The sequence below is a fragment of the Variovorax sp. 10N412 genome (genome assembly GCF_056394985.1).
This window is the reverse complement of sequence record NZ_JBFTIO010000016.1, coordinates 1-55,462: the sequence shown is the minus strand read 5'-3', so window position 1 is coordinate 55,462 and position 55,462 is coordinate 1. Positions and strand designations below refer to the sequence as shown.

The 55,462-nt window shown below is 68.5% G+C and carries 54 protein-coding genes (1 of these 54 cut by a window edge); 28 read left to right on the top strand and 26 right to left on the bottom strand.

Translation table 11 applies throughout. The features are described from left to right. On the bottom strand, window positions 1-375 hold the 5' portion of the coding sequence (locus AC1DJH_RS26930; protein WP_435441105.1) for a YybH family protein. It extends 78 nt beyond the left edge of the window; 375 of the gene's 453 nt are visible here — the first part of the coding sequence; its start codon is at window positions 373-375; the stop codon falls past the left edge of the window. Window positions 376-591: 216 nt separating this feature from the next. Between AC1DJH_RS26930 and rutA the strand changes: the two genes are divergently transcribed. Genes rutA through rutF form a run of 6 tightly spaced genes read left to right on the top strand, consistent with a single transcriptional unit; the run spans window position 592 to window position 4,946 of the window. Next, a complete protein-coding gene (gene rutA, locus AC1DJH_RS26925) occupies window positions 592-1,704 on the top strand; it encodes a pyrimidine utilization protein A (RefSeq protein WP_478187812.1) in 1,113 nt (370 codons plus the stop codon). Between the two features lie 13 nt (window positions 1,705-1,717). After that, window positions 1,718-2,518 carry a pyrimidine utilization protein B gene (gene rutB / locus AC1DJH_RS26920; protein WP_478187811.1) on the top strand — a complete coding sequence of 267 codons (801 nt, stop codon included), beginning with the start codon at window positions 1,718-1,720 and terminating at the stop codon, window positions 2,516-2,518. A 23-nt stretch (window positions 2,519-2,541) separates the two neighbouring features. Next, window positions 2,542-2,934 carry a pyrimidine utilization protein C gene (rutC, locus tag AC1DJH_RS26915; protein ID WP_478187810.1) on the top strand — a complete coding sequence of 131 codons (393 nt, stop codon included), beginning with the start codon at window positions 2,542-2,544 and terminating at the stop codon, window positions 2,932-2,934. Window positions 2,935-2,939: 5 nt separating this feature from the next. Beyond that, window positions 2,940-3,782 carry a pyrimidine utilization protein D gene (rutD, locus tag AC1DJH_RS26910; protein ID WP_478187809.1) on the top strand — a complete coding sequence of 281 codons (843 nt, stop codon included), beginning with the start codon at window positions 2,940-2,942 and terminating at the stop codon, window positions 3,780-3,782. Next, on the top strand, window positions 3,779-4,384 hold the full coding sequence (locus tag AC1DJH_RS26905; RefSeq protein ID WP_478187808.1) for a malonic semialdehyde reductase: 606 nt from the start codon (window positions 3,779-3,781) through the stop codon (window positions 4,382-4,384). The genes rutD and AC1DJH_RS26905 overlap by 4 nt, the downstream gene beginning before the upstream one ends. A gap of 13 nt (window positions 4,385-4,397) precedes the next feature. Then, entirely contained in the window at window positions 4,398-4,946 is a 549-nt protein-coding gene (gene rutF, locus AC1DJH_RS26900; RefSeq protein ID WP_472122151.1) for an NADH-dependent FMN reductase RutF, read from the top strand. A gap of 99 nt (window positions 4,947-5,045) precedes the next feature. Here rutF and rutR read toward each other — a convergent pair whose 3' ends face one another. Then, window positions 5,046-5,762 (bottom strand): HTH-type transcriptional regulator RutR, encoded by a 717-nt coding sequence (rutR, locus tag AC1DJH_RS26895; RefSeq protein WP_478187807.1) that lies wholly within the window; start codon window positions 5,760-5,762, stop codon window positions 5,046-5,048. Window positions 5,763-5,978: 216 nt separating this feature from the next. Here rutR and AC1DJH_RS26890 point away from each other — a divergent pair, with 216 nt between their 5' ends. The 7 genes from AC1DJH_RS26890 (at window position 5,979) to AC1DJH_RS26860 (ending at window position 12,875) form a co-directional block, all read left to right on the top strand. After that, on the top strand, window positions 5,979-6,980 hold the full coding sequence (locus AC1DJH_RS26890) for an isopenicillin N synthase family dioxygenase (RefSeq protein WP_435487414.1): 1,002 nt from the start codon (window positions 5,979-5,981) through the stop codon (window positions 6,978-6,980). Window positions 6,981-6,996: 16 nt separating this feature from the next. Beyond that, window positions 6,997-7,383 carry a VOC family protein gene (locus tag AC1DJH_RS26885; protein ID WP_307511161.1) on the top strand — a complete coding sequence of 129 codons (387 nt, stop codon included), beginning with the start codon at window positions 6,997-6,999 and terminating at the stop codon, window positions 7,381-7,383. A 64-nt stretch (window positions 7,384-7,447) separates the two neighbouring features. Beyond that, window positions 7,448-8,557 (top strand): BMP family ABC transporter substrate-binding protein, encoded by a 1,110-nt coding sequence (locus AC1DJH_RS26880; protein ID WP_435441115.1) that lies wholly within the window; start codon window positions 7,448-7,450, stop codon window positions 8,555-8,557. A 23-nt stretch (window positions 8,558-8,580) separates the two neighbouring features. Further along, window positions 8,581-10,107, top strand: coding sequence for an ABC transporter ATP-binding protein (locus AC1DJH_RS26875; protein ID WP_478187806.1), 1,527 nt, complete (start codon window positions 8,581-8,583; stop codon window positions 10,105-10,107). A 19-nt stretch (window positions 10,108-10,126) separates the two neighbouring features. Next, window positions 10,127-11,275, top strand: coding sequence for an ABC transporter permease (locus AC1DJH_RS26870; protein WP_478187882.1), 1,149 nt, complete (start codon window positions 10,127-10,129; stop codon window positions 11,273-11,275). Beyond that, window positions 11,272-12,204, top strand: coding sequence for an ABC transporter permease (locus AC1DJH_RS26865; RefSeq protein WP_478187805.1), 933 nt, complete (start codon window positions 11,272-11,274; stop codon window positions 12,202-12,204). Before AC1DJH_RS26870 ends, AC1DJH_RS26865 begins: the two co-directional genes overlap by 4 nt. After that, window positions 12,201-12,875, top strand: a complete 675-nt coding sequence (locus AC1DJH_RS26860) for a cysteine hydrolase family protein (RefSeq protein WP_478187804.1) — start codon at window positions 12,201-12,203, stop codon at window positions 12,873-12,875. The genes AC1DJH_RS26865 and AC1DJH_RS26860 overlap by 4 nt, the downstream gene beginning before the upstream one ends. Window positions 12,876-12,939: 64 nt before the next feature. Here AC1DJH_RS26860 and AC1DJH_RS26855 read toward each other — a convergent pair whose 3' ends face one another. Beyond that, the gene (locus AC1DJH_RS26855; RefSeq protein WP_478187881.1) at window positions 12,940-13,704 is read right to left on the bottom strand and encodes a hypothetical protein; all 765 of its coding nucleotides are present in this window, start codon (window positions 13,702-13,704) and stop codon (window positions 12,940-12,942) included. A gap of 168 nt (window positions 13,705-13,872) precedes the next feature. Here AC1DJH_RS26855 and AC1DJH_RS26850 point away from each other — a divergent pair, with 168 nt between their 5' ends. The 3 genes from AC1DJH_RS26850 to AC1DJH_RS26840 are packed head-to-tail and all read left to right on the top strand — an operon-like array spanning window position 13,873 to window position 15,949. Further along, the gene (locus AC1DJH_RS26850; protein ID WP_435487409.1) at window positions 13,873-14,472 is read left to right on the top strand and encodes a LemA family protein; all 600 of its coding nucleotides are present in this window, start codon (window positions 13,873-13,875) and stop codon (window positions 14,470-14,472) included. Window positions 14,473-14,484: 12 nt separating this feature from the next. Beyond that, window positions 14,485-15,405 carry a TPM domain-containing protein gene (locus AC1DJH_RS26845; protein ID WP_478187803.1) on the top strand — a complete coding sequence of 307 codons (921 nt, stop codon included), beginning with the start codon at window positions 14,485-14,487 and terminating at the stop codon, window positions 15,403-15,405. A gap of 16 nt (window positions 15,406-15,421) precedes the next feature. After that, complete coding sequence (locus AC1DJH_RS26840; protein ID WP_472122119.1) at window positions 15,422-15,949, top strand: TPM domain-containing protein; 528 nt, start codon at window positions 15,422-15,424, stop codon at window positions 15,947-15,949. A 189-nt stretch (window positions 15,950-16,138) separates the two neighbouring features. Here AC1DJH_RS26840 and pdeM read toward each other — a convergent pair whose 3' ends face one another. Further along, a complete protein-coding gene (gene pdeM / locus AC1DJH_RS26835) occupies window positions 16,139-16,816 on the bottom strand; it encodes a ligase-associated DNA damage response endonuclease PdeM (protein ID WP_478187802.1) in 678 nt (225 codons plus the stop codon). 77 nt (window positions 16,817-16,893) lie between these two features. Here pdeM and trxC point away from each other — a divergent pair, with 77 nt between their 5' ends. Then, window positions 16,894-17,370 carry a thioredoxin TrxC gene (gene trxC / locus AC1DJH_RS26830; protein ID WP_435487405.1) on the top strand — a complete coding sequence of 159 codons (477 nt, stop codon included), beginning with the start codon at window positions 16,894-16,896 and terminating at the stop codon, window positions 17,368-17,370. Between the two features lie 27 nt (window positions 17,371-17,397). Here trxC and AC1DJH_RS26825 read toward each other — a convergent pair whose 3' ends face one another. The 19 genes from AC1DJH_RS26825 to AC1DJH_RS26735 all read right to left on the bottom strand — a co-directional run bounded on the left by AC1DJH_RS26825 (window position 17,398) and on the right by AC1DJH_RS26735 (window position 38,000). Beyond that, the gene (locus AC1DJH_RS26825) at window positions 17,398-20,073 is read right to left on the bottom strand and encodes a ligase-associated DNA damage response DEXH box helicase (protein WP_478187801.1); all 2,676 of its coding nucleotides are present in this window, start codon (window positions 20,071-20,073) and stop codon (window positions 17,398-17,400) included. A gap of 254 nt (window positions 20,074-20,327) precedes the next feature. After that, window positions 20,328-22,007 carry an ATP-dependent DNA ligase gene (locus tag AC1DJH_RS26820; RefSeq protein WP_478187800.1) on the bottom strand — a complete coding sequence of 560 codons (1,680 nt, stop codon included), beginning with the start codon at window positions 22,005-22,007 and terminating at the stop codon, window positions 20,328-20,330. Further along, window positions 22,004-23,125, bottom strand: a complete 1,122-nt coding sequence (locus tag AC1DJH_RS26815; protein ID WP_478187799.1) for a ligase-associated DNA damage response exonuclease — start codon at window positions 23,123-23,125, stop codon at window positions 22,004-22,006. The genes AC1DJH_RS26820 and AC1DJH_RS26815 overlap by 4 nt, the downstream gene beginning before the upstream one ends. 89 nt (window positions 23,126-23,214) lie before the next feature. Next, a complete protein-coding gene (locus tag AC1DJH_RS26810; RefSeq protein WP_478187798.1) occupies window positions 23,215-23,742 on the bottom strand; it encodes a DUF3617 domain-containing protein in 528 nt (175 codons plus the stop codon). Between the two features lie 76 nt (window positions 23,743-23,818). Continuing rightward, window positions 23,819-24,526, bottom strand: coding sequence for a phosphatase PAP2 family protein (locus tag AC1DJH_RS26805; RefSeq protein WP_478187797.1), 708 nt, complete (start codon window positions 24,524-24,526; stop codon window positions 23,819-23,821). 25 nt (window positions 24,527-24,551) lie between these two features. After that, window positions 24,552-25,715, bottom strand: a complete 1,164-nt coding sequence (locus AC1DJH_RS26800; protein ID WP_478187796.1) for a Gfo/Idh/MocA family protein — start codon at window positions 25,713-25,715, stop codon at window positions 24,552-24,554. 61 nt (window positions 25,716-25,776) lie between these two features. Continuing rightward, on the bottom strand, window positions 25,777-26,739 hold the full coding sequence (locus AC1DJH_RS26795; protein ID WP_472122094.1) for a substrate-binding domain-containing protein: 963 nt from the start codon (window positions 26,737-26,739) through the stop codon (window positions 25,777-25,779). A 64-nt stretch (window positions 26,740-26,803) separates the two neighbouring features. Continuing rightward, complete coding sequence (locus tag AC1DJH_RS26790; protein ID WP_472122091.1) at window positions 26,804-27,835, bottom strand: ABC transporter permease; 1,032 nt, start codon at window positions 27,833-27,835, stop codon at window positions 26,804-26,806. Further along, on the bottom strand, window positions 27,792-29,330 hold the full coding sequence (locus AC1DJH_RS26785) for a sugar ABC transporter ATP-binding protein (RefSeq protein WP_478187795.1): 1,539 nt from the start codon (window positions 29,328-29,330) through the stop codon (window positions 27,792-27,794). Before AC1DJH_RS26785 ends, AC1DJH_RS26790 begins: the two co-directional genes overlap by 44 nt. After that, a complete protein-coding gene (locus AC1DJH_RS26780; RefSeq protein ID WP_478187880.1) occupies window positions 29,327-30,496 on the bottom strand; it encodes an ROK family protein in 1,170 nt (389 codons plus the stop codon). Before AC1DJH_RS26780 ends, AC1DJH_RS26785 begins: the two co-directional genes overlap by 4 nt. A 215-nt stretch (window positions 30,497-30,711) precedes the next feature. Then, window positions 30,712-31,131, bottom strand: a complete 420-nt coding sequence (locus AC1DJH_RS26775; protein ID WP_409171974.1) for a F0F1 ATP synthase subunit epsilon — start codon at window positions 31,129-31,131, stop codon at window positions 30,712-30,714. 18 nt (window positions 31,132-31,149) lie between these two features. Next, complete coding sequence (atpD, locus tag AC1DJH_RS26770; protein WP_478187794.1) at window positions 31,150-32,550, bottom strand: F0F1 ATP synthase subunit beta; 1,401 nt, start codon at window positions 32,548-32,550, stop codon at window positions 31,150-31,152. 178 nt (window positions 32,551-32,728) lie between these two features. Further along, window positions 32,729-33,604: a F0F1 ATP synthase subunit gamma gene (gene atpG / locus AC1DJH_RS26765; RefSeq protein ID WP_472122085.1), complete on the bottom strand. Its 876-nt coding sequence runs from the start codon at window positions 33,602-33,604 to the stop codon at window positions 32,729-32,731. Between the two features lie 33 nt (window positions 33,605-33,637). Further along, entirely contained in the window at window positions 33,638-35,191 is a 1,554-nt protein-coding gene (gene atpA / locus AC1DJH_RS26760) for a F0F1 ATP synthase subunit alpha (RefSeq protein ID WP_435441136.1), read from the bottom strand. A 38-nt stretch (window positions 35,192-35,229) separates the two neighbouring features. After that, window positions 35,230-35,760, bottom strand: a complete 531-nt coding sequence (locus AC1DJH_RS26755) for a F0F1 ATP synthase subunit delta (RefSeq protein ID WP_435441137.1) — start codon at window positions 35,758-35,760, stop codon at window positions 35,230-35,232. Window positions 35,761-35,768: 8 nt separating this feature from the next. Further along, entirely contained in the window at window positions 35,769-36,239 is a 471-nt protein-coding gene (locus AC1DJH_RS26750) for a F0F1 ATP synthase subunit B (protein ID WP_007830193.1), read from the bottom strand. A gap of 77 nt (window positions 36,240-36,316) precedes the next feature. Beyond that, window positions 36,317-36,580 (bottom strand): F0F1 ATP synthase subunit C, encoded by a 264-nt coding sequence (gene atpE, locus AC1DJH_RS26745; RefSeq protein ID WP_007830191.1) that lies wholly within the window; start codon window positions 36,578-36,580, stop codon window positions 36,317-36,319. A gap of 60 nt (window positions 36,581-36,640) precedes the next feature. Beyond that, window positions 36,641-37,510: a F0F1 ATP synthase subunit A gene (atpB, locus tag AC1DJH_RS26740; protein WP_478187793.1), complete on the bottom strand. Its 870-nt coding sequence runs from the start codon at window positions 37,508-37,510 to the stop codon at window positions 36,641-36,643. 4 nt (window positions 37,511-37,514) lie between these two features. After that, window positions 37,515-38,000, bottom strand: a complete 486-nt coding sequence (locus AC1DJH_RS26735; protein ID WP_435441139.1) for an ATP synthase subunit I — start codon at window positions 37,998-38,000, stop codon at window positions 37,515-37,517. A 155-nt stretch (window positions 38,001-38,155) separates the two neighbouring features. On the opposite strand from AC1DJH_RS26735, the gene AC1DJH_RS26730 reads away from it, so the two are divergent. From AC1DJH_RS26730 to lipA, 4 genes are all read left to right on the top strand, one after another. Continuing rightward, window positions 38,156-39,049: a D-amino acid aminotransferase gene (locus AC1DJH_RS26730; protein WP_478187792.1), complete on the top strand. Its 894-nt coding sequence runs from the start codon at window positions 38,156-38,158 to the stop codon at window positions 39,047-39,049. Next, window positions 39,046-39,357 (top strand): YbeD family protein, encoded by a 312-nt coding sequence (locus AC1DJH_RS26725; protein WP_435441141.1) that lies wholly within the window; start codon window positions 39,046-39,048, stop codon window positions 39,355-39,357. Before AC1DJH_RS26730 ends, AC1DJH_RS26725 begins: the two co-directional genes overlap by 4 nt. Window positions 39,358-39,433: 76 nt before the next feature. Continuing rightward, window positions 39,434-40,132 (top strand): lipoyl(octanoyl) transferase LipB, encoded by a 699-nt coding sequence (gene lipB / locus AC1DJH_RS26720; RefSeq protein WP_435441142.1) that lies wholly within the window; start codon window positions 39,434-39,436, stop codon window positions 40,130-40,132. A 7-nt stretch (window positions 40,133-40,139) separates the two neighbouring features. Beyond that, window positions 40,140-41,156, top strand: a complete 1,017-nt coding sequence (gene lipA / locus AC1DJH_RS26715) for a lipoyl synthase (protein WP_478187791.1) — start codon at window positions 40,140-40,142, stop codon at window positions 41,154-41,156. A gap of 86 nt (window positions 41,157-41,242) precedes the next feature. Here the strand turns inward: lipA and AC1DJH_RS26710 are convergent, their stop codons facing one another. Next, the gene (locus AC1DJH_RS26710; RefSeq protein ID WP_478187790.1) at window positions 41,243-41,938 is read right to left on the bottom strand and encodes a response regulator; all 696 of its coding nucleotides are present in this window, start codon (window positions 41,936-41,938) and stop codon (window positions 41,243-41,245) included. Window positions 41,939-41,947: 9 nt separating this feature from the next. Further along, a complete protein-coding gene (gene baeS / locus AC1DJH_RS26705; RefSeq protein ID WP_478187789.1) occupies window positions 41,948-43,336 on the bottom strand; it encodes a sensor histidine kinase efflux regulator BaeS in 1,389 nt (462 codons plus the stop codon). Window positions 43,337-43,471: 135 nt separating this feature from the next. On the opposite strand from baeS, the gene AC1DJH_RS26700 reads away from it, so the two are divergent. Genes AC1DJH_RS26700 through AC1DJH_RS26690 form a run of 3 tightly spaced genes read left to right on the top strand, consistent with a single transcriptional unit; the run spans window position 43,472 to window position 49,361 of the window. Further along, a complete protein-coding gene (locus AC1DJH_RS26700; RefSeq protein ID WP_478187788.1) occupies window positions 43,472-44,701 on the top strand; it encodes an efflux RND transporter periplasmic adaptor subunit in 1,230 nt (409 codons plus the stop codon). A gap of 11 nt (window positions 44,702-44,712) precedes the next feature. Beyond that, the gene (locus AC1DJH_RS26695) at window positions 44,713-47,868 is read left to right on the top strand and encodes an efflux RND transporter permease subunit (protein WP_478187787.1); all 3,156 of its coding nucleotides are present in this window, start codon (window positions 44,713-44,715) and stop codon (window positions 47,866-47,868) included. Next, window positions 47,865-49,361 carry an efflux transporter outer membrane subunit gene (locus AC1DJH_RS26690; protein WP_478187786.1) on the top strand — a complete coding sequence of 499 codons (1,497 nt, stop codon included), beginning with the start codon at window positions 47,865-47,867 and terminating at the stop codon, window positions 49,359-49,361. The genes AC1DJH_RS26695 and AC1DJH_RS26690 overlap by 4 nt, the downstream gene beginning before the upstream one ends. Window positions 49,362-49,373: 12 nt before the next feature. Here AC1DJH_RS26690 and AC1DJH_RS26685 read toward each other — a convergent pair whose 3' ends face one another. Next, on the bottom strand, window positions 49,374-49,865 hold the full coding sequence (locus AC1DJH_RS26685) for a hypothetical protein (RefSeq protein ID WP_472122054.1): 492 nt from the start codon (window positions 49,863-49,865) through the stop codon (window positions 49,374-49,376). Between the two features lie 262 nt (window positions 49,866-50,127). On the opposite strand from AC1DJH_RS26685, the gene AC1DJH_RS26680 reads away from it, so the two are divergent. From AC1DJH_RS26680 to AC1DJH_RS26665, 4 genes are all read left to right on the top strand, one after another. Beyond that, complete coding sequence (locus tag AC1DJH_RS26680; RefSeq protein ID WP_478187879.1) at window positions 50,128-51,660, top strand: class I adenylate-forming enzyme family protein; 1,533 nt, start codon at window positions 50,128-50,130, stop codon at window positions 51,658-51,660. A gap of 37 nt (window positions 51,661-51,697) precedes the next feature. After that, a complete protein-coding gene (locus AC1DJH_RS26675; protein WP_478187785.1) occupies window positions 51,698-53,158 on the top strand; it encodes a sensor histidine kinase in 1,461 nt (486 codons plus the stop codon). Further along, the gene (locus AC1DJH_RS26670) at window positions 53,143-54,528 is read left to right on the top strand and encodes a sigma-54-dependent transcriptional regulator (RefSeq protein WP_478187784.1); all 1,386 of its coding nucleotides are present in this window, start codon (window positions 53,143-53,145) and stop codon (window positions 54,526-54,528) included. The genes AC1DJH_RS26675 and AC1DJH_RS26670 overlap by 16 nt, the downstream gene beginning before the upstream one ends. 150 nt (window positions 54,529-54,678) lie before the next feature. Beyond that, window positions 54,679-55,462: hypothetical protein (locus tag AC1DJH_RS26665; protein ID WP_478187783.1), on the top strand; the 784-nt coding region annotated here is incomplete at its 3' end.

Below are 55,462 nucleotides of genomic sequence, written 5' to 3'. Positions count from 1 at the left end.
GCGCCAGCCCTGCGCGGTCTTGTGATAGACGTTGGTGGCCAGCACGAAGGCATGGCGCGGGCCCTCGGCGGTGAGCACCTCGATGCGCTCCAGCACGTTGTGCACCGCGCTGGCAAGCGACTCGATCTTGCGCACCCGCGCCGGCGTGGCGTGGATGGCACCGTTGCCGAACATCTGCTCGAAGGCCGCGCGAATGGCCACCGCGCCCACCAGCCGCGGGCCGCCGGGGTGCACGCAGAACACCTCGTCCTCGTCGGCCCAGCAGGCCATCAGCGCATCGATGTCGCCGCGTTGCAGCGCTTCATAAAAAGCCGTCTCGACGTCGTCGGCAGTGCCGCCGAGGGCCGCGGCGGCGCGGAGTGGGGTCTTGGGCATGGCGTGATTCTGCCGCGCCGACCGTGACGGCGGCACTGCACCGCTTTGGTCCGGTGCGCACCGTGCTGCCGCATCGCCGGCCGTTCGCTTGCGCCACTTTGGACCACTTGGTCAAAACATTGGCGCACCATTTCTCTAAGCCATTGATTTCAAACAACTTAGTCAACTGGCACGGCGTATGCAAGGCGTTGCGCAATCACGCAACAGGAGCCTTTCATGAACGTCGGCATCTTCATTCCCATCGGCAACAACGGCTGGCTGTTGTCCGAAAACGCCCCGCAGTACAAGCCCAACTTCGAGCTGAACAAGCAGATCACGCTGAAGGCCGAGCGCTACGGCGTCGACTTCGCGCTGTCCATGATCAAGCTGCGCGGCTTCGGCGGCAAGACCGAGTTCTGGGACCACAACCTCGAGTCCTTCACGCTCATGGCCGGCCTGGCGGCGGTCACCAGCAAGATCAAGCTCTACGCCACGGCCGCCTCGCTGGTGATGCCGCCGGCCATCGTGGCGCGCATGTCGTCGACCATCGACTCCATCTCCAACGGCCGCTTCGGCCTGAACCTGGTCACCGGCTGGCAGCGCCCCGAGTACTCGCAAATGGGCATGTGGCCCGGCGACCAGTTCTTCGGCACGCGCTACGCGTACCTTTCCGAATACATCCAGGTGCTGCGCGACCTGTGGGGCAAGGGCCAGTCCGACTTCAAGGGCGACCATTTCCAGATGGACGACTGCCGCCTGAGCCCGCAGCCGCAGGCCGACATGAAGGTGATCTGCGCCGGCCAGAGCGACGCGGGCATGGAGTTCTCGGCCAGGTACGCCGACTACAACTTCTGCTTCGGCAAGGGCGTGAACACGCCCAAGGCCTTCGCGCCCGCCGCCGAGAAGCTCATCGAGGCCACCGCCAGGACCGGCCGCCACGTCACCACCTACGTGCTGATGATGGTGATCGCCGACGAGACCGACGAGGCCGCGCGCGCCAAGTGGGAGCACTACAAGGCCGGCGCCGACCACGAGGCCATCGCCTGGCTGGGCCAGCAGGGCGCGGCCGACACCAAGTCGGGCGCCGACACCAACGTGCGCCAGATGGCCGACCCGACCTCGGCCGTGAACATCAACATGGGCACGCTGGTGGGCTCGTACGCCAGCGTCGCGCGCATGCTCGACGAAGTGGCCGAGGTGCCCGGCACCGAAGGCGTGCTGCTGACCTTCGACGACTTCGTGCAGGGCGTGGAAGCCTTCGGCGAGCGCATCCAGCCGCTCATGAAGAGCCGCGCGCACGTGCAGAGCCCGGTGCCTTCGCAGGTCGAGCCCGAGCGCCTCGCAGCCTGAAGAGGAGACGCGCATGACCTCGTCCTCACCCAAGAACACCACCCTCACCTCGACCACGCCCGTCGGCGCGCCGCGCCTGCCCGGTGCGCCCGCACCGCTGGTGCTGCCCGCGCGCCCCGAGCCGATGGCGCTGCACGCCACCGACTCGGCACTGATCGTCGTCGACATGCAGAACGCCTACGCCTCCATCGGCGGCTATGTCGACTCGGCCGGCTTCGACATCTCCGGCGCGCAAGGCACCATCGCCAACATCGCGCGCGCCATTTCCGCGGCGCGCGCGGCCGGCATGCTGGTCGTGTTCCTGCAGAACGGCTGGGACGCAGCCTATGTGGAGGCCGGCGGCCCCGGCTCGCCGAACTGGCACAAGTCGAACGCGTTGAAGACCATGCGCGCCAGGCCCGAGCTGCAGGGCAAGTTCCTCGCCAAGGGCGGCTGGGACTACGAACTCATCGAAGAGATGAAGCCGCAACCCGGCGACATCGTGGTGCCCAAGACGCGCTACAGCGGCTTCTTCAACAGCACGCTCGACAGCACGCTGCGCGCGCGCGGCATCCGCCACCTGGTGTTCACCGGCATCGCGACCAACGTGTGCGTGGAGTCCACGCTGCGCGATGCCTTCCACCTCGAGTACTTCGCGGTGATGCTGGAAGACGCCACGCACGAGCTCGGCGGCGCCGCCATCCAGAAGGCCTCGGTCTACAACGTGGAGACCTTCTTCGGATGGGTCTCCACGGTGGACCAGTTCTGCCGCACCTTCGCGCCCGCCCCTGCTGCTGCCGCACCAACCGCCCCGGCCGAAACGGCCATCGCCTGATTTCTTCACGAAGGACTTTTCCCATGCCCAAGCAAGCCATCATCCCGCCCGGCACCGGTGTGCCCCTCGCCCCCTACGTTCCCGGCACGCTCGCCGACGGCGTGCTCTACGTGTCGGGCACGCTGCCCTTCGACAAGGACAACAACGTGGTCCATGTGGGCGACGCCAGCGCGCAGGCGCGGCATGTGCTCACCATCATCCAGGGCGTGGTCGAGGCGGCCGGCGGCACGATGGACGACGTGACCTTCAACCAGATCATGATCAAGGACTGGGCCGACTACGCCAAGATCAACACGGTGTATGCCGAGTTCTTTCCCGGTACCAAGCCCGCGCGCTACTGCATCCAGTGCGGCCTGGTGAAGCCCGATGCGCTGGTCGAGATTGCCTCGATCGCGCACGTCGGCAGGAAGGCCTGAAGCACATGACTCGCATGACCGGCATGACTTCGCTGCACTACGAGGTGCATGGGCCGTCGGACGCGGCGGCCACCGTGCTGCTGTCGTCGGGCCTCGGTGGCTCGGCCGGGTTCTGGCAGCCACAACTGGGCGCGTTGATTGCCGCGGGGCATCGGGTCATTGCATACGACCAGCGCGGCACCGGCCGCAGCCCCGGCGCCCTGCCCGATGCGTATGCCATCGCGGACATGGCGAACGACGTGCGCGAGATCCTCGACGCCACGAACACCGCGCAATGCCATTTCGCGGGCCATGCGCTGGGCGGCCTCGTCGGCCTGCAGCTCGCGCTCGACACGCCCTCGCGCATTGCCAGCCTGGTGCTCGTCAACGCCTGGTCGAAGCCCAACCCGCACTCGGCGCGCTGCTTCGATGCGCGCCTTGCACTGCTGGGCGCGTGCGGTGCGCGTGCCTACGTCGAAGCGCAACCGATCTTCCTGTACCCCGCCGCGTGGTGCGCTGCGCATGCCAAGCGCGTGGCCGACGAAGTCGATCACGCCTTCGCGCATTTCCCCGGCGAGCACACCATGCGCACGCGCATCGCCGCGCTGCGCGCCTTCGACATCGACGCACGCCTGGCCGACATCGCCGCACCCACGCTGGTGGCGGCCGCCAAGGACGACGTGCTCGTGCCCTGGACCTGCTCGCTGCGCCTGGCCGACGGCCTGCCCCACGCCACGCTCAACCTCATGGCGCACGGCGGCCACGCCCACAGCGTGACCGAGGCCGACGCCTTCAACAGCACCCTGCTGGCCTTTCTTTCGCGGGCGAGCACTCCCACCGCACACACCGCACACACCGTTTCCGCATGACCACCTCCGCCACGCTCTCCACACTCGACGACGCCGCGCTGTCGCTGCTGTTCACCGGCGCGCGCAGCCACAACGGCTGGACCGACGAACCCGTCACCGACGCGCAACTGCAGCAGATCTACGCGCTCGCAAGCCTCGGCCCGACCTCGGCCAACTGCTCGCCCGCGCGCTTCGTGTTCGTGCGCACGCCCGAAGGCAAGGCGCGCCTGGCGCCCGCGCTCTCCAAGGGCAACCTCGACAAGACCATGAGCGCGCCCGTCACGGTCATTGCCGCATGGGACCGCAAGTTCTACGACCAGCTGCCCACGCTGTTCCCGCATGCCGACGCGCGCAGCTGGTTCACCGGCAGCCCCGAGGCCGCGCACGAGACCGCCTTTCGCAATGCCAGCCTGCAGGCGGGCTACCTGCTGCTGGCCGCACGCGCGGTGGGCCTGGACGCCGGGCCGATGTCGGGCTTCGACAAGGCGAAGGTCGAGGCGGCCTTCTTCGAAGGCACCGACTGGAGCGTCAACTTCCTCATCAACCTGGGCCACGGCGACGCGTCGAAAGTGTTCGCTCGCCTGCCGCGCCTGCCTTTCGACGCGGCCTGCGTGCTGGCCTGACGGAGTCACTGCAATGTTGAACGCCATGGTCTCCCACGCTGCTCCATCAAACCCCGCCGGCCTGCCGCAGGGCCTGCCCAAGGCCGACTATCGCAATGCGATGGCGCGCCTGGGCGCCGCGGTGAACATCATCACCACCGACGGCCCCGCGGGCCGCGCGGGCTTCACGGCATCGGCCGTGTGCAGCGTGACCGACGAGCCGCCGACGCTGCTGGTGTGCCTGAACCGCTCGGCGTCGGTGTACCCGGCGTTCAAGGCGAACGGCGTGCTGTGCGTGAACGTGCTGGCCGCGGGGCACCAGTCGCTGTCGGCCCTGTTCGGCGGCAAGACGCCGATGGACGAACGCTTCGCGGCGGGCCGATGGAGCCGCAACACCACGGGCTCGCCGATGCTCGACGACGCGGCCGTGTCCTTCGACTGCCGCGTGATGCACGCGACCAGCGCGGGCACGCACGACGTGCTGTTCTGCGAGGCGGTGGCCATCGCCATCGGCGGTGCGGCGCAAGGGCTCATCTACTTCGACCGCCGCTATCACGAGATCGCGGTGCCGCCGCAGCACTGACTTTTCTCTTGGCAAGGAAAACCCACGCGCGCGATGCGCGTTCCGTGTTGTCCCATGTCCCCTCGGGGAGAGGGAGCAAGACCCAGCGCCTTGCGGCACTCACCGCGGCGTGATGCCCTGAAGAATGATGCGCTGCACGTTCTCCACCGTCTTCTCGAAGAACGCCTCGTCGTCGAGCGTGTGCCCCGACAGCGCCTGCACCTGCACGCCGAAATCCGCGTAGTGCTGCGTGATCGCCCACAGCGCATAGATCAGGTGCTGCGGATCCACCGGTGCCAGCTTGCCCGCGGCCACCCACGCCGCGATCACCTCCGACTTGCGCTCCACCAGCGTGCGCAGCTCGCGGTCGAGTTCGTCGCGCAGCAGCGGCGCGCCCTGGATCATTTCAAGACAGAACAGGCGCGACGCATCGGGCCGGTCGCGCGAGATCACGAGCTTGCGGCGGATGTAGTCGCCGATGGCCTGGCTCGGGTCCTGTTCCGCGCTGAAGCCGCGCAGCGGTTCGAGCCACAGCGCCAGCAGGTCGCGCAGCACGTTGACGTAGAGCTCCTCCTTGTTCGCGAAGTAGTAGAGCAGGTTGCTCTTGGACACATCGGCGCGCGCGGCCACCTGGTCGATCGACGTGCCGTGCAGGCCGAAGCGCGAGAACAGGCCCAGTGCCGCACCCAGAATGGCGCTGCGCTTGTCCTCGATCTGGCGCAGCCGGCGGCTCACCGCGGACGCGCTGCGCACCACGGGTTTCGCACGCTTGCGCGCCGGGCTTTCCTTGCTGGCTTCCTTGCTGGTGTTGGCAGCCAGCGCCTTGGTCTTCGGCATCTTCCCTCGCTCTCTCTATCTCGGTCTTCGGTTTCGTTCAGTACTGCGCACCACTGTAAGGCCACGGTGCATCACCGTGCGCCACGACGGCCTTCACAGGCCGATGCAAGGGCCTTGCCACGCACCATGCTGACGCGGCGATTGCGATTTGTCCATTTGGTCCAACTGGCACAGACGTTGCATGGCGAAAGGCATGCCAAGCAAGAGGAACCCGCCATGACCCTGCTGTCCGTCCCCATCATCGATCTCGCGCCTTACTTCGCCGGCACCGCCGAAGGCAAGGCCGAGGTCGCGAAGAAAGTCGACGAAGCCTGCCGCAGCATCGGCTTCCTCGTCATCACCAACCACGGCATTCCGCCGGCGTTGATCTCCAGCGTGTCGTCGCTCTCGCGCACCTTCTTCGACATGCCGCTCGCCGAGAAGCGCAAGGTCGACCGGCCGCGCGAAGACGCGGTGCGCGGCTACAGCGCGGTGGGCGAGGAAGGCCTGTCGTACAGCCTGGAAGAGGCGGCACCCGGCGACCTGAAGGAGTCGTTCTCCATCGGCCCTTCGAACGTGCCGAACGACGAGTACCACCGCGGCCCTGCCGCAGGCCCGCACTTCGAGCCCAACAGCTGGCCGCCCATCGACGGTTTCCGCGAAGCCTACGAAGGCTACTTCGACGCCATGAGCGATCTGTCTCGCTCGCTGATGCGCATCTTCGCGCTCGGCCTGTCGCTGCCGGAGACTTTCTTCGACGACAAGATCGACGAGCACATCAGCATGTTCCGCGTGCTGAGCTATCCGCCGCAGCGCGAGCAGCCGCTGCCCGGCCAGTTGCGCGCGGGTGCGCACAGCGACTACGGCAGCCTGACGATCGTGCTGCCCGACGACAAGGGCCTGCAGGTGTTCAACAAGGCCGGCCAGTGGGTCGACGTGCCGCAGGTCGAGGGCGGCCTGGTGGTGAACATCGCCGACCTCATGATGCAGTGGACCAACGACCAGTGGGTGTCCACGCTGCACCGCGTGATCAACCCGCCGTTCGAGGTGGCGAGCACCAACCGCCGCCAGTCGCTGGTGTTCTTTCACCAGCCCAACTACGACGCGATGGTGGAGTGCCTGCCGAGTTGCCTGGCGCCCGGCGAGAGCGCCAAGTACGCGCCCATTTCCTCCGGCGATCACCTGACCTCGAAGTTCGTCAAGCAGACGACGTTCGGCGGCACCAAGGCCACCGCCTGACCGGGGCCCCACGCACATGGCGCACCTCTCCTACGTCAACGTCTTCGCCAAGGACGTGGTCGCGCTCAGCGGCTTCTACCAGCGCGTGTTCGGCTTCCCCGAGATCGAGGCGATCCGCTCGCCGATCTTTCGCGGGCTGGACACCGGCAAGTCGAGCCTGGGCTTCAACGCGCTCGACGCCTACGAGTTGCTGCACCTGGCCGAGTTCTCCGACACGCGCGGCGTGAAGTTCCTGCTGAACATCGACGTCGACAGCCAGGCCGACGTGGACCGCATGGTGCCCGTGGCGCTGGAGGCCGGGGCCACGCTCATCAAGCCGCCGTACGTCACCTACTACAACTGGTACCAGTCGGTGCTGCTCGACCCCGAGGGCAACGTGTTCCGCATCAATTTCATGATGTAGCGGCACGCGGCTTTCTTCTCTTTCTTCCCCGTCTCCTCCCATGCTCCTCACGAAAGGTTGCTCCATGCTGCGCACTCCCTCCCACGGCACCACCCTCGGCCTGGCCCTGAGCCTCGCAGCCGGCGGCGCGTTGTTCACGACGCTGCCCGCCGCGGCCGCCGACGGCTTCACGCTGAAGGACAAGCCGAAGATCGCCATGCTCTACTTCGGCCCGAAGAACGACGGCGGCTGGACGCAGGCCTTCGACGAAGCCCGCGTGAAGATCGAAAAGGAGATCGGCCAGAAGATCCAGTTCGTCGAGAACGTGCCCGAAGACGCCTCGGCCATCAAGCCTGCGGCCGAAAAATTCATTCAGCGCGGCGCCAACATCGTCATCGGCACGGCCTTCGGTTATTCCGACAGCTTCAAGGACCTCGCCGCCAAGTACCCCGACGTGGCCTTCCTGAACGGCTCGGGCACCACCAACGGCACCAACCTCGAATCGTTCTACGGCCGCACCTACGAAAGCCAGTATCTCTGCGGCATGGCCGCGGGCGCGGCCTCGAAGACCGGCAAGCTCGGCTTCGTCGCGGCCAACCCCTTCGGCGTGGTGAACTGGACCATCAACGCCTTCGCGCTCGGCGCGCAGAAGATGAACCCGAACGCCACCGTCAACGTGATCTACACCGGCGCGTGGAACGACCCGGTGAAGGAACGCGCCGCCGCCGCCGCGCTCATCGACCAGGGCGCCGACGTGATCGGCCAGCACGTGGACAGCCCCACGCCGCAGATCGTCGCGCAGGAGCGCGGCGTGTACGGCACCGGCCACCACCGCGACCTGCGCCAGTTCGCACCCAAGGCCACGCTGTGCTCGTCGGTGTGGGTGTGGGACAAGTTCCTCACGCCGGAACTGAAGAAGGTGATGGCCGGCGGATGGAAGCCCGCCCCCTACGGCGCCTTCATCGAGATGAAGGACGGCGGCACCGACATCGCGGGCTTCGGCCCCGCCGTGCCCAAGGACAAGGCCGCGGCCATCACCGCCGAGCGCGACGCGATCATGAAGGGCAAGCAGGTCTATGCCGGCCCGCTCGCCGACCGCGACGGCAAGGAGCGCGTGGCCAAGGGTGCCGTGCTGTCCGACGCCGACCTGTGGAAGATGGACTGGTTCGTCAAGGGCGTGGTCACGCAGAAGTAAGCCAGCCAGGACCGAAGACGCCCATGCCCAACGCGCTCGAACTCACCGGCATCCGCAAGTCCTTCGACGGCTTTGCGGCGCTGACCGACGCACACTTCGCCGCCCGCTGGGGCGAGGTGCACGCCCTGCTCGGCGAGAACGGCGCGGGCAAGTCCTCGCTGATGAACATCGCGGCCGGCCTGTATGCGCCCGAAGCCGGCCAGTTGCTGGTGGACGACAACGCGGTGCGTTTCACCGGGCCGCGCGATGCGGCACGGCACCGCATCGGCATGGTCCACCAGCACTTCAAGCTGGTGCGGCCGTTCACGGTGGCGCAGAACATCCTGCTCACCGCGCCGCCGCCGGCCGAGTTCCAGAGCCACGGCGAACGGCTGCGCGAGATGGCACGCGACATCCGCAACAAGGCATCGGAGCTGGGCTTCGACATCGATCCGTCGAAGCGGGTCGACGCCCTGTCCATTGCCGAACAACAACGCGTCGAGATCCTCAAGGTGCTGCTCGCGGGCGCGCGCATCCTGATCCTCGACGAGCCCACCGCAGTGCTTACCGACCAGGAGGCCGCGCGCCTGCTGCAGACGGTGCGGGGCCTGGCGCGTGCCGGTGCCGCGGTGGTGCTGGTCACGCACAAGATGGCCGACGTCAAGACCTACGCGGACCGCGTGACGGTGATGCGCGGCGGCCGCACCGTGGCCACGCTGCAGCCCGCCGAGACATCGGTCGCCGAACTGGTGAAGCTCACCGTGGGCGAATCGATCGCCGCGCAAGGCTTCCAGGCCTCCGCCGCCGCGCGCGGGCCGGTGCGGCTGTCGGTGCGCGGGCTGCGCACGCCGGCCTCGCCCGAAGGCCGGCGCGTGCTCGACGGGGTCGACCTCGAGCTGCACGCCGGCGAAATCTACGGCCTGGCCGGCGTCGGCGGCAACGGGCAGGGCGAGCTGGCGGGCGCGATCATGGGCCTGCCGGGCGAGGCCACCGAAGGCGAGATCGACCTCGCGGGCCATGGCGACCTGAAGACCCTGGCCGCCTCGGCGCGCCGCGGCATCGGCATTGCCGCCATTCCGGCCGACCGCTACGGGCTCGCGCTCGCGGGCGGCCTGTCGGTGGCCGAGAACTACGCCATCGGCCGCGTGCACACCGGGCGCTACGGGCCCGTGTGGCGCCTGCGCCGGGGCCGAATCCAGAGCGACACACAGGAAGCCGTGCGCGCCTTCGACGTGCAGGGCGTGCGCTCGGTCGCGCAGAAGGCCGCGCTGCTCTCGGGCGGCAATGCGCAGAAGCTGGTGCTGGCGCGCGAGTTCGGCAAGTCGCCCACGCTGGTGCTCGCGCACAGCCCGAGCCGGGGCCTCGACGTGCGTGCCAGCGCCGAGGTGCATGCGCGGCTGCGGGCCGCGCGCGACGGCGGCGCCGCGGTGCTGCTCATCAGCGAAGACCTCGACGAAGTGCTGCAGCTGGCCGACCGCGTGGGCGTGATGACACGCGGTCGCATTGCCGGTGAATTCGCGCAGCCCGCGGACCGCCAGGCCATCGGACAGGCGATGGTCGACCATGGCTGAAGCATCCCTCACGGCCGACATGGCACACACACCCAAGCCCCCCCACACCGCTGCTCTCGCTCCTCTCGCTCATGAAGCGCCGCGCGCCATGCAGCCGCTCGCGCGCCGCCGCTACGCGCTCGAGATCCGCCAGCACATGGCGTGGCGCTGGCAGGCGCTGATCCTCGCGGCCGCGCTGTTCGTCGGTTTCGCAATTTCCGCCGCGATCCTGGTGGCCGCCGGCGTGCCGGCCGACGAGCTGGCCAACGAGTTCGTCACGCAGACCTTCTTCGACGCGCAGAACTTTCGCGCGGTGCTGTTCCAGGCCGCGCCGATGATCCTGGTCGGCCTGGCGGGCTCCATCGCATTCCGCGCGCGCTTCTGGAACCTCGGGCTCGAGGGCCAGATGATCTGGGGCGCGATCGGCGCGACCACCCTCTCGATGTGGCAGATCGGCCCCGAGAACCTGCGCCTGCCGCTGATGTTCGTGGCCGCCGTGGCCTGCGGCCTGCTGTGGGTGCTGGGCCCGGCGTGGCTCAAGCTGAAGCTCGGCGTGAACGAGATCATCTCCACGCTGATGCTCAACTACATGGCGGGCAACTTCCTGCTGCACCTGGTGTACGGCAACTGGAAGGACCCGAAGGACAACTTCCCCTACTCGCCGCAGTTCCGCGCGTTCGAGCGCCTGCCCGAGCTCGGTGGCGGCGTGGGCAGCGCGATTTTGCTGGCGGGCGTGGTCGCGCTGCTCGCATGGTGGCTGGTGAGCGTGAGCCGCGTGGGCCTGTACCTGCGCTTCGTCGATGCGAACCCGCGCGTGGCGCATGCCAACGGCGTGCCGGTGCGGCGCACCATCTACGGCGCGGTGCTGCTGTCGGGCGCGATGGCCGGGCTCGCGGGCTTCGCGGTGGTCGCGGGGCAGGAAGGCCGGCTCACACAGGCCTTCTACCAGGGCTACGGCTTCTCGGGCATCCTCATCGCCTTCCTGGCGCGCAACAACCCGCTGGCGGCAACGGTCGTCGCATTGCTGGTGGCCGCCCTGTTCGTGACCGGGCGCAGCCTGCAGGTGTTCTACCAGGTGCCGTTCTCGATGGTGCAGCTGATCCAGGCCATCATCGTGGTGTGCGTCGCGTCGAGCGACTTCTTCATTCGCCACCGGCTGCGCCGCGTGGGTGGGGAGGTTCTCCAATGAGCGGTGGTGTCATCCTCAACTGGCTCGCGAGCACGCCGGACTTCGCCATTCCGTATGCGCTCGCGGCGCTCGGTCTCATCATCAGCGAGCGCGCGGGCGTGCTCTCGCTGGGCGCCGAAGGGCTGATGCTGGTCGGCGCGCTGGCCGGCATCGGCGCGCAGATCGCCATCGGGCAACCGGCCGTGTCGCTGGTGCTCGCGATGCTGGCGGCCAGCGTGGTGTCGATGCTGTTCGCGGTGATGGTGATCTGGCTGCGCGTGAACCAGGTGATTGCCGGGCTCGCGCTGGTGTTCTTCTGCCAGGGCCTCACCTCGCTGGTCGGCTCCATGGCCGACTGGACCAACCACGCCACCGACGGCATCGGCACGATGGCGCTGTGGCCGCTGTCGATGCTGCCCGGCGTGGGCAAGCTCTTTGCGCAGAACGCGATGGTGTGGCTCACCTTGCCGATCTTCGGCGCGGTGGCGTGGTTCTTCGCGCGCACCTCCACCGGGCTGCGGCTGCGGGCCGTCGGCGAGAACCCGCAGGCCGCGGATGCGGCGGGCATCAACGTCACGGCGTGGCGCTTCGCGGCGGTGCTCGCGGGCTCGGCGCTGGTGGGCCTGGCGGGCGCCTACATCTCGGTGGTCAGCACCAAGCTGTGGATCGCGGGCATGACCGGCGGGCGCGGCTGGATCGCGGTGGGCCTGGTGATCTTCGCGCGCTGGTCGCCGTGGAAGGCGCTGGTGGGCGCGGTGCTGTTCGGCTGCATCGAGGCGCTGATTCCCCAGCTGGCCGCGGCCGGCGTGCAGCTGCCGCAGTACTTCGTGATGATGACGCCGTACGCGGTGACGCTCGGCGTGATGGTGTGGGTCGCGCTCTCGCGGCGCGGTGCCGACGAAGAGCCCGGCGCGCTGGGTCAACCCTATGTGAGAGAAGAACGCCGATGAAGGCCTGGGTCTACAACGAGGAGCGCGAGCTCGACGCGGCGCAGTTCGCCGACTACCTGAACCCCGCCACCACCGCGGTCGTGTCCATCGACATGCACCGCGGCCACCTGGACGACAGCCCCGACTGCCCCTGCCCGGCGCCCCGGGCACGCGACGTGGTGGCGCCCATCGACGGCTTTCACGACGAGGTGCGCGCGCTGGGCGTGCGCATCGTGCACATCAAGTCGGTGCTGCGGCCCGGCGGCGAGGACGACACGCGCGGCATCCCTGCCGCGTGGCGGCGCACCTTTCCGCTGCACGTGGGCGAAATTCCGAACGCCGACGCGCACGCCATCGAAGGCTCGAAGTGGACCGAGTGGGTCACGCGCGTCGAGCCCGGCGACATGCGCGTGGACACCAAGCGGCGGCTGTCTGCCTTCTACCCGACCGACCTCGACTTTCTGCTGCGCAACCAGCGCATCGAGACGGTGGTGCTCAATGGCGGCTTCACCGACTGCTGCGTGCTCAACACGGCCTTCGACGCCAACAACCACAACTACCGCGTGATCGTGCTGCGCGACCTGGTGCGCGGCACCGATGCGCACCTGGAAGGCGCGGCGCTGGCGATGGTGTCGCTGCACCTGGGGCTGGTGGTCGATTCGGGCGAGCTGCTGCGCCAGTGGCGCGGTTAGGAAGCAGCGTCCTGCGGCCTCGCGAAACACCGCGGAACCGGCTTTGCCGGCCGCTGGTGTCGCCCTAAGCCTTGCCGAGCCAGCGCTCGGCCACGCCCTGCATGTCGCCCTGCGCGGCATGCCACACCAGTTCGGGCGCGGCCACGTGCACGCCCGGCGGCGCGATGCGCAGCGCCAGGTCGACCAGCTCCGCCACCTTCGACGCGCGCACCGGCTGCTCGCTGCTCGGCACCATGAAACGCACGACGGAAAGCATCCATGCGGCCAGCCGCTCCAGCGGATTGGCGAACTTGGCATTCGCCGGCTTGCGCGCCGAGCGCACGAGGATCACGCGCTCGAAGCCGCAGGCCACCACCGCCTGCTCGTCGAGGCTGGCCAGCCCGCGCTTGAGCGCCTCGGGCAGCCGGCCCTGGTCGTGCGGCTGCACGATGGCCAGCGTGCGCACGCCGCAGGCATGAAGCCAGCGCGCGAGCGCGGGCAGATCCGAGGGCTCGGGCACCCACAGCGCGCGTTCGCGGTCGTGGTACAGGCGCGGCGGGTCGAAGGCGACGACAGCCGTGTGGGCGGAGGTGAGCGGCCATTGCGCGATGGGCAGCGCCGGGCTCAGGCAGGTCTCGACACCGCGCAACCCGTCGCGCATCGGCTCGCGCGCGAGCACGCGGGTGTGCGCATGGCGGTGGCTGCCCGCCAGCCGGCGCAGCAACTCGGCCCCCAGGGCGCCCGTGGCACCAGCGATCAGCAGCGTGCCGAAGGCCGAGGAAGCAACAGGCAAACCTGCACGGTTCGCGGCCTGCAGGGCATGCAGAGGACTGATCGGAGAAGACGCCATAAGAGTGAAAGCCATCGAAACCTTTTCGCGAAACACCGCGGAACCGGCTTTGCCGGGCTGCAGGTGTTGCTCCCGCCAGGGGGTAGGAGAAGCGACACGAAGTGCGCGAAGCCTGGGGGCGAGCGACGTCCTATGCTAACTTCCGGCTCTTCTGCGGAGGTAATGCAAATGATGATGAAGCGCTGGTTCCTGATCCTTGCGGCGGTCGTGTCGCTGAGCGGCTGCGGCTACAACGACTTCCAGTCGCTCGACGAGGCCAGCAAGTCGGCCTGGAGCGAGGTGCTCAACCAGTACCAGCGCAGAGCCGACCTCGTGCCCAACATCGTCGCCACCGTGAAGGGCGAGGCCGCCTTCGAGCAGGACACGCTCACCAAGGTGATCGAGGCGCGCGCCAAGGCCACCTCGATCCAGGTGACGCCCGAGACGCTGAACAACCCCGAGGCCTTCCAGAAGTTCCAGCAGGCGCAGGGCGAGCTCTCGTCGGCGCTGTCTCGGCTGATGGTGGTGTCGGAACGCTACCCCGACCTGAAGGCCAACCAGGCGTTCCGCGACCTGCGCGTGACGCTGGAAGGCACCGAGAACCGCATCACCGTGGCGCGCAACCGCTACATCGAGAGCGTGCAGGAGTACAACGTGCTCGCGCGCAGCTTCCCGACCAACATCACGGCCAAGATCTTCAGCTACGCGCCCAAGCCCAACTTCACGGTGCAGAACGAGGCGCAGATTTCCACGCCACCCACCGTCGACTTCAGCGCACCGAAGAAGTAAGAGCCGCAACCGATGGCCGTTGCCGCCCTGTTCCGCCGCGCGCTGGCCGCGTTCTTTCTGACGGCCTTTGCCTGGGCCGGGCTGCCCGCGCTGGCACAAGGCCTGCTGCCGGTGCCCGCGCTCACGGCGCGGGTGATCGACCAGACCCAGACGCTCGACAGCGCCCAGCGCAACGGCCTGGAGACCAAGCTCGCGGCCTTCGAGCAGCGCAAGGGCTCGCAGATCGTGGTGCTGATGGTGCCGACCACCGCGCCCGAAGACATCGCCGGCTACACGCAGCGCGTGGGCGACAGCTGGAAGATCGGCCGCAAGGGCGTGGGCGACGGCCTGCTGGTGGTGGTGGCCAAGAACGACCGCGCCATGCGCATCGCCACGGCCAAGACGCTCGAAGGGGCGGTGCCCGACCTGGCGGCCAGCCGCATCATCGACGAGGAGATGAAGCCGCGCTTTCGCCAGAACGACTTTGCGGGTGGTTTGAACGCCGCGGTCGATCGACTCATCGGTCTGGTCGACGGCGAGCCGCTGCCGGCGCCTTCGCGCGACACGGGTGAATCGAGCGGCTACGGCAACGAAGGGATCTTCGGCTTCCTGCAGCACTTCGGCCTGTTCCTGTTCGTCGGCGTGTTCATCGGCGCGCCCATCGTGCGGGCCATCCTGGGCAAGAAGCTGGGCACGGTGGTCGTGGGCGGTGGCGTCGGGCTGGTCGTCTTTCTCATCACCGCCAGCATCGCCATCGCGGCGATTGCGGGGGTGATCGCGCTCATCATCACGCTGGTGGCGGCCGCGGGGCGACCGGGTGGTGGCGGTGGCGGCTGGAGTTCGGGCGGCGGCGGCGGGGGCTGGAGCAGCGGCGGGAGCAGTGGCGGCGGCGGGGGTTTCAGCTCCGGCGGCGGCGGCAATTTCGGCGGCGGCGGCGCCTCGGGGAACTGGTGAAGAACGGGTGAACACGATGGCAACCGACGCAACCCTTTTCTCCAGGCTGGGCCGCATCTGGCGCCATCGCTGGATCGACGAGTCCGAGGTGCGCCGCGCCCTGCCCGAGGCCGTGATGCAGCGCCTGACGGGCCGCGTGGCCGCCAGCGAGCGGCGCCACAGCGGCGAGGTCCGCATCTGCGTCGAGGCGGGCCTGCCGATGTCGTACCTGTGGCGCCATGCCTCGGCGCGCGAGCGTGCGGTCATGCTGTTCGGCAAGCTGCGCGTGTGGGACACGGCACACAACAACGGCGTGCTCATCTACCTGCTGCTGGCCGAGCACGCGATCGAGGTCGTGGCCGACCGGGGCCTGCATTCGCACGTCGACGATGCGGCGTGGGCCGCGATGACGCAGCGCATGGGCGCGGCGTTTCGCGAAGGCCGCTTCGAGGACGGGCTGACGCAGGCGCTGGAAGAGATCTCGGCCCTGCTGGTCGAACACTTTCCGCTGGGCGACGGTGAGCTGGATGTGAACGAGTTGCCGGACGAACCGGTCGTGCTCTGACCCTTTGAATCTCTCCCTCCCCCAGAGGGAGAGGAGCTTTGACTTGCTCCCTCCCCCGCTGGGGGAGGCGCTTTGACTTTCTCCCTCCCCCGCTGGGGGAGGGCGGGGGTGGGGGCAAGCGGCGTATCCACCGAGCGCTCTGCCCGCCCCCATCCCAGCCTTCCCCCAGAGGGGGAAGGAGCAAGACATTCAGTCCGTTGCCGGCAGCGCCCACACGGCCGAGCCGCCCACCGCGTGAAAGCGCCGCCCCGGCGCCGCCTCCATCAGCCACCCGCCCGTGAACTCCCCGAAGGCCGGCAGCACGGCCTGCTGCGCATCGCTCACGAAACACGGCAATCGCACGCTGTCGCGCCCCGGCCCGTAGAGCTTGCAGGCCGGATGCAGGTGTCCCGCCAGCACGAAGTGCGTGGCATGCGCCTGCGGATGGTGGCAACAGGCGAAAGGGCCCATCAGGTGGGGCTCCTCGACCACGTCGATGCGCAACGCGGCCGGCGGATCGCCCGCGCGGCTGTCGTGGTTGCCGCGCACCAGCGTCATCGCGACGCCGGGGTGCCGCGCGCGCCAGGCCTCGACGGCGGCGAGCACCGTGCGCGCCTGCGCCGCATGCAGGAAGTCGCCGAGGAACACGATCTGCCTGGGTGCATGGCGGGCGATCAGCGCGTCGAGCCGCGCCAGGTTCTCCTGCGTGGTGCCCCCCGGCACCGGCTGGCCCAGCGCGCGGTAGGTCGCCGCCTTGCCGAGGTGCAGGTCGGCCAGGAACAGCGTGCGCTGCGCGGGCCACCACAGGGCGCGTTCGGGCAGCAGACACAACGATTCGCCGGCCCACTGCACCGGCAGCGGCGTCGTGGAAGAAAGAGAAGAGCTCACTGCCAGCCAGTGTCGCAAAAGCCGCCCCGGCCGGCGCACGCCTTGCAATTCGCCCTCGCGGCCCCCAGCTTTTTGCCATGACCGCCGAAACCACCGCCCCAACCACAGCCGAGTCGCCAGCGCTGCACATCGTCTGCCCGCATTGCCACACGACCAACCGCGTGCGCGCGGCGCAGCTGGGCAGCGCGCCCGACTGCGGCAGCTGCCACCGCCCGCTGTTCACCGGGCACTCGACGGCGCTGGCGGACGCGGCCACCTTCGACAAGCACATCGCGCGCAACGACATCCCGGTGCTGGTCGACTTCTGGGCCCCCTGGTGCGGTCCCTGCCGCCAGATGGCGCCGGGCTACGAGCAGGCGGCGGCCCAGCTCGAGCCCCAGGTGCGGCTGGCCAAGGTCGACACCGAGGCCGTGCAGGCGCTGGGCGCGCGCTTCAACATCCGCAGCATCCCCACGCTGGCACTGTTCCGCGGCGGGCGCGAAGTGGCGCGGCAGGCCGGCGCAATGAGCGCGGCGGACATCGTGCGCTGGGTGAAGGCGAACGGCGCGGGCTGAGCGGCTCGCCAACGCCTTGCCGCCGTCTCACAACGGAGGCAGGGGCCGTGACGGCTTGCGGCGTCGCTCACGCCGTGGCGCCGGCGGCGTGCCTCGCCCCTTGCCAGGCCCCTCCTGCCCGAAGGCCAGCGTTCCCTTCACCCGCTCGACACCGCCGGCCGTGACCACGCCGCCCGCGGCCTTCTCCAGCTGCTCGACCATGCGCGCGATGCGGTCGGCCACGTTCTCGTTGGACAGCTTCTCGCGGAACAGCTCGACCATCAGCGGAAACGAGAACGGCGTCGGCCGCGCGAGCGGCTGCAGCACCAGCGCCTGAGCGGCCATGCGCACGAGGCTCGCGCGCAGCCGGCCAATCTCCAGCTCCTGTGCCAGCAGCTCCTGCTCGGCCTGCTGCAGCAGCTTGTTGCCGGGGTCGTACTTGCGAAACACCTCCCAGAACAGCGAGGACGACGCCTGCAGCTGCTTGCTGCTGCGCTTCTCGCCGGGGTAGCCCTGGAAGATCAGCCCCGACACGCGTGCAATCTCGCGAAAGCGCCGTTGCGCGAGCTCGCCCGCGTTGAGCGAGGCCAGCACCTCGTGCAGCAGCGCGGCGTGGGCGTCGTCGCCCTCTCCTTCTCCCTCCCCTTCCGGCAGGCGCAGCACCTGCGGCAGCAGCGTGGGCCAGTCGACCGGCGTCGCGCTCAGCAGCTCGAAGCCGTAGTCGTTCACCGCGATGGAGAAGGTGCGCGCCTCGTGCTGCGCCACGCGCCACGCCAGCAGGCTCGCCAGGCCCAGGTGCACATGCCGCCCGGCGAACGGATACAGGAACAGGTGCGAGCCTTCGCGCGTCGTCAGCGTCTCGGCCAGCAGCGTCTGCGGCGTCGGCAGCGCCGACCACTGCTGCTGGATCTCGAGCAGCGGCCGCACGCACTGCAGTTCGGGCGATTCGTACTTGCCTTCTCCAGCCAGGGCGAGCTGCCGCACCACCGCATCGGCCAGCGTGGTCGACAGCGGCATGCGACCGCCGTTCCATCGCGGCACCACCGCGCGCTTGCCGCTGGCACGCCGCACCCAGGCCGTCATGTCGTGGATGCGCACCAGCTCGAGCAGCCGGCCGCCGAAGAGAAAGCAGTCGCCGGGCTTCATGCGCGCGACGAAGCTTTCTTCGACGCTGCCGATCTTCGAGCCCGCCAGGTACTGCACCGACATGCTCGCATCGCTCACGATGGTGCCGATGTTCATGCGGTGGCGGCGCGCCAGGCGCGCGTCGGGCACGCGCCAGACACCGTCGGCATCGGGCACGGCGCGCCTGTAGTCCGGATAGGCCGCGAGCGAGGCGCCGCCTTGCGCCACGAAGTCGAGGCACCATTGCCAGCTCTCGCGCGAGAGGTTTTGGTACGCCGCCGTGCCGCGCACTTCCTCGTACAGCGCGTCGGGCACGAAGCCGCCGCCCAGCGCCACCGTCACCAGGTGCTGCACCAGCACGTCCAGCGGCTGGTCGGGCGAATGGCGCGCCTCGATGTGCCCCGCCGCAATGGCCGTGCGCGCGGCCGAGCCCTCGACCATCTCGATGCTGTGCGTGGGCACGAGCGTGATGCGCGACGGCCGCCCCGGCGCATGGCCCGAACGGCCCGCGCGCTGCAGCAGGCGCGCCACGCCCTTGGGCGAGCCGATCTGCAGCACGCGCTCCACCGGCAGAAAGTCCACGCCCAGGTCCAGGCTCGACGTGCAGACCACCGCCTTCAGCTCGCCGCTCTTCAGGCCCAGCTCGACCCACTCGCGCACCTCGCGGTCGAGCGAGCCGTGGTGCAGCGCGATGGTGCCGGCCCATTCGGGCTTCGCCTCCAGCAGGGCCTGGTACCAGATTTCCGACTGCGAGCGCGTGTTGGTGAAGACCAGCGTGGTCTTGCTGGTGGCGATTTCCTCGATCACCTGCGGCAGCATCGTGAGACCGAGGTGACCGCCCCACGGAAAGCGCTCGGCGCGCCCGGGCAGCAGCGAATCGATGACGAGCTTCTTGGGCACCTGGCCCTGCACGAGCACGCCGTCTTCATGACCCAGCAGGGCATGCATCGCCTCTTGCAGGTTGCCCAGCGTGGCCGACATGCCCCAGACCGCGAGGCCCGGGTTCCAGCGCCGCAGGCGCGCCAGCGCAAGCTGCACCTGCACGCCGCGCTTGTTGCCGAGCAGCTCGTGCCATTCGTCGACGACGGCCAGTTGCACCTCGCCGAGCACCTCGCGCGCGTCGGCGCGCGAGAGCAGCACCGAGAGACTCTCGGGCGTGGTGACGAGCACGGTGGGCAGGCGCTTGTTCTGCGCGCTGCGTTCGGCGGAAGAGGTGTCGCCGCTGCGGGCGCCCGCGCTCCACGGATGCACGTCGGCGCCCAGCGCTTCGAGCGGTTGGTGCAGGGCGCGCAAGGTGTCGGCGGCAAGGGCGCGCATGGGGGTGAGCCACAGCACGGTGAGCGGCATCGGTGTCGGCTTGAGGGCGCCCTGCCTGCGGGCCCTGGAGAACGCCAGCAAGGCGCCGAGCCACACCGCATAGGTCTTGCCCGCGCCGGTGGTGGCGTGCAGCAGGCCGGACTTGCCTTCGGCGATGGCCTTCCAGACCTCGCGCTGGAACTTGAAAGGCTTCCACTCGCGCGCGGCAAACCACGCGTCGAGCGCCGCCTTGACCCTTGTCTTGCTCCTTCCCCCGCTGGGGGAAGGCTGGGAGGGGGGCAAGCGGCCTTCATCGAGCTGCGGCTCACTCCGGACACGCCGCTTGCCCCCACCCCTGACCGCCCCCGGAAGGGGAGGGAGAAATTCGGGCTCACCCGGCTCCACTGTCTTGCTGGATTTGCTCCTTTCCCTTCCGGGGGCAGGCTGGGATGGGGGCTCTCGGCCTTCGACAGGCGGCTGGTCTTTGATACGCCGCTTGCCCCCACCCCTGCCCTCCCCCGGAAGGGGAGGGAGAAATTCGGGCTCCACCGGATCGTTCATGTCGGAAGCAACGCCGCCAGCGTCTGCAAGGTATCCGCCTCCGCCACCGGCTTGTCCTCCCGCCACCGCAGCATCCGCGGAAAGCGCACCGCGATCCCGCTCTTGTGCCGCGTGCTGCGTGCGATGCCCTCGAAACCCAGCTCGAAGACCAGCGTCGGCTTCACGCTCTTCACGGGCCCGAAGCTCTCCACCGTGGTCTTGCGGATGACCGCGTCGACGCGGCCCATCTCCGCGTCGGTCAGGCCCGAATAGGCCTTGGCGAAGGGCACGAGCCTGCGGCCTTCCTGCCCGGGCGGGCCGTCCCACACCGCGAAGGTGTAGTCGCTGTAGAGGCTTGCGCGGCGGCCGTGGCCGCGCTGTGCGTAGATCAGCACGGCGTCGATGCTGAGCGGCTCGATCTTCCACTTCCACCACACGCCGACGTCCTTGGTGCGGCCCACGCCGTACTGCGCGTCGCGGCGCTTGAGCATCATCCCTTCCACACCCATGGTGCGCGCCGCTTCGCGCTGGCGTGCAAGGTCGTTCCAGTCGGCGCCCACGAGCATCGGGCTCGGCAGCAGCGAGGGGTGCTGCATGCGCGTGACCAGCTCGTCGAGCAGCGCGCGGCGCTCGGACTGCGGCAAGGTGCGCAGGTCGCGGCCTTCCCATTCGAGCAGGTCGTAGGCCAGCAGCACCACCGGGATCTCGCGCAGCAGCTTGGGCCCCAGCGTCTTGCGGCCGATGCGCCGCTGCAACTCGGCAAAGGGCTGGACCTTGCCTTCGCCTTCCGGCGAAGCTTCGTCCTTGCGCCACACGGCGATCTCGCCGTCGAGCACCGTGCCGTCTGGCAGGGCTTCGCCCAGCACGGCGAGTTCGGGAAAGCGCTCGGTCACCAGCTCCTCGCCGCGCGACCACACCCACACCACGCCGGCACGCTTGACCAGCTGCGCGCGAATGCCGTCCCACTTCCACTCGACGATCCAGTCGGCCGGCGGCCCGAGCACCGCGTCGAACTGCTCGACCGGCAGGTTGAAGGGATGCGCCAGGAAGAAAGGGTACGGCTGCCCGCTGGTCTTTTGCACCTGTTCTTCGCCCGACTCCGGCGCGACCAGCGCGCTGTAGTCGCCTGGCAGCGGCCGCGCGCCGATGTGCGTGTAGCCCATGAGGCGCTGCGCGACCCGCTTGGCGTCGATGCCGCCCACGGCGGCGAGCGCCTGCGTGACCTGCAGCTTCGACACGCCCACGCGGAACGAGCCGGTGATGAGCTTGAAGTACACCAGCCGCTCTTCGGCCGCGAGCTGGCGCCACTGCGCGCGCAGGCGGTCGGCCAGTTGCTCGGGCGCGGTCTTCGCGGCTTCGCGCAGGGGCAACAGGTGCTGCTCGACCCAGGTGGCAAGGCCGAGGTCGTGCGTCTCGCTGGGCGGCGGCAGCAGCAGCGCGATGGTCTCGGCCAAGTCGCCCACGGCGTCGTAGCTTTCGTCGAACAGCCACTCCGGCAGGCCCGCCGATTCCTGCGCGAGCAGGCGCAAAAGCTTGGTGGGCACGAGCTGGCGCGGCTTGCCGCCGGCCAGGAAGTAGACCGCCCATGCGGCATCGGCCGCGTCGGCCTCGCGCAGGTAGTGCTGCAGCGCGGCCTGCTTGGCAAGGTTCGACGTGCTCGCGTCGAGGTCACGGTAGAGCGCGGCAAAGGCCTTCATGAATTGGCTCCTTCCCCCACTGGGGGAAGGTCGGGATGGGGGCTGGCGGCGTCCCCATCGAGCGCCGCTGGCCCCCTCCCCAGCCCTCCCCCGGAAGGGGAGGGAGTTTCTTGGTCGTCTTCATCGCCGTATTCGGTCTTGAAGCCGCGCGCGTCCAGCCCGTTCTCCGTGAGCCAGCGCACCATCACCTGCACGCTGCCATGCGTGACGAACACGCGTTCGGCGCCCGTGCCGGCAATGGCTTGCTGCAGGCCGGGCCAGTCCGCGTGGTCGGACATGACGAAGCCGCGGTCCACGCCGCGCCGCCGGCGCGTGCCGCGCAGCTGCATCCAGCCGCTGGCGAAGGCATCGGCGTAGTTGCCGAAGCGCTTCATCCAGGGCGTGCCCTGCGCCGAAGGTGGCGCGAGCACCAGCGCGCGCTTGAGCATCGCGGCGTCCACGCCTTCGTCGCTCACGCGAAAGGTCGGCGGCAGGGCCACGCCGGCTGCGCGGTACACGGCATTGAGCGGCTCCACCGCGCCATGCACCACGATCGGCCCGATGCTCGCGTCCACTCCGTGCAGGATACGCTGCGCCTTGCCGAAGGCGTAGCAGAACAGCACCGAGGCACGCCCGGCCTGCGCATTGGCGCGCCACCACGCGTCGATCTGCGCGAACAGCACGGCCTGCGTGGGCCAGCGGTAGATCGGCAGCCCGAAGGTCGACTCGGTGATGAAGGTGTCGCAAGGCACCGGCTCGAAAGGCGGGCAGGTGCCGTCGGGCTCGGTCTTGTAGTCGCCCGAAGCCACCCACACGCGCCCGCCGTGTTCGAGCCGCACCTGCGCCGAGCCCAGCACATGGCCGGCCGGGTGCAGCGAGACGCGCACGCCGTGGTGCTCGATGGCCTCGCCGTAGGGCAAGGTCTGCAGGTTGATGTCCTGCCCGAGCCGCGTGCGCAGCGTGCCTTCGCTGTCGGTGTGGGCGAGGTAGTGCGCATGCCCGACGCGGGCGTGGTCCGAATGCGCGTGCGTGATGACCGCACGCCCCACCGGGCGCCAGGGGTCGATGTAGAAATCGCCGGGCGGGCAGTACAGGCCTTCGGGCCGGGCGACGACGAGTTCTTCTTGCGTTGCGGGCATGGCACGCCATCCTAGGCGCAGCCCGGGTTTCGCGCCGCCGCGCTGCAGCCGCGATGCGCTGTGGTCCGGCGCCTACCTGGCGCGCTTCTTCAGGGCTTCTTCGGCCGCCCGCTCATCATGTCGAGCACGTTCATCTTCATGCCGTTGGACATGACCATGTCGCCCGGCTTCTGGTCGGCCTTGCAGGGGCCGATCCATTTGGCTTCCATGACGCTGGTGCCTTCGGCGCGGCCCATCAGCGGCGGGTTGTAGCTCGACTTGCTTTCCATGCGGTAGGCGGTGTTGAAGTCGCCGCTCATCACCGCGTGCGAGGTGGCGGTGGTGTTGCCGATCTTGCAGACCGAGTCCATCACCAGCTTGCCGCCGTCGGCGCGCAGCTCCTGTTTGGCGCACATGTCCTTGCCCATGCCCTGGCCCATGTCGCGCAGCGCCTTGTCGCTGGCCGCGTCGATGCACTGCTGCATGGTGTGGCTGCCCGCGGGGCCCTTGCCCGTGCCGTCCCCGGTCTGTATCTCCCACAGGCCTGGCTTGCGCGAGGGAAAGTCGAGCGCGAAGGCGGGGCACGCGATGGCGCCGGCCATGATGCAGGCCGCGATGGCAGACAAACGGATCTTCATGACGGCTCCCGCAGCGGTGAACGACGATGCAGGGGTTGTACCGCGCGCGCCGCCGCGGCGGAATAGCGCAATCGGCCTACGCCGGACGTGCGCGCACAGGTGCGGCGGCCGCGGCACGCTGCCGCGTCGCGACACCGAGCGCCACGCCCAGCACGAAGCCGCCGAGCACGTCGATCAGCACATGCTGGCGCACCGCCATCGTCGAATAGACGATGCCTGCGGCCCACGCCACGTTCACGACGCGAAGCCACGCCGGCGCGCCCACCTCGCGCAGCTGCCGCGCCAGCACCACGCAGGCGAACACGGAGAACGAGACGTGCAGCGAGGGAAAGGCGTTGCCGGCCGAATCCACCATCTTCAGGAACTGCAGCGAGGTGCCCGGCACGGTGTCGACCGCGAAGTTCGGAATGGCCGTGGGCATGAACCAGAACACGAGCAGCGCCAGCGCCGTCATCGACGCGCAGCCGAAGGAGAAGCCCCACAGCTCGCGCTTGTCCTTGGCCAGCAGCACCGGCAATGCGATGTAGCCCCACAGCGAGAGGTAGACGGGCAGCAGCACCGGCGAGAACGGGATCAACCGGTCGAAGGCGGTGAGCGGCAGCACCCACGCCTGGCCCGCGTTGTTCATGATCCAGAAATACAGCGGGAAGAAACCGATGGTGGCGACCAGGTTGCCGGCCAGCTTCAGCGGGAACAGCGTGGCGCAGCGCCGCCACAGGGCGGTGAGCCAGGTGGGTGTCGTCTGGGACGCGCTGCTGGACGTGTCGGGTGCGGAGGGTGTCATGGAAGCCGGTGCAGCGCACGGCGCGCTACCAGGGCGTCCACTTTAATTCGCTTTTCGCCGAGGCCACCGTGCGTTCGATGAAGCGCACGCCGCGCGCGCCGTCCTCCACGCGCGGGTAATCCGCCGCCAGCGGGTCGGCCACCTGCCCCGCGAGCCGCGCGCGAATGTCCGCCGCCACGCCCGCATACACATTCGCGAAGGCCTCGATGAAACCCTCCGGATGCCCCGCCGGCAGCCGGCTCGCGCGCTGCGCGGATTTGCACAGCCACGGCGCGCCGCGCGTCAGCACGCGCTGGGGCCCGTCGTGCGGCAGGTGCACCAGTCGGCTCGGCTGCTCCTGGTGCCATTCGAGTGTGCCCAGCGTGCCCGACACGCGCAGGCGCAGGTCGTTCTCCAGGCCGGTGCTGACCTGCGAGGCGATGAGTACGCCGCGCGCGCCGCCCTGGAAGCGCAGCAGCAGGCTGCCGTCGTCGTCCAGCGTGCGGCCCGGCACCAGTGCGCTCAGGTCGGCGCACAGGCTTTCGATCTGCAGGCCGGTGACGGTGGCCACGAGGTTCTCGGCATGCGAGCCGATGTCGCCGATGGCGCCGGCCGCGCCGCTGCGGGCGGGGTCGGTGCGCCAATCGGCCTGCTTGTTGGTGCCGCTCTCGACATGGCTCGCGAGCCAGCCCTGGTTGTATTCGACGACCACCTTGCGCACGTCGCCGATCTGGCCCGCGCGCACCATCTCGCGCGCCTGCCGCACCATGGGATAGCCGGTGTAGTTGTAGGTGACGCCGAACACCGTGCCCTGCCTGGCCACGGTGGCGACCAGCGCATCGGCCTGTTCGCGCGTGTGCACCAGCGGCTTGTCGCACACCACGTGGAAGCCCGCCTCTGCGAAGGCCTGCGCCACCGGAAAGTGCACGTGGTTGGGCGTGACGATCGACACGAAGTCGATGCGCTCGTGCGCCGGGCGCTTCAGCTCGTCGGCCAGCAGCGCCTGCCAGTCGCCGTGGTTGCGCGCGTCGGCCAGGCCCAGGTCGCGGCCTGAGGCGCGCGCCTTGTCCGGGCTGGACGACAGCGCGCCGGCGACCAGTTCGATCTGGCCGTCCAGCGCCATGGCCTTGCGGTGCACGGCGCCGATGAAGGCATCGCGCCCGCCGCCGACCATGGCGTAGCGCACCTTGCGAAGCGGGGTGTCGGTCATCGATCTCCTCGTGTTTCCTGAAACTGTTCCCTCTCCCCTCGGGGAGAGGGAGCAAGACGCCTCAGAACGGCGAGTTCGGGTGGTAGAAATCCTTGGCGTTGTCCTTGGTGATCAACACCGAAGGAATGATCGTGGTCGCCGGCAGCTTCTCGCCCTTCAGGCGCGCTTCGGCCGTGAGCTTGATCGCGTCGTAGATGAACTTCGGCGAGTAGCTCACGTCGGCGCCGATGCGCTTGTCCTTGCCGTCCATGATGGTCTTGACCATGTCCTTGGCGCCCGCGCCGCCGAACACGATCTTGATGTCGTCGCGCTTGGCCTGCGAAATCGCCTTGAGCACGCCCACGGCCATGTCGTCGTCGGCGGCCCAGATGGCGTCGATCTGCTTGAAGCGCGTCAGGTAGTCCTGCGTGACCTTGAAGGCGTCGTCGCGGTTCCAGTTGGCGTACTTGGCGTCCAGCAGCTTGATGTCGGGGCTGCCCTTGAGCACCGCGTTGAAGGCGTCCATGCGCTCGTTGTCCAGCGTGGTCGCAATGCCGCGCAGCGCCACCACGTTGCCCTTGCCGCCCAGCGTCTTCACGATGTATTCGGCCGGGATCTTGCCGAAGGCGGTGTTGTCGCCGGCCACGTACGCATCCTGCGCACTGGTGTCCGTCAGGCCGCGGTCGACCACGGTGACGTAGGCGCCCTTGGCCTTGACCTGCGCGACCGGCTTGGTGAGCGCGGCCGATTCGAACGGGAACACGACCAGCGCGTTGATCTTGGTGACCGTCGACAGGTCTTGCAGCTGGTTGGCCTGCTCGGGCGCGTTGGCTGCGGTCTTGATCGTGATCTTCAGGTCCTTGTGTTCCTTCTCCAGGTCCTTCTTCGCCTGGTTGGCCCAGTAGTTGATGCCGCCCATGAAGCTGTGCGTGGCCGCGGGAATCGAAACGCCGAGGTTGACCTTTTCCGCGGCGAGCGCGGGCAGGCTGGCGAATGCTGCGGCGGCAACGGCCGTGAGGGCGAGGCGTCGGGTGAAAGTGGTCATGCTGGATGTCTCCTCTTGGTGGGTGGAACAGAACGAACGAACAACGAACAAACGGACGAAAAAACTAGCGCCGGCCGCGCTGCAGGAACGCGACGATGATGATCACGAAGCCCTGCACGGCCGCATTCAGGTACACGCTGATGATGCTGGTGAGGTTCAGGATGTTGCTGATGACCGAGAGCAGGATCGCGCCCACCACCGTGCCGGTGATGCTGCCCGCGCCGCCCTTCAACGCGGTGCCGCCGACGATCACCGCGGCGATCGCCTCCAGCTCCCACAGCAGGCCGGTGGTCGGCGAGGCCGAGCCCAGCCGCGGCACGTACAGCAGCGTGGCAATGCCCACGCACACGCCCAGCAGCACGTAGGTCATGATCTTCACGCGGTCGACGTCCACGGCCGCATAGCGCGCCACCTGCTCGTTCGAGCCGATGGCCTGCACGTAGCGCCCGTAGGCCGTGCGGTTCAGGATGACGCCGCCGATGATCGCGACGATCACGAACACCCACACCGGCACCGGAATGCCCGCCAGGCTCGCGTAGTAGACGGGCGCGTACAGGTCCGACAGGTCGTTGTCGAGCGTGAGCGCGCCGCCGTCGGCAAAGTAGGTGAGGTACGCGCGGAAGATGCCCAGCGTGCCCAGCGTCACGATGAAGGGCTCGATGCGGCCCTTGGTGATCAGCAGGCCGTGCGCCAGGCCGAACACCGCGCCGAGCACGATGGCCAGCACCGCGCCCATCACCACCGCCAGCAGCGGAGAGCCCGATGCGGGCCCGGCCCAGTTGATGAACATGATCACGCTGCCCGCGATGAGCGCGGCCATCGAGCCCACCGACAGGTCGATGCCGCCCGAGATGATCACGAAGCACATGCCCACCGCGATGATGCCGATGAAGGCCGTGCGCGTGAGCACGTTCATCGCGTTGTCGACGGTGGCGAAGTCGCTGTTGAGCAGCGTGCCGGCGATGCACAGCAGCACCAGGCCGATGACCGGGCCGAGGCCGTGCAGGCGCTCGGTCCAGCCGGGCTTGGCTTCGCTGCGGTGCGAGGCCGCTTCAGGCTGCGGCGGGGGCTGGGGTGTCTGCTGTTCCGGTGGCATGAGCGATGAGCTCCTCTTCTGTGAGATGGTCCGCGTCCAGCGTGGCGACGAGCCTGCCCGCCCGCATCACCGCGACGCGGTGGCACAGGCCGATCAGCTCCATCAGCTCCGACGAGACGACGATCACCGCGAGCCCTTCACGGGCGAGTCGCTGGATCAGGAAATAGATGTCGCGCTTGGCGCCCACGTCCACGCCACGCGTGGGCTCGTCGAGCACCACCACCTTCGGCTGCGGCTGCAGCACCTTGGCGAGCGCCAGCTTCTGCTGGTTGCCGCCCGACAGCGACGAGGCCCTGACCTCGAGCGAGCCGGTGCGAATGCCGTAGTCCTTCACCGCCTCGGCCAGCGCGCCGCGTTCGGCCTCGGGCTGGAGCCAGGGCTGCGCGTAGCGTTCGAGCGCCATCAGCGTGAGGTTCTGGCGCAGGCCGAAGTCCACGTGCAGGCCCTTGCCCTTGCGGTCTTCGCTCAGGTACGTGAGGCCGTTCTTTGCGGCATCGCGCGGGTTGCGCCAGCCCTTGCCGCCGGGCACGGGCTGGCCGAGCATCTCGACGCTGCCGCTCGCGGGGCGCAGGCCCAGCAGGCCTTCGAAGAGCTCGGTGCGGCCCGCACCGACCAGGCCCGCGAAGCCGAGGATCTCGCCGGGGCGCACCTCGAAGCTCGCGTCCTGCGCCCAGCCGGGCACGTTGAAGTTGCGCACGCGCATCGCGGGCGAATCGGCGGCCACGACCACGTCGCGCGGCGGGTAGAGATCGGCCAGCTCGCGGCCCACCATCAGGTTGGCCATCTGGTGGCGCGTGACGTCGGCGGTGGGTGCGCGCGCGACGAAGCGGCCGTCGCGCATCACGATGACCTCGTCGGTCACCTGCTCCACCTCGTCGAGCTTGTGCGAGATGTAGACGATGGTCACGCCGTCCGCGCGCAACTGCGCGATGAGCTTGAACAGGCGCTCCGTCTCGCCGGGCGTGAGCGTCGCGGTGGGCTCGTCCATGATGAGCAGGCGGGCGCGGCGGGCGATGGCCTTGGCGATTTCCACGAGCTGCTTCTCGGCGACGATGAGCTTGCGCACCTTGGTGCGCGGGTCGACCTGCAGGCCCACGGCGGCGAGTGCTGCGGCGGCCTCGCGCTCCATCGATGCGTCGTCGAGCAGCCAGCCCTTCTTCTTTTCATGGCCCAGGAAGATGTTCTGCGCCACGCTCAGGTCCTCGGCGAGGTTGAACTCCTGGTGGATCAGCACGATGCCGAGTGCCTCGGCGTCGCGCGAGCTCGTGAACTGCTGCGGCTGGCCGTTGATGCGCAGCGCGCCGCCGGTGAGTTGCTCGTAGCCGGCCAGGATCTTCATCAACGTGGACTTGCCCGCGCCGTTCTCGCCGAGCAGGCCGTACACACGACCGGGCGCCAGCGCGAAGCTCACGCCGTGCAACACCTGCACGGGACCGAAGGCCTTCACCACGCCGTCGAACTCGACGGCGACGCTGCCCTTGATTTCAGCGTTCATGGCGCCACTCCGCGGACCTTGAGGGTTTCATGCATCGCGAGCACGCCCGCGCCCACCAGTCCGCCCTGCATGCCCAGCGGCGTGTACTGGATCTCGAGATGCCGCGTGGACAGCGCCAGCGAGCGCTGGTACACGCTCTGGCGCACGGCCGCGAGGAACAGCGGGCCGATGCGCGTGATGCCGCCGCCGATGAACACATGCGACGGGTTGAAGAAGTTGACGACCGACGCGAGCATCTGCCCGATCAGGCTGCCGGCGCGCTGGATGATGCCGTTGGCCGCCGTGTCGCCGCCGCGGCTGGCCTGGCCCACGTCGATGGCGTCGATGCGGCCATGAACGCGCAGGCACTCGGCGAGCGCGGCGCTTTCGCCGGCCTCCGCTGCCTGCACGGCCATGCGCGTGATGGCGGGGCCCGCAGCCATGGCTTCGACGCAGCCGAGGTTGCCGCAATGGCAACGAGGGCCTTCCTGGTCGACGCAGATGTGGCCGACGTCTCCGGCCGAACCGGCTGCACCGCGGTACACCTCGCCGTGACAGACGATGCCGCAGCCGATGCCGGTGCCGATCTTGATGACGAGGAAGTTGTTCAGCGAGCGCTTGAGCCGCCACAGCTCGCCCAGCGCCATGAGGTTCACGTCGTTGTCGACGAAGACCGGCGCGGCGTAGTCTTCGCGCAGGTAGTCGCGGATCGAGAAGCCGTCCCAGGCCGGCATCAGCGGCGGGTTCACGAGCTGGCCGATCTCGAAGTTCACGGGGCCGGGCACGCCGATGCCGATGCCGAGCACGTCCTTGGCGCTGCAGCCGCAGCGTGCCAGCAGCTCACGCATCAGGATGCGCACGCGCGCCAGCACGACGGTCGGGCCTTGGCGCACGTCGGCGGATTCTTCGTGCTGGGCCAGCACGGTGAGGTCGGGGCGCAGAACGGCCACGTCGAGGCTGGTCGCACCGATGTCGATGCCCACGAGCACGCCGAGCGCGGTGTGGAGCTGGAGGTTCTCCGCGCGGCGCCCGCCCGAGGAACGTTGCAGGCCGGCTTCGGCGAGCAAGCCCTGGTCGACGAGGCCGGCAATCAGGCCGTTGGCCTTGCTCTTGGAAAAGCCGAGCTGTTCGGCCATGGCATGGCGCGAGCCGCCGGCCGACCAGAAGGTCGTTTCCAGCAAGCGCATTTCATCGGCGGTGATGCCACTCCAACGTGCCACGTCTTGTCTCCGTGTTCTTTTCTTGTCTTCGCGCCGAATACTAGGGGCAGGGCTTCAGCCAGACAAGGCTGAACTTCGACCATATTCAGATCGAAGTTGGTTGCAATCGGCGTCGGAAAGGCACAGACGCAAAAAAGCCGCCCGAGGGCGGCTTCTTCCGAGCAGCGAGACTGGGCTCTTGCTTACTTCTTCTGGCGGTACTTGCGCAGCGCCGCGATCTGGGCTGCCATCACGGCCAGCTCCGATTGCGCCATCGCGATGTCGATGTCGCTCTTCGCGTTCTTCAGGGCTTCTTCCGCCGCAGCCTTGGCCTGGTTGGCCTTCTCGTCGTCGAGGTCCTTGCCGCGGATCGCGGTGTCGGACAGCACGGTGACGGAATTGGGCTGCACTTCGAGAATGCCGCCAGCCACGAAGACGAACTCTTCCTTGCCATCGGCCGTTTCGATGCGCACCGCGCCGGGGCGGATGCGCGTGATCAGCGGGGTGTGACGCGGATAGATGCCGAGCTCACCGGCTTCACCGGGCAGCGCGACGAACCTGGCTTCGCCCGAGAAGATCGACTCTTCCGCGCTGACCACGTCGACGTGAATGGTGTTTGCCATCTGAGTTCCTATGTCGCCTTAAGCGATTTTCTTGGCTTTTTCGAACGCTTCGTCGATGCCGCCGACCATGTAGAACGCTTGTTCCGGCAGGTGGTCGGCTTCGCCGTTCACGATCATCTTGAAACCACGGATGGTTTCGGCCAGCGGCACGTACTTGCCAGGCGAGCCCGTGAACACTTCGGCCACGTGGAACGGCTGCGACAGGAAACGCTGGATCTTGCGAGCGCGGGCCACGGCCAGCTTGTCGTCCGGTGCCAGTTCGTCCATGCCCAGAATCGCGATGATGTCGCGCAGTTCCTTGTAGCGCTGCAGCGTGCCTTGCACGGCGCGGGCCACGTTGTAGTGCTCTTCGCCGACCACGTTCGGGTCGAGCTGGCGCGAGGTCGAGTCCAGCGGGTCCACGGCGGGGTAGATGCCCAGCGAGGCGATGTCGCGCGACAGCACCACGGTGGAGTCCAAGTGGGCGAAGGTGGTGGCGGGCGACGGGTCGGTCAAGTCATCCGCAGGGACGTACACGGCCTGGATCGAGGTGATCGAGCCGACCTTGGTCGACGTGATCCGCTCTTGCAGGCGGCCCATTTCCTCGGCCAGCGTCGGCTGGTAGCCCACGGCGGAAGGCATGCGGCCCAGCAGTGCCGACACTTCGGTACCGGCCAGCGTGTAGCGGTAGATGTTGTCCACGAAGAACAGAACGTCACGGCCTTCGTCGCGGAACGACTCGGCGATGGTCAGGCCGGTCAGCGCCACGCGCAGACGGTTGCCCGGGGGTTCGTTCATCTGGCCGTAGACCATGGCGACCTTCGAGTCTTCGAGCTTCTCGAGGTTCACCACGCCGGAGTCGGCCATCTCGTGATAGAAGTCGTTGCCTTCGCGGGTACGTTCACCCACACCGGCGAACACCGACAGACCCGAGTGAGCCTTGGCGATGTTGTTGATGAGTTCCATCATGTTCACGGTCTTGCCCACGCCGGCGCCGCCGAACAGGCCCACCTTGCCGCCCTTGGCGAACGGGCACACCAGGTCGATCACCTTGATGCCGGTTTCCAGCAGGTCTTGCGACGGCGACAGTTCGTCGTACGCGGGGGCCTTGCGGTGGATCGAGGCGGTGAGTTCCTGGCTGACCGGGCCGCGTTCGTCGATGGGCGCGCCCAGCACGTCCATGATCCGGCCGAGCGTGGCCTTGCCGACGGGCACCGTGATGGGGGCGCCCGTGTTGGTCACGATCAGACCGCGGCGCAGGCCGTCGGACGAGCCCAGCGCGATCGTGCGCACAATGCCGTCGCCGAGCTGTTGCTGGACTTCGAGAGTCAGCGCGCTGCCTTCGAATTTCAAGGCGTCGTACACCTTGGGCATCTGGTCACGCGGGAACTCCACGTCGACCACGGCGCCGATACATTGGACAATTTTTCCTTCAGCCATGGCGTTTCCTTCTGGATGGATCTCAATAAATTTGCGACAGGTTCTTGCAGAAGCGTCCTGGTGCCAAAACGGGCCGCTTTTGCAAGAATGCCGGACGGGCCGGCACCCTTGAATGGTTCAAATCGGCGACAGGGCGCGCAGAGCGCACCCGGTCAGCCGTGCAGATGCATCGCCTCGATCACACGCCCGCGGCAGCGGCCGCGCCGGACACGATTTCGGAGAGTTCCTTCGTGATGCCGGCCTGACGGGTCTTGTTGTAGACCAGCTTCAGTTCGCTGATCACATTGCCCGCGTTGTCGGTCGCAGCCTTCATGGCCACCATGCGCGCCGAATGCTCGGACGCCATGTTCTCGGCCACGGCCTGGTACACCAGCGATTCCACGTAGCGCACCAGCAGCTCGTCGATCACGCTTTGCGCGTCGGGTTCGTAGATGTAGTCCCACGAATGATGCCCCGGGTCGGTCTGCAGCGTCTCGGCCTTCAGCGGCAGCAGTTGCTCCACCATCGGCTCTTGCTTGATGGTGTTGATGAACTTGGTGTAGCACAGGTACACAGCCGACAGCTTGCCTTCGGCGTAGGCGTCGAGCAGCGTCTTGACAGGCCCGATGAGCTTGTCGAGATGCGGCGTGTCGCCCAGCTGCGTCACATGGGCCACCACGCGGGCGCCGATGCGATTCAGGAAGCCCAGGCCCTTGCTGCCGATGGCAACCGACTCGACCACGTTGCCTGCAGACTGCGCTTCGCGCAGCCGGGTCGTGACAGCACGAAGCAGGTTGGTGTTCAAGCCGCCGCACAGGCCCTTGTCGCTGGTCACGATGATGAAACCGACGCCCTTGGCCTCGGTCGTCTTCATGAACGCGTGGGTGTACTCCGGGTTCGCCTTGCCAAGGTTGGCCGCGATGTTGCGGATCTTTTCGCTGTAGGGGCGAGCGGCGCGCATGCGTTCCTGCGCCTTGCGCATCTTGGAAACCGAGACCATTTCCATGGCCTTGGTGATCTTCTTGGTGTTTTCTACCGATTTGATCTTGCCGCGGATTTCCTTACCAGCTGCCATGAGAGCTCCTTCTTGCGTCGGTCAAGGCGTCGATCAGGCGAACGACTTCTTGAACGCGGTGACGGCGGCCGTCAATTCGGCTTCCGCTTCCTTGTCGAGCGCCTTGGACTTCTCGATCTTGTCGAGCAGCGGGGCGTAGCTGGACTTCAGGAATTGATGCAGGCCGTGTTCGAACGGCAGCACCTTCTTGATGTCGAGGTCGTCCATGAAACCCTTGTTCACGGCGAACAGCGTCGCACCCATCAGCGAGATCGGCAGCGGGCTGTACTGGGACTGCTTGAGCAGTTCGGTCACGCGGGCACCGCGGTCGAGCTGCTTGCGGGTGGCTTCGTCCAGGTCGGAAGCGAACTGCGCGAACGCAGCCAGTTCACGGTACTGCGCCAGGTCGGTACGGATACCGCCGGACAGGCCCTTGATGATCTTCGTCTGAGCCGACGAACCCACGCGCGACACCGAGATACCGGCGTTGATGGCGGGGCGGATACCTGCGTTGAACAGGCTCGTTTCCAGGAAGATCTGGCCGTCGGTGATCGAGATCACGTTGGTCGGAACGAAAGCGGACACGTCGCCGGCTTGCGTTTCGATGATCGGCAGTGCCGTCAGCGAACCGGTCTTGCCCTTGACTTCACCCTTGGTGAAGGCTTCGACGTAGTCGGCGTTCACGCGGGCTGCGCGTTCGAGCAGGCGGCTGTGGAGATAGAACACGTCGCCGGGGTAGGCTTCGCGGCCTGGCGGGCGGCGCAGCAGCAGCGACACCTGGCGGTAGGCCACGGCTTGCTTGGACAGGTCGTCGTAGACGATCAGCGCGTCTTCGCCGCGGTCGCGGAAGTACTCGCCCATCGTACAGCCCGAGTAGGCCGACACGTACTGCATGGCGGCCGATTCCGAAGCGGAAGCGGCGACCACGATCGTGTAGTCCATGGCACCGGCTTGTTCCAGCGAGCGCACCACGTTCTTGATCGACGAAGCCTTCTGGCCGATGGCGACGTAGATGCACGTCACGCCCTGGCCCTTCTGGGCGATGATCGCGTCGATGGCGACGGCCGTCTTGCCGGTCTGGCGGTCGCCGATGATCAGCTCGCGCTGGCCACGGCCGATCGGCACCATCGAGTCGATGGACTTCAGGCCGGTCTGCAGCGGCTGGTCGACGGACTTCCGTGCGATCACGCCCGGAGCGACCTTTTCGATCACGTCGGTGAGCTTGGCGTTGATGGGACCCTTGCCGTCGATCGGCTGGCCCAGTGCGTTCACCACGCGGCCGATGAGCTCGGGGCCCACCGGCACTTCCAGAATGCGGCCCGTGCACTTCACGGTGTCGCCTTCGGAGATGTGTTCGTATTCACCCAGAATCACGGCGCCGACCGAGTCGCGCTCGAGGTTCAGGGCCAGGCCGAACGACGGCGTGCCGTCGGCGCTCGGCGGGAACTCGAGCATTTCGCCCTGCATGGCGTCCGACAGGCCGTGCACGCGCACGATGCCGTCGGTCACCGACACCACGGTGCCTTCATTGCGGATGTTGGCGCTGACCCCGAGGCCCTCGATGCGGCTCTTGATCAGTTCGGAAATTTCTGCGGGATTGAGTTGCATGACTCTTTCCTTCTTTCTTTGTAAGGCGATGGAGACCGTCAGGCCGCCAGCGCAACTTTCATTTGTTCAAGGCGCGCTTTGACGGAGGTGTCGAGCACCTCGTCGCCGACCACCACACGAATGCCGCCGATCAGTTCCGGCTCTTGCTGGACCGTGACCTGCAACTTGCGGCCGAAACGCTTTTCGAGCGCGGCCGACACGGTGGCCAAGGCCGCCGCGTCGATCGGGAAGGCGCTGTAGACCACGGCGTCGGACGAACCGCTCTTCGCGTTGGCCAGTGCCCGGAACTGCTTCGCAATTTCCGGCAGCACCGAAAAACGCCCGTTCTCGAGGAGTGCGGACAGGAAGTTCTGGGCAGGAGCGGCCAGCGGTGCACCGAATGCACCGGCGACCACGCCGATCACCTGTTCGGCCGTGGCCTTGGGGTTGTCGGCGAACTGCTGGAGCTCCGGATTGGCCGCGATGGCGGCAATCTTTTCAAGCCAGGCGCTGGTTCCGGCGACGTCGGACGACGACGCCTTGAAGAGCGCCTCGGCGTAGGGGCGTGCAATGGTGGCGAGTTCGGCCATGGCTTCTATCAGAGTTCGGTCTGCAGACGAGCGAGCAAATCGGCGTGGACGCCTGCATTCACTTCCTTGCGCAGAATCTGCTCTGCGCCCTTGACGGCCAGTGCGGCAACCTGCTCGCGCAGTGCTTCACGGGCCTTCAGTGCCTGCTGGTCGGCTTCGACACGTGCGGCTGCAACGATCTTGTTGCCTTCCTCGGTCGCGCGGGCCTTGGCCTCTTCAACGATGGCCTGGGCGCGACGTTCGGCGTCGGCAAGACGTTGCGCGGACTCGTTGCGTGCCTGGCCCAGCTCGGCTTCCACGCGCTTGTTGGCGGCGGACAACTCGGACTTGGCCTTGTCGGCGGCAGCGAGGCCTTCGGCGATCTTCGCAGCGCGGTCGTCCAGCGCTTTCGCGATCGGCGGCCACACAAACTTCATCGTGAACCCGACCAGGATCAGGAACACGATCATCTGAACGATCAGGGTACCGGTAATGCTCACTTTTTACCCTCTCTTTGGGATTGAATGCGAAGCCATTCCGCAGTGGGGAATGACGACACGGGTCCGAGGAGAAAGACTTACTTCGGCAGGTTGGCGATCTGAGCCAGGAACGGGTTGGCCGTTGCGAACCACAGAGCGATACCGGTGCCGATAATGAAAGCGGCGTCGATCAGACCAGCCAGCAGGAACATCTTGGTTTGAAGTTCGCCCATGAGTTCGGGCTGACGCGCAGCCGACTCGAGGTACTTGCTGCCCATGATGCCGATGCCGATACATGCGCCCACAGCGCCCAGACCGATGATCAGGCCGGCGGCCAGTGCAACAAAGCTAATAACTTCCATGATGACTCCTAGAGGACTTTGGTTGAAGAGAAAACAAAAAACAGAAACGAAAACGGATGATCAGTGGTGATCGTGGGCCTGGCCGATGTAGACCAGCGTCAACATCATGAACACGAAGGCTTGCAGCGTGATGATCAGGATGTGGAAGATGGCCCAGGCCGTACCCGCAACGATGTGGCCGATGGCCAGGCCGATGCCGGTCGCCGACATGGACCAGGCACCGCCCATCAAGGCGATCAGCAGGAAGATCAGTTCACCGGCGTACATGTTGCCGAACAACCGCATGCCGTGCGAGACCGTCTTGGCGACGAACTCGATCATCTGCATGGCGAAGTTGAAGGGGTACAGCGCCCAGTGGTTGCCGAAGGGTGCAGTGAACAGCTCGTGGATCCAGCCGCCGGCGCCCTTGATCTTGATGTTGTAGTAGATGCAGATCAGCAGCACGGCCACCGACATGCCCATGGTCACGGAGAGGTCGGCGGTGGGCACGACGCGCAGGTAGGCGTGGTGCGGGTCTTCGCCGGCAATGTGGAAGATCTTGGCCCAGATCGCCGGGAACAAATCGACCGGGAACAGGTCCATTGCATTCAGCAGAAAGATCCAGACGAAGATCGTGAGCGCCAGCGGAGCGACGAACTTGCGGCTCGTGGCGTTGTGAACGATGCCCTTGGCCTGCTGGTCGACCATTTCGACGAGCAGTTCGACAGCCGCTTGAAAACGACCAGGAACACCCGAAGTGGCCTTGCGGGCAGCCAGCCAGAGCAGCCAGCAGCCCAGCACGCCGAGCAGGATCGAGAAGAAAAGTGAGTCGAAATTGAAAACAGTCAGGTCCGCAACACCTCCAGGCTTGGAGCTTTGCAGGTGCGTCAAGTGGTGAACGATGTATTCACCCGCGGTCTGACCATGTTCCGCAGCGTTTTCAGCAGCCATTCCGTTACTCGTCTCTCTGTTTCCGGCGCCGGGGCGAGAACATCACCGCCAACCAGGCCGCCTTCATTGTCACCACCAGGCCGACCAGCATTGCTGGCCAGCTCAGCGCCGTAATCAGCCTTGGCGCAGCGATCAGCATCGCCACCGACAAGGCCATCTTGACCATTTCCCACAGGAAGAATCCGAACACAGCCGTGCCCGGATTCAAGGAAGAAAACCGACCGGTCAGCCCGCGTGCGAAAACCGCCGATGGAACAACCACCGCGATCGCACCGTAAGCGGCGGACCAACCCAGATTTTGCCTCCCCGTCAGTCCCCAGATGGCCAGAGCCACCACCAGACCGACAACCAACTGACCCGCGACCACCCGCCACGGGGAGATCGAAGGGTTCTTTGCTCGCAGCTCACGCGCCTCATCGGCGGTCAACGGCTTGAATTCTGCGTCGAGGTCTTCAGCGACCTCCGAGTCTTGTCGGGCGATTGTTTTCATTTCGAATGAAGCCCGGATGACCACCCAGAATCTACAAAGCCATTGATTATAAGTAAAAACCCAAGCGCTCCCGCCATCCGGCGTGTCGCGCATGCAAATCGATGTCGGATTCCCTGACGCGAACCCGACGCAGCACGCCCAACCATAATTCCGGCATGCACCCTATCACCGACGCCCTGCCCGCCACGCTTTGTTACCTCGATGGCGAATACACCGCCCTGCGCGACGCGAAGATCAGCGTGCTCGACCGCGGCTTCATCTTCGGCGACGGCATCTACGAATACGTGCCCGTCTACTTCGGCCAGCCCTTCTGCTTCGAGGAGCACATGGCACGCCTGGCCCGTTCGCTCACCGAGCTGCAGATCGACAACCCGCACTCGCTCGACCAGTGGCGCGACATCGTCATGCGCCTGGTCGCGCCGGGTGGCGACGCACCGCAGTCCGTGTACTTTCAGGTGACGCGCGGCGTGGCGCCGCGCGACCATGCGATGGTGCGCGGCCTGCGCCCCACGGTGTTCGTCATGGTGAACCCGCTGCCGCCCATCGCCGAGGCCGTGCGCGCCAGGGGCGTGGCCTGCGTCACCGCGGCCGACTTCCGCTGGCAGAAAGCCCACATCAAGAGCACCAGCCTGCTGGGCGCCGTGCTCGCGCGGCAGATCAGCGTGGAAGCCGGCGCCACCGAAACCATCATGTTCCGCGACGAATGGCTCAGCGAAGCCTCGTCGAGCAACGTGTGGATCGTGAAGGACGGGCAGCTGATAGGCCCACCCAAGGACAACCTGGTGCTCACCGGCATCCGCTACGGCCTGTTCGAGCGCCTGTGCCAGGAGCGCGGCATTCCCTTCGCGCTGCGCCGCATCTCGCGCGACGAGGTGTTCGGCGCCGACGAGCTGATCATTTCCTCGGCCAGCAAGGAACTGCTGCCAGTGGTCACGCTCGACGGCCAGGCTATTGGCAACGGCCGACCCGGCCCCATCTACGACAGCTTGTACAAGGCCTACCAGGAGGCCAAGGTACGCAACGCACAGAAGCACGGAGCCCCGGCATGACCGACAACGACACGACCCCCATCGAGACCCCCGCGATCCCCGACCCGCGCAAGGAATCGCTGATCGAGTACCCCTCGCAGTTCCCCATCAAGGTGATGGGCGTGAAGGCCGACGGCTACGTGCACGCGATCACGCAGATCGCCGAGCAGTTCGACCCGACCTTCGACGCCACCACCGTCGAGTTGCGCGACAGCAAGGGCGGCAACTACCTGGGCGTGACCATCACCGTCACGGCCACCAGCCGCGAACAGCTCGACGACCTGTACCGCGCGCTGTCCGCGCACCCGCTGGTCAAGGTCGTGCTTTGAGCCTGCGCCGGCGGTTCGCTGCGGCGGCACTGTGTGCCAGCGGCCTCCTGGCCGCCCGCAAGGCGAAGGCCCTGCCATGACCGACACCACCGCCGCCCCCCCGGCCATCGAACGGCATCCGCTGGGCCGCGTCGGCTATGCGGACACCTTCGCGGCCATGAAGCAATTCACGCTGGAGCGCACGCCTGACACGCCCGATGCGCTATGGATTTGCGAGCATGCCCCGGTCTTCACCCAGGGCGTGGCGGGCAGGCAGGACCACATCCTGAACCCCGGCGACATTCCGGTCGTGCAGACCGACCGCGGCGGCCAGGTCACCTTCCACGGCCCCGGCCAGGTGGTGGTGTACCCGTTGATCGACCTGCGCCGGGCGGGGTATTTCGTGAAGGAGTACGTCTACCGCATCGAGGAATCGGTGCTGCGCACGCTGGCCCATTTCGGCGTGACCGGCCACCGCGTGCCCGGTGCGCCGGGCATCTACGTGCGCCTGGACGACCCGTTCTCCCATGCGGCGCTGACCGGCCCGCTGCCCGCCGGCGACCCCTTCCGCGGCCTGGGCAAGATCGCCGCGCTGGGCATCAAGGTGAGCCGCCACGCGACCTACCACGGCGTGGCGCTGAACGTCGCCATGGACCTCGAACCCTTCTCGCGCATCAACCCTTGCGGCTATGCGGGGCTGCAAACGGTCGACCTTTCTACAATCGGCATCCAAACCACATGGGAAGAAGCTGCCCGGGTCCTGAGCCAAAAACTCACCACCTACCTGGCGCCCTAGCAATCCAATGAGCACCACCGAAGTCGTCCCGTCCCCCGTAGTGAGAGAGGCCCAGAGCGCCGAAAACTACAACCCCCTGGCCAAGCAGAAAGCCGCCGCCAAGCTCTCGCGCATCCCCGTCAAGGTGGTGCAGAGCGGCGAAGTGCTCAAGAAGCCGGAGTGGATCCGCGTGAAGGCCGGCAGCCCGACCACGCGCTTCTACGAGATCAAGCAGATCCTGCGCGAGAGCAACCTGCACACCGTGTGCGAAGAGGCCTCCTGCCCGAACATCGGCGAATGCTTCGGCAACGGCACCGCCACCTTCATGATCATGGGCGACAAGTGCACGCGCCGCTGCCCGTTCTGCGACGTGGGCCACGGCCGCCCCGACCCGCTGGACAAGGACGAGCCGCTCAACCTGGCCAAGACCATCGCCAAGCTGCGCCTGAAGTACGTGGTGATCACCAGCGTGGACCGCGACGACCTGCGCGACGGCGGCAGCCAGCACTTTGTCGATTGCATCACCCACATCCGCGAGCTCTCGCCGATGACGCAGATCGAAATCCTGGTGCCCGACTTCCGCGGCCGCGACGACCGCGCCCTCGAGATCCTGAAGGCCGCGCCGCCGGACGTGATGAACCACAACCTCGAGACCGCGCCCCGCCTCTACAAGGAAGCGCGCCCCGGCAGCGACTACCAGTTCAGCCTGAACCTGCTGAAGAAGTTCAAGGCGCTGCACCCGAAGGTGCCCACCAAGAGCGGCATCATGGTCGGCCTGGGCGAGACCGACGAAGAGATCCTGCAGGTGATGCGCGACATGCGCGCCCACGACATCGACATGCTGACCATCGGCCAGTACCTGTCGCCGTCGGGCTCGCACCTGCCGGTGCGCCGCTACGTGCACCCCGACACCTTCAAGATGTTCGAGGAAGAGGCCTACAAGATGGGCTTCGGCCATGCGGCCGTCGGCGCGATGGTGCGCTCCAGCTACCACGCCGACCAGCAGGCCCATGCGGCCCAGCAGGCGCACGCCGCAGGCGGTTGAGCGTTTCGGCAAGCGAATGAAAAAGGCCCGTCGCGGGCCTTTTTCAATGGCGGCGCGAGGGCACAGGTCGCGCGCCCACCGCTGGCCTAAGGCAAGTCCAGCCTGTACCCCACCCCATAGATCGACCGGATCAGCTCCTGCCCCCCGCTCGCCGCGTCCAGCTTGCGGCGCAGGTTCTTCACATGGCTGTCGACCGCGCGATCGGTCACCGCGCGCTGGTCGGCATGCACGTGGTCGAGCAGCTTGTCGCGCGACAGCACGCGCCCGCGCGCATCGGCCAGCGCCTTCAGCAGCCGGAACTCGATCGGCGTGAGGTCCAGCGCGGCCCCCTGCCACGATGCCTTGTAGGCCTGCGCGTCGATCTGCAGCGCCGACACCTCGCGCGCCGAATGGCCGCTGCGGCGCAGCAGCGCCTTGACCCGCGCCACCACCTCGCGCGGACTGAACGGCGTCTTGCAGATGTAGTCGTCCGCGCCGATCTCCAGGCCCATCAGGCGGTCGGCCTCTTCCACGCGCGCGGTGAGCATGATGACCGGCACGTCGCTGAACAGACGCAGCGCGCGGCACACGCTCATGCCGTCCTGGCCGGGCAGCATCAGGTCGAGCAGCACCAGGTCGGGCCGGCGCGCCTTCACGCTGGGCACCACGTCCAGCCCGTTGGCCAGCCATGCCGAGGTGTAGCCGGAGGCCTGCAGGTAGTCGGCGAGCAGCGCGGCCATGCGCGGCTCGTCCTCGACGATCAGGACGTGTGCGGCCGAGGGGGGTGTCATGGGTTCGTTCATCGGCGGTCCTCAGGCACGCGGCAGGCGGATCGCGACCCACACGCCGCCCAGCGGCGACACTTGCGCCTCGATGGTGCCGCCGTGCGCCTCCACGATGCTGCGGCAGATCGACAGGCCCAGCCCCGCGCCGCCGCTGGCGCGGTTGCGCGAGCCCTCGCCGCGAAAGAAGCGCTCGAACAGACGCGGCAGCTGCGCCGCCTCCACGCCCGGCGCCGAATCCATCAGGTCGACGGCAAGTTGCGCGCCCTCCTCGCGCGCCGCGATGCGCAGCACGCCGCCCGCATCGGTGTAGCGGCAGCTGTTGAGCACCAGGTTGCTGAACAGCTGCTGCATGCGGCGCTCGTCGGCGAACGCCACCAGCGGCTGCGCCGGCAGGTCCAGTTCCAGGCGCAGGCCCGCAGAGGCCAGCCGCTCACGGAAGCCGTCGACGCTCGCCTCGACCAGCTCGCGCAAGTCCACGTCGGCCTTGCGGTACGCGAGCGCGCCCACGTCGGCCAGCGACAGGTCGTACAGGTCGGACACCAGCTGGTTGAGCATGCCCACCTCGTGCTGCAGCGAGCGCACGGCCTGCGCGTCGAGGCGGCGCACACCGTCTTCCATCGCCTCCAGCTCACCGTGCAGCACGCCCAGCGGCGTGCGCAGCTCGTGCGACACGTCGGCCATGAACTCGCGCCGCATGCGCTCGTTGCGCTGCAGCGTGTGGGCCAGTGAATTGAAGTCGCGCGCCAGCTGCCCCACCTCGTCCTGCGAGGCCACGGCCACGCGGCTTTCGTAGTCGCCGGCGGCCAGCCGGTGGGTGGCCGCGGCCACGCGCTTGACGGGGCCCAGCAGCACCCGCGCGATCCACCATGCGATGCCCGCGGCCAGCAGCACGCACAGCACGCCGATGACCCAGCTCGCACGCGCCTGGTTCTGCTGGAAGCGCTGGTCGCCGGCCTCGCTCACGTTCTGGAACGGTGCCATCACCACCCAGCCCACGGTCTTGCCGTCGACCACCACGGCGCGTTCGGCCGACCCTTTTCGCGCCTCCCGGAAGCCGGCGATCACCCTGCGGTCGGTATCGAGCAGGCTCACGCGCAGCATGGCGCCCGTCAGGTCGGACACAGGCGGCGGCGTGCGTCCCGGCTCGAAGCGCTCACCACTCACCAAGGGTGCGGGCCGCATGATCTCGAACCACGGCCCCGGCCCTTCGCGCAGGAAGTCCCAGCTGCCGTTCTGCCGGTAGGCCGCCACGGCGTTGGGCAGCACGGCGTCCAGCCGCTCCACGCCCTGCTCGTTGAGGTAGCCGACAAAGCCGCGCTCGAAGTTCCAGCGCGAGGCGGCGCCCATGGCGACCACCGCCAGCACGGCGGTGGCCAGCACGGCGAGAAAGAGCTTGGTGGTGATGCTGATCTTCATGAAGGCCCACAAGATAAGCCAGATTGCAGCCCGCGCAGTGCACGCCGGCCCCAAGGCCGCGCGGGCCCGGGGACCTTCACACTCGCTCCACATTCGCTGAAGACCATGGGTTCCAACCTGATTGGAAACCCGCCCATGTCTTCTCGCTTCACCCGCACCGCCCTTGCGTGCGCCCTGGCCCTCGGCCTGCTGGGCGGCATTGCGGGGTGCTCCGGTTCTTCTTCCGCGCAGCCTCCCGCGCAGCCTCCCGCGGCCGCCACCCCGCAGGTGAGCGTGGTCACCCTGCAGCCTGAAAACCAGCCCGTCACCACCGAACTCTCGGGCCGCACGCGGGCCCGCCTGAGCGCCGAGATCCGCCCGCAGGTCGGCGGCATCGTGCAGCAGCGGCTGTTCGAAGAAGGCGCGCTGGTCAAGGCCGGCCAGGTGCTCTACCAGCTGGACCCGGCCAGCTACCAGGCCGCCCACGCCAGCGCGCAGGCCAGCGTCGCCAAGGCCGAGGCCACGCTCAATTCCGCAAGGACCGCGGCGCGCCGCAACGCAGAGCTCGTGAAGATCGACGCGGTGAGCCAGCAGACCAACGACGACAGCCAGGCCACGCTGCAACAGGCCCAGGCCGACCTCGGCGTGGCGCGCGCCGCGCTGGACACGGCGCGCATCAACCTGGGCTTCACGCGCATCACCGCGCCCATCGCAGGGCGCATCGAGGCCTCCACCGTCACGCCCGGCGCGCTGGTCACGGCCGGCCAGACCACGGCGCTCACCACGGTGCAGCAGCTCGACCCGATTCACGTCGACGTGACGCAGTCGACCACCGACCTGCTGCGGCTGCAGCGCGAGCTGGCCAGCGGCGCGCTCAAGAGCAGTGCGAACAAGGGCGAGGCGTCGGTCCGGCTGATGCTGGAAGACGGCACCGCCTACGCCCACGCCGGGCGCCTGCAGTTCTCCAGCGTCACCGTCAACGAAGGCACCGGCGCGGTCACGCTGCGCATCCTGGTGCCCAACCCCGAGCGCACGCTGCTGCCCGGCATGTACGTGCGCGCCGTGCTCGAAGAGGGCGTGGCCGAGCAGGCCCTGCTGGTGCCCCAGCAGGGCGTGACCCGCACCGCGAGCGGCGACGCTTCGGCGCTGGTGGTCACGGCGGACAACAAGGTCGAGAAGCGCGCGCTGAAGCTGTCGCGCGCGGTCGGCAGCCGCTGGCAGGTGACCGGGGGGCTGAAGGCCGGCGAGCGCGTGATCGTCGAAGGCTCGACGAAGGTGCGGGTGGGCGACACGGTCAAGCCGGTGGCCGCCGCGGACACCACGGTTGCCACCGCCGCCACCGTTGGCGACACCGCGCCCGTGGCCGGCGCGGCCGCCCCGCGCTGAAGGCACCGCACATGGCTAGCTTTTTCATCGACCGGCCCATCTTCGCGTGGGTCATCGCCATCGTCATCATGCTGGCCGGGGCGCTGTCCATCAGCACCTTGCCGCTGGAGCAATACCCCGACATCGCGCCCACCAAGGTGTCGATCAACGCCACCTACCCGGGCGCGTCGGCCAAGACCATCGAGGACTCGGTCACCCAGGTCATCGAGCAGAAGATGAAAGGGCTCGACCAGCTGAGCTCGATGTCGTCCAAGAGCACCTCCTCGGGCAGCGCGAGCATCGAGCTCACCTTCGAGGCCGGCACCAACGCCGACGTGGCGCAGATGCAGGTGCAGAACAAGGTGCAGCAGGCGTTGTCGCAGCTGCCGCAGTCGGTGCAGAGCCAGGGCGTGACGGTCACCAAGGCGGGCACCGACATCCTGATGATCGTCTCGCTCACCTCGCAGGACGGCAGCGCTTCGGCCACCGACATCGGCGACTACATCTCCAGCAGCCTGCTCGACGTGCTGAGCCGCATCGACGGCGTGGGCGACGTGCAGGTGCTGGGCTCGGGCTACGCCATGCGCATCTGGCTCGACCCGGCGAAGCTGCAGAAGTATTCGCTGATGCCGTCCGACGTGACGAGCGCGCTCACCAGCCAGAACACCGAGGTCTCGGCCGGCCAGCTCGGCGCCCTGCCCGCCGTCGCCGGCCAGCGGCTCACGGCCACCATCACCGCGCGCAGCAAGCTGCGCACCGCGGAGCAGTTCCGCGAGGTGATCGTCAAGTCGGACAGCGCCGGCTCCGTGGTGCGCCTGGGCGACGTGGCGCGCATCGAGCTGGGCAGCGAGAGCTACACCGTCAACTCCCGCTTCGACGGCAAGCCCTCCAGCGGCATGGGCGTGAAGCTGGCCACCGGCGCCAACGCGCTCTCGGTGTCCAACGCCGTGAAGGCCAAGCTGGCCACGCTGGAGCCCTTCTTTCCGAACCAGATGAAGGCCGTGGTCGGCTACGACACCACGCCTTTCGTGCGCATCTCCATCGAGGAAGTGGCCAAGACGCTGGGCGAGGCCATGGTGCTGGTGGTGCTCATCATGTATCTCTTCCTGCAGAACCTGCGCGCCACGCTGGTGCCCGCCATCGCGGTGCCGGTGGTGCTGCTGGGCACCTTCGGCGTGCTGGCCTTGCTGGGCTATTCGGTCAACACGCTCACCATGTTCGGCATGGTGCTGGCCATCGGCCTGCTGGTGGACGACGCCATCGTGGTGGTGGAGAACGTGGAGCGGCTCATGGCCGAGGAAGGGCTCTCGCCCCTGGAGGCCACGCGCAAGTCGATGCGCGAGATCACCGGCGCGCTGGTGGGCATTGCGCTGGTGCTGTCGGCGGTGTTCGTTCCCATGGCCTTCTTCGGCGGCTCCACGGGCGTGATCTACCGGCAGTTCTCGGTGACCATCGTCGCGGCCATGCTGCTGTCGGTGGTGGTGGCGCTCACGCTGACGCCGGCGCTGTGCGCCACGCTGCTCAAGCCGGCGGCAGCGGCCGGGCATGCGCCGCGAACGGGCCTGCCGGGGCGCTTCTTCGGCTGGTTCAACCGCAGCTTCGAGCGCAATGCCGGGCGCTACCGCTCGGGCGTCGGCGGCATCCTGCACCGTGGCAAGCGCAGCCTGCTGGTGTACGCGCTGATGGTGGGCGTGATGGCGCTGGTCTTCATGCGCCTGCCCACCTCGTTCCTGCCCGACGAAGACCAGGGCACGCTGATGACGCAGATCAAGCTGCCCGCCAGCGCCACCGACGAGCAGTTGCGCCAGACCATGAAGATCTTCGAGGACTACCTGGCCACGCAGAAGGAGGTCGGCCACTACATCACGCTGACCGGCCTGAGCGGCGACCAGGCCACGGGCAACGCCTTCATCACGCTGAAGGACTGGAGCGAGCGCAGCGGCAAGGCACAGGACGCCGCCTCCCTGGCGCGCCGCTTCACGCAGGAGATGTCGGTGCGCGCCAGCAACGCCAGCGTGTTCGTCATGCTGCCGCCGGCGGTGCGCGGCCTGGGCTCGAGCGCGGGCTTCGACGTGCAGCTGCAGGACCTGGGCGGCATCGGGCACGACGCGCTCGTGAAGGCGCGCGAGCAGTTCCTGGCGCTCGCGCGCAAGGACCCGGCGCTCAGCCAGGTGCGCAGCAACAACCTGGACGACACGCCGCAGTTCGCCATCGACATCGACGACCGCAAGGCCGCCGCGCTGAGCCTTTCCACGGCGGACATCAACGACACCTTGTCCAGCGCCATGGGCGGCAGCTACGTGAACGACTTCGTCAACAACGGCCGTGTGAAGAAGGTCTACGTGCAGGCCGACGCGCCCTTCCGCATGCAGCCCGACAGCATCGACAGCTGGCACGTGCGCAACGCCCACAGCGAGATGGTGCCGTTCTCGGCCTTTGCCAGCAGCCGCTGGACCTACGGCTCGCCGGAGCTGGCGCGCTACAACGGCATGTCGTCCTTCGAGCTCATCGGCGACCCGGCCGCGGGCGTGAGCTCCGGCGCGGCGATGGACGCGGTGGAACGCATCATGAAGCAGCTGCCCCAGGGCATCGGCTACGAGTGGGCCGGCAGCTCCTACCAGGAGCGGCTGTCGGGCTCGCAGGCGCCGCTGCTGTACGCGGTGTCGATCCTGTTCGTGTTCCTGTGCCTGGCCGCGCTCTACGAGAGCTGGTCGGTGCCGTTCTCGGTGATCCTGGTGGTGCCGCTGGGCGTGCTGGGTGCGGTGGTGGCCACCAAGCTCGCGGGGCTGTCGAACGACGTGTACTTCCAGGTGGGACTGCTGGCCACGGTGGGCCTGTCGGCGAAGAACGCGATCCTGATCGTGGAGTTCGCCAAGCAGCTGCAGGACGACGGCATGGCCCTGGTCGACGCCACGCTGCAGGCCGTGCGCCTGCGGCTGCGCCCGATCCTCATGACCTCCCTGGCCTTCATGTTCGGCGTGCTGCCACTGGCGCTGAGCACCGGTGCGGGCTCGGGCAGCCGCCGCGCCATCGGCGTGGGCGTGCTGGGCGGCGTGGCGAGCGCCACGGCGCTGGGCATCTTCTTCGTGCCGCTGTTCTTCGTGGTGATCCGGCGCTTCTTCGCGCCCAAGACCCGGCCTGTGGCAGCGCCCACGCTGCCCGCACTTGCTGAAACGGGGACCCCATGACTTCCGTGAATTTCCGACTCTGCGCGCTGGCCGTGGCCGCGCTGCTGGCCGGCTGCGTCAACCTCGCGCCGGTGTACTCGCGGCCCGAGGCGCCGGTCGCCTCGGCGTGGCCCGTGTCCACGGCATCCGCGAATGCGAAGGCCGGCACCGTCGCCACACCCCTCACCGGCTGGCAAGACTTCGTCACCGACGAGCGGCTGCGCCGCACCATCGCGCTGGCGCTTGCCAACAACCGCGACCTGCGCGTGGCGGTGCAGAACATCGAGAAGGCGCGTGCCCAGTACGGCGTGCAGCGCGCCGAGCTGTTCCCCAGCGTGGCCGCCACGGCCGGCGCCACGCGCCAGCGCACCTCGGCGGCCGCGAGCAGCAGCGGCGAGCCGGCCATCGGCACGCAGTACACGGCGGCGCTGGGCCTCAGCAGCTACGAGCTCGACCTGTTCGGCCGCGTGCGCAACCTGAACGAGGCGGCGCTGCAGAGCTACCTCTCGACCGAGGCCACGCGCCGCAGCACGCAGATCAGCCTGGTGGCGGAAGTCGCCTCGGCCTGGCTCACGCTGGCTGCGGACCACGCGCGGCTGCAGCTGGCGCAGGACACGCTGGCCAGCCAGCAGCGCTCGTACGCGCTGACCGGGCGCATGCACGCGTTGGGCGCCAGCTCGGCGCTGACGCTGGCCCAGGCGCAGACCACCGTCGATTCCGCGCGCGTGGACGTGGCCAGCTACACCGCGCAGGTGGCGCTGGACCGCAACGCGCTCGACCTGCTGGCCGGCGCCACGGTGCCCGACGACCTGCTGCCCGCCGCCGGCATGGCCTCGGCCGGTTCGGCCAGCGCGCTGGTCGACGTGCCCGCGGGCTTGCCCTCGGCGCTGCTGCAGCAGCGGCCCGACGTGCTGGCCGCGGAGCACACGCTGCAGGGTTCCAACGCCGACATCGGCGCGGCGCGCGCGGCTTTCTTCCCGAGCATTTCGCTCACGGCGAGCGCGGGCTCGTCGAGCACGGCGCTGTCGGGCCTGTTCAAGGGCGGCAACGGCGCATGGAGCTTTGCGCCCTCGGTCAGCCTGCCGATCTTCAACGCGGGCAGCAACCGCGCCAGCCTGGACGCCGCCAAGGCGCAGCGGGAGATCGACCTCGCCACCTACGAGAAGACCGTGCAGACCGCGTTCCGGGAAGTGGCCGACGCGCTGGCCACGCGCGGCGCGCTGGGCGAGCAGCTGGCGGCGCAGCAATCGCTGGTGGACGCCACGCAGAAGAGCTTCACGCTGTCGAACGCGCTCTACCGCAACGGCAGCTACAGCTACCTCGAGGTGCTGGACGCGCAGCGCTCGCTGTACACCGCGCAGCAGACGCTGATCGGCCTGCGCCTGTCGGAGCAGAGCAACCGCATCACGCTCTACAAGGTGATGGGGGGCGGGGACACGGTGCAGGCGCAGGCGCAAGCACAGGCGGGGGCGCAGACGGAGGTGCCGGCCGGGACGACCGCGTCATCGCGCTGAGCGTTCGGCGCATCAGCCGCGCGTGGCGTTCTCCTTCATCTTCGCCAGCGCGATGGCCAGTGCGGCGCCGCCCAGGGTCTTGATCAGCCCCGAATGCTGCGCATAGAACTGGCTGACCTCGTCGATCACGCCGGCGTGCTGCTGCTCGGCGTGCGCGGCGATCTCGGTCACCTGGGCGGGCGACAGCTGCGAGGCCTGGTCGGGCGTGACCTGCGTCTGCCCCGGCTGCAGCAGGCGCCCCAGCACGCCGCCGGCCAGCGCCGACGCGGCCGCCGGGCCGAGCGTGGCCAGGATCTGGTTGAGCACGCCGGCCTGCTGCGTCGGTGACGACCGGCCGAACAGCTGGCCCACCATGTCGCCGAAGGGCGGCGTCTGGTCGGAGCGCATCGCCGCGGCAAGCCCCGCGCCGACTTCGCCGGTGGAGGCATGCTGCGTGACCTGGTCGATGTGGGCCTCGGCGTTGTGGTTGCCGATGGCCTGCTGGAGGATGTCGAGTAGCCCCATGGAAAAAGCTCCTTGTTGGAATCGAGTGCTGCCGGTGCCCAACCCGCAGGGCCGGCACCGGCGCGATGCCCGTTGTTGCGGCACAAAGCGGCCACGATGCAAGCGGCTTCGTGCAGCCATCGTGGCGCCGCCTGGCTGAGCGGCAACTGACGCGCCGCGCCCGCGTCGCCAAGGCGCTGGCCTTGGGCGATGGCTCCGCTATCCTGCCGGCTGGCCAAGATGAAGGACTGACGCTCTCATGCACTCCGCTTTTCAAGCCGCGATGGAACGCGAATTCGGCGCCATCGCCGACCTGGTTCGCCTCCACGCGCAACACACCCCTGACCACGCCGCGCTGGCCGATGCACAGCACACGCTGAGCTACCGCGCGCTCGACGCGCTGATGGACCGCATCGCGGCTGCCTTGCAGCGCGACGGCCTGCAGCCCGGCGACGCCATTGCCGTGTGCGCGGCTTCGTCGGTGAACTACGCGGCCGTGTTCCTGGGCGCGCTGCGCGCGGGCGTGGCCGTGGCGCCGCTGGCACCCGGCTCCACGCCCGCCAGCCTGGCGCGCATGATTTCGGACGCCGACGCGCGCCTGCTGTTCAGCGACGCCTCGGCCGCCGAGGTCATCGGCCCCGCCGTGCCAGGCGGCATTGCCCGCATCGCGCTCGACGGCTCGCAGGTCGGCAGCGCCTTCGACGCATGGCTGGCGCCGGGCGGTACGAGCCCCACGCCGGTGGAGGCACAGCCCGCCTGGCCCTTCAACATCATCTATTCGTCGGGCACCACCGGCGAGCCCAAGGGCATCGTGCAGGGCCACGGCATGCGCTGGGCCCATGTGCAGCGCGGCGCCAAGTACGAATACGACAGCCACACCGTCACGCTGCTGTCGACGCCGCTGTACTCCAACACCACGCTGGTGGTGTTCTTTCCCACCATCGCGTTCGGCGGCTGCGTGGTGCTGATGCCCAAGTTCGACGCGCTGGGCTACCTGCAGCTGGCCGTGAAGCACGGCGTGACGCACACCATGCTCGTGCCGGTGCAGTACCAGCGGCTGATGGCGCACCCGCGCTTCGACGAACACGACCTGTCGACCTACAAGTTCAAGTTCAGCACCAGCGCGCCCTTCAACGCGGCGCTGAAGGCCGACGTGCTCAAGCGCTGGCCGGGCGGGCTCATCGAGTTCTACGGCATGACCGAAGGCGGCGGCACCTGCATCCTGGAGGCGCACCTGCACCCGACCAAGCTGCACACCGTGGGCCAGGCCGCGCCGGGCAGCGACATCCGCCTGATCGACGAGGAAGGCCGCGAGCTGTCGCGCGACAACCCGGAGGCCGCCGGCGAGGTGGTGGGCCACTCGGCCGGCATGATGACCGGCTACCACCGCCAGCCCGGCAAGACGCGCGAGGCCGAATGGTTCGACGCCACCGGCAAGCGCTTCATCCGCACGGGCGACGTGGGCCGCTTCGATGCCGACGGCTTCCTCACGCTGTTCGACCGCAAGAAGGACATGATCATCAGCGGCGGCTTCAACATCTACCCAAGCGACCTCGAGGGCGTGCTGCGCGGCCATGCGGCGGTCGCCGACGTGGCCGTGATCGGCGTGCCGTCGGCGCAGTGGGGCGAAACGCCGGTGGCCTACGTGGTGCGCAAGGACGGCGACGCCACCACCGAAGAAGCCCTGCTGCAGTGGACCAACGACCAGCTCGGCAAGACCCAGCGGCTGGCGCGGCTGAGCTTCATCGACGAGCTGCCGCGCAGCGCGATCGGCAAGGTGCTCAAGCGGGAATTGCGCGAACGCGACCCCGGCTGACGCGCCGCGGCCCCTGGACAAGGCAGGATCGCGGCCAATGAAATCCCTGCGCGGTCAGTTGCTGTTCTTCTGGGTGCTGCTGTTCGGCATGTGCGCCGCGCTGGCGGTGGTGATGCTCACGCTCTACCGCAGCAGCGCGGGCGCACAGGTGGCGGCGGGGCGCGGCTCCACGGAACAGTCGTGCCGGGCGATCGCGGCGCGCTACGCCAAGTCGACCACCGTGCCCGCTCCGCCCAGGCCGCAGGTCGACCTGCTGCAGGTGCTGCTGCAGCTGGTGCTGATCGAGGCGCCGCACGTCGAGGGCGGGGTGTGGCAGGCGGCCGGCGGCCAGCTCGCCTATGCCTACCCCACCTACGAGGGCAGCGGCGTCAAGCGCGACGTGCCGGCGGCCGAGCAGCCGCTGATCGTGGAGATGGCGCAGCTCGCCGCGCGCACGCAGCAGCCGCAGACCGACGTGGTGCGCGGCAGCCGCGAGGCGCTGATCGTCTCGGCCTGCCCGCTGGCCGCCCCGGGCAACGACCTGGCGGCATGGACCATGACCCGCACCAACGGCGGCGCGCTGGCCGCCCAGGGCAGCCTGCGCACCGGCCTGGGCGTGCTGCTGCTGCTGGTGCTGGCCTCGGGCCTGTGGCTGGGCTTCATCCTGCTGCGCGGGCTGCGCCATGTGCAGCGCCTGGAAAACCGCCTGGCGCAGGCCGACGCCGATGGCGGCGCCATGCCCGAGCTGCCGCGCACCGGCGTGCGCGAGCTCGACCGCATCGTCGACGGCTTCAACCGCTACCGCCTGCGCTTCGAGGAGGCTCGCGCCCACCTGCGCGCCGCCGCACAGCAGCGCAGCCGCGACCAGCGCCTGGCCGCGCTGGGCCGCATGACGGGTGGCATCGCGCACGAAATCCGCAACCCCATCGCCACCATGCGGCTGAAGGCCGAGAACGCGCTGGCCGCCACGCCCGAACGGCAAGGCGCCGCGCTGCAGGCCATCGTCGGGCAGATCGACCGGCTCGACGGCCTGGTGCAAAGCCTGCTGGCGCTGGTGCAGCCGGTGACGCTGGCGCCGGCGGAGGTGGTGCTGCACCGCTGGCTGGACGAGCGCGTGGCCGCCGTGGCGCCCAAGGCCCATGCCGCCGGCGTGCAGGTGACGCTGCAGCACAGCACGCCCGCCAGCGCGGTGTTCGACCCCGTGCACCTGGCGCGCGCGGTGGACAACCTGCTCGACAACGCGGTGCGCCATGCGCCGCGCGGCGGCCACGTGGTGCTGTCGGCCCTGCAACCTGCGGCGCCCACGCTGGCCATTCGCGTGGAAGACGACGGGCCGGGCGTGCCCGAGTCGCTGCAGGCGAGCCTGTTCGAGCCCTTTGCCACCGGGCGGGCCGACGGCACCGGGCTGGGCCTGGCGCTGGCGCGCGAGGTGGCGCTGGCGCACGGCGGCGACCTGCATCATGTGCCGCTGACACCGGGCACCCGCTTCGAACTGGAGCTTCCATGGCGCATCTCCTGATCGTCGACGACGACGACGCCTTTCGCGACACGCTGGCCGAAACGCTGCAGGGCCTCGGTCACGACGTGAGCGCTGCGGCCGGTGGCGCCGAAGCGCTGGACCTGCTCGCCCGCCAGCGCTTCGACGCCGTGTTCCTCGACCACCGCATGCCCGGCATGGACGGCCTGCAGACGCTCGCGGCCATGCAGGCACTGCTGGCAGGCCGGGCGCGGCTGCCGCCGGTGATCGTGCTCACCGCGTTCTCGAGCGCGGGCAACACCATCGAGGCGATGCGCCTGGGCGCCTTCGACCACCTGGCCAAGCCGGTCAGCCGCGAGGCGGTGCGCGAGGTGCTCGGCCGCGCGCTGCAGCAGCACGCGGCGGCATCGTCGCCCGGTGCGGCGCCGGACGACGAAGACGAAGACGGCAGCGACCTGGTCGGCCCGAGCCACGCAATGCGCGAGGTGCACAAGCGCATCGGCCTGGCCGCCGCCAACGCGATGCCGGTGCTGGTGCTCGGCGAAACGGGCACCGGCAAGGAAATGGTGGCGCGCGCGCTGCACCGCCACTCGGCGCGCGCCGAACGCCCCTTCGTGGCCGTCAATTGCTCGGCCATTCCGAAGGAACTGCTCGAAAGCGAGCTCTTCGGCCACGTGCGCGGCGCCTTCACCGGCGCCACCGGCGAGCGCCCCGGCTGCTTTCGCGCGGCCGACGGCGGCGTGCTGCTGCTCGACGAGATCGGCGACATGGCGCTGGACGTGCAGGCCAAGATACTGCGCGCGCTGCAGGAGGGCGAAGTCACGCCGCTGGGCAGCCACAAGACGGTGAAGGTCGATGTGCGCGTGGTCGCCGCCACGCACCGCGACCTGGCCGCCGCCGTGCGCGAGGGGCGCTTCAGGGAAGACCTGCTGTACCGGCTGGACGTGCTGTCGATCCGCATGCCGCCGCTGCGCGAACGGCTGGCCGACATCATTCCGCTGGCGGAGCACTTCCTGCGCCGCGCGGCGCGGTACGGTTCGTCGGGGTCCCTGGATGCGCCGAAGGCGCTGTCGGCCGAGGCGGCGCAGCGGCTGCTGAGCCACCCATGGCCGGGCAACGTGCGGGAGCTGCGCAACGTGATGGAGCGCTGCCATGCGCTGGTGCGGCACCGCGTGATCGGCGGCGCCGACCTGGCCCTCGGGCTGGGGGCCGCGCCGCGTGGCGACGCGGGCGGCACGCTCCCCGCCGACTGGCTCGAAGGCGAACTGCCGGCCGCCGTCGAGAGGCTCGAACGCATGCTCATCACCCATGCCCTGGCGCAGACCCAAGGCAACCGCGCCGAGACCGCGCGCCGGCTGGGCATTCACCGCCAGCTGCTGTACCGCAAGCTGACGCAGTACGGGCTCGACTGACACCGAGGTGTCCGCAAACCGGACACACGGTGTCCGCGGATCATCCGGCCGCTCGCCGCCCTGTGCACGCAAGTCGTTGATTTCAAAGGGTTCGTGAGCTGGCACGTTGTGTGAGATGTCTTTGGGCATCCCACCCACAAGGAGCCACCCATGACAACCCGCATCACCTTCATCGCCGCCGCCTGCCTGTTGGCGGGCGGCGCCGCCTTCGCCCAGGTGCCACCGCCCCCGCCGGGCGGACCGGTTCCCCCGCCGCCGCTCGGCGCCAGCGGACCGATGCAGCCCGCCGCGCCTGTCGCGCCCGTCGCCCCCATCGCCCCCGAGGCGGGCACGGTCGCCACCGGCCGTGTGCAGCAATGGCTGATCAACCCCAACGGCGAGGCCGACGGCCTGCTGCTGGCCGACGGCACGCAGGTCGCGTTTGCGCCGCACCTCTCGGCCGCCGTAATGCAGATGCTCAAGCCCGGCGACACGGTGCAGGTCAGCGGCTGGCGCGCGCCCAACGTGCCGGTGGTGCGCATGCAGTCGCTCGCCGCCAACGGCCGCAGCCTGACCGACCAGCCACCGGCCCCCGGCGTGACCCCGCCGCCGCCGCGCGAGCCGGGCGCGCTCAGCGCCCTGTCGGCGAGCGGACGCATCGAGCGCCTGCTGTACACCGACCGCGGTGACGTGCGCGGCGTGGTGCTGGCGGACAAGACCATCGTGCGCTTCCCGCCGCACGTCGGCGCGACTTACGGTGCGCAGCTGCAACCCGGCGCGCAGCTGCATGCGCGCGGCTGGGGCACGCGCGGCGCGCAGGGCACGGCGCTGGAGGCCACCAGCCTGGGCGCGACGGCGGACACGGTGCGCGAGGTGTTCGGCGGGCCGGGGCTGGAACCCGCTCCCCGAGGTGGGCGCGGCGCGGCCGGCCCCCGCGGTCCGCGCGGTGCCGGCC

Excerpts from the sequence above, each read along its gene's own strand:
- AC1DJH_RS26780 (WP_478187880.1), bottom strand. The coding sequence starts at position 30,496 with ATGCGCTTGCTGGAAACGACCTTCTGGTCGGCCGGCGGCTCGCGCCAT.
- AC1DJH_RS26885 (WP_307511161.1), top strand. The coding sequence starts at position 6,997 with ATGGCGCACCTCTCCTACGTCAACGTCTTCGCCAAGGACGTGGTCGCG.
- AC1DJH_RS26815 (WP_478187799.1), bottom strand. The coding sequence starts at position 23,125 with ATGCCCGCAACGCAAGAAGAACTCGTCGTCGCCCGGCCCGAAGGCCTG.
- rutR (WP_478187807.1), bottom strand. The coding sequence starts at position 5,762 with ATGCCGAAGACCAAGGCGCTGGCTGCCAACACCAGCAAGGAAGCCAGC.
- AC1DJH_RS26755 (WP_435441137.1), bottom strand. The coding sequence starts at position 35,760 with ATGGCCGAACTCGCCACCATTGCACGCCCCTACGCCGAGGCGCTCTTC.
- AC1DJH_RS26810 (WP_478187798.1), bottom strand. The coding sequence starts at position 23,742 with ATGAAGATCCGTTTGTCTGCCATCGCGGCCTGCATCATGGCCGGCGCC.
- AC1DJH_RS26690 (WP_478187786.1), top strand. The coding sequence starts at position 47,865 with ATGACTTCCGTGAATTTCCGACTCTGCGCGCTGGCCGTGGCCGCGCTG.
- atpB (WP_478187793.1), bottom strand. The coding sequence starts at position 37,510 with ATGGCTGCTGAAAACGCTGCGGAACATGGTCAGACCGCGGGTGAATAC.
- rutD (WP_478187809.1), top strand. The coding sequence starts at position 2,940 with ATGACTCGCATGACCGGCATGACTTCGCTGCACTACGAGGTGCATGGG.
- AC1DJH_RS26800 (WP_478187796.1), bottom strand. The coding sequence starts at position 25,715 with ATGACCGACACCCCGCTTCGCAAGGTGCGCTACGCCATGGTCGGCGGC.
- lipB (WP_435441142.1), top strand. The coding sequence starts at position 39,434 with ATGACCGACACCACCGCCGCCCCCCCGGCCATCGAACGGCATCCGCTG.
- AC1DJH_RS26905 (WP_478187808.1), top strand. The coding sequence starts at position 3,779 with ATGACCACCTCCGCCACGCTCTCCACACTCGACGACGCCGCGCTGTCG.
- AC1DJH_RS26695 (WP_478187787.1), top strand. The coding sequence starts at position 44,713 with ATGGCTAGCTTTTTCATCGACCGGCCCATCTTCGCGTGGGTCATCGCC.
- AC1DJH_RS26735 (WP_435441139.1), bottom strand. The coding sequence starts at position 38,000 with ATGAAAACAATCGCCCGACAAGACTCGGAGGTCGCTGAAGACCTCGAC.
- AC1DJH_RS26785 (WP_478187795.1), bottom strand. The coding sequence starts at position 29,330 with ATGAACGCTGAAATCAAGGGCAGCGTCGCCGTCGAGTTCGACGGCGTG.
- AC1DJH_RS26880 (WP_435441115.1), top strand. The coding sequence starts at position 7,448 with ATGCTGCGCACTCCCTCCCACGGCACCACCCTCGGCCTGGCCCTGAGC.
- AC1DJH_RS26775 (WP_409171974.1), bottom strand. The coding sequence starts at position 31,131 with ATGGCAAACACCATTCACGTCGACGTGGTCAGCGCGGAAGAGTCGATC.
- AC1DJH_RS26795 (WP_472122094.1), bottom strand. The coding sequence starts at position 26,739 with ATGACCACTTTCACCCGACGCCTCGCCCTCACGGCCGTTGCCGCCGCA.
- baeS (WP_478187789.1), bottom strand. The coding sequence starts at position 43,336 with ATGAAGATCAGCATCACCACCAAGCTCTTTCTCGCCGTGCTGGCCACC.
- AC1DJH_RS26840 (WP_472122119.1), top strand. The coding sequence starts at position 15,422 with ATGGCAACCGACGCAACCCTTTTCTCCAGGCTGGGCCGCATCTGGCGC.
- AC1DJH_RS26860 (WP_478187804.1), top strand. The coding sequence starts at position 12,201 with ATGAAGGCCTGGGTCTACAACGAGGAGCGCGAGCTCGACGCGGCGCAG.
- atpA (WP_435441136.1), bottom strand. The coding sequence starts at position 35,191 with ATGCAACTCAATCCCGCAGAAATTTCCGAACTGATCAAGAGCCGCATC.
- AC1DJH_RS26870 (WP_478187882.1), top strand. The coding sequence starts at position 10,127 with ATGGCACACACACCCAAGCCCCCCCACACCGCTGCTCTCGCTCCTCTC.
- AC1DJH_RS26730 (WP_478187792.1), top strand. The coding sequence starts at position 38,156 with ATGCACCCTATCACCGACGCCCTGCCCGCCACGCTTTGTTACCTCGAT.
- AC1DJH_RS26865 (WP_478187805.1), top strand. The coding sequence starts at position 11,272 with ATGAGCGGTGGTGTCATCCTCAACTGGCTCGCGAGCACGCCGGACTTC.
- AC1DJH_RS26700 (WP_478187788.1), top strand. The coding sequence starts at position 43,472 with ATGTCTTCTCGCTTCACCCGCACCGCCCTTGCGTGCGCCCTGGCCCTC.
- AC1DJH_RS26685 (WP_472122054.1), bottom strand. The coding sequence starts at position 49,865 with ATGGGGCTACTCGACATCCTCCAGCAGGCCATCGGCAACCACAACGCC.
- rutA (WP_478187812.1), top strand. The coding sequence starts at position 592 with ATGAACGTCGGCATCTTCATTCCCATCGGCAACAACGGCTGGCTGTTG.
- AC1DJH_RS26875 (WP_478187806.1), top strand. The coding sequence starts at position 8,581 with ATGCCCAACGCGCTCGAACTCACCGGCATCCGCAAGTCCTTCGACGGC.
- AC1DJH_RS26670 (WP_478187784.1), top strand. The coding sequence starts at position 53,143 with ATGGCGCATCTCCTGATCGTCGACGACGACGACGCCTTTCGCGACACG.
- rutC (WP_478187810.1), top strand. The coding sequence starts at position 2,542 with ATGCCCAAGCAAGCCATCATCCCGCCCGGCACCGGTGTGCCCCTCGCC.
- AC1DJH_RS26845 (WP_478187803.1), top strand. The coding sequence starts at position 14,485 with ATGGCCGTTGCCGCCCTGTTCCGCCGCGCGCTGGCCGCGTTCTTTCTG.
- atpG (WP_472122085.1), bottom strand. The coding sequence starts at position 33,604 with ATGGCAGCTGGTAAGGAAATCCGCGGCAAGATCAAATCGGTAGAAAAC.
- AC1DJH_RS26805 (WP_478187797.1), bottom strand. The coding sequence starts at position 24,526 with ATGACACCCTCCGCACCCGACACGTCCAGCAGCGCGTCCCAGACGACA.
- AC1DJH_RS26820 (WP_478187800.1), bottom strand. The coding sequence starts at position 22,007 with ATGAAGGCCTTTGCCGCGCTCTACCGTGACCTCGACGCGAGCACGTCG.
- AC1DJH_RS26725 (WP_435441141.1), top strand. The coding sequence starts at position 39,046 with ATGACCGACAACGACACGACCCCCATCGAGACCCCCGCGATCCCCGAC.
- atpE (WP_007830191.1), bottom strand. The coding sequence starts at position 36,580 with ATGGAAGTTATTAGCTTTGTTGCACTGGCCGCCGGCCTGATCATCGGT.
- trxC (WP_435487405.1), top strand. The coding sequence starts at position 16,894 with ATGACCGCCGAAACCACCGCCCCAACCACAGCCGAGTCGCCAGCGCTG.
- AC1DJH_RS26890 (WP_435487414.1), top strand. The coding sequence starts at position 5,979 with ATGACCCTGCTGTCCGTCCCCATCATCGATCTCGCGCCTTACTTCGCC.
- rutF (WP_472122151.1), top strand. The coding sequence starts at position 4,398 with ATGTTGAACGCCATGGTCTCCCACGCTGCTCCATCAAACCCCGCCGGC.
- AC1DJH_RS26855 (WP_478187881.1), bottom strand. The coding sequence starts at position 13,704 with ATGGCGTCTTCTCCGATCAGTCCTCTGCATGCCCTGCAGGCCGCGAAC.
- rutB (WP_478187811.1), top strand. The coding sequence starts at position 1,718 with ATGACCTCGTCCTCACCCAAGAACACCACCCTCACCTCGACCACGCCC.
- AC1DJH_RS26710 (WP_478187790.1), bottom strand. The coding sequence starts at position 41,938 with ATGAACGAACCCATGACACCCCCCTCGGCCGCACACGTCCTGATCGTC.
- AC1DJH_RS26680 (WP_478187879.1), top strand. The coding sequence starts at position 50,128 with ATGGAACGCGAATTCGGCGCCATCGCCGACCTGGTTCGCCTCCACGCG.
- AC1DJH_RS26675 (WP_478187785.1), top strand. The coding sequence starts at position 51,698 with ATGAAATCCCTGCGCGGTCAGTTGCTGTTCTTCTGGGTGCTGCTGTTC.
- AC1DJH_RS26850 (WP_435487409.1), top strand. The coding sequence starts at position 13,873 with ATGATGATGAAGCGCTGGTTCCTGATCCTTGCGGCGGTCGTGTCGCTG.
- lipA (WP_478187791.1), top strand. The coding sequence starts at position 40,140 with ATGAGCACCACCGAAGTCGTCCCGTCCCCCGTAGTGAGAGAGGCCCAG.
- AC1DJH_RS26790 (WP_472122091.1), bottom strand. The coding sequence starts at position 27,835 with ATGCCACCGGAACAGCAGACACCCCAGCCCCCGCCGCAGCCTGAAGCG.
- atpD (WP_478187794.1), bottom strand. The coding sequence starts at position 32,550 with ATGGCTGAAGGAAAAATTGTCCAATGTATCGGCGCCGTGGTCGACGTG.